Origin of the sequence: Ferrimicrobium sp. (assembly GCF_027364955.1) — a bacterium.
GTDB lineage: Bacteria > Actinomycetota > Acidimicrobiia > Acidimicrobiales > Acidimicrobiaceae > Ferrimicrobium.
The window spans coordinates 57,672-114,887 of sequence record NZ_DAHXOI010000003.1 but is presented as its reverse complement, the minus strand read 5'-3'; the positions used below and the strand labels follow the sequence as shown (position 1 = coordinate 114,887).

Here is a 57,216-nt window from a genome sequence, read left to right as displayed (position 1 = left end):
TTTGGACGTGAAAATCAAGATTCAGCGACCGGACGTGAAGGCGGCAAATCAGATCTTTTCACGTTACCTCACGGCGGATCTACCTCTCGACAAGAGTGAGGTGGATCGTCTTGGCAACGGAGATCGGCAAGTAGCCGTGCAGCGCATGATCGAGACCACGGTGGAGACGATGTATGCGGCCGTCGATGCCAACCGGTTCCTAGAGGTCACCTATCAAAACGGAGAGAAAGAGGTCCTCTACTTCAAGGACTTCGCCTCTGGAGCCATGATTGAAAACATTGTGCGGCGTGCCAAGAAGCTTGCGATCAAACGCGAGATCTCTGGGCAGCCTGCTGGTATCAACCAGGAGGATTTGTTGGTCTCGATCGCCAAGGAGTTCAAGGAGCACGAGGATCTTCCGAACACCACCAATCCTGATGATTGGGCCAAGATTTCGGGCAAGAAGGGGGAGCGAATCGTCTTCATGCGTATTCTCCTTTCCCAGGAGGAAGGTGCAGAGGGTGGTCGCGCGATCGAACGGGTCGCCACTGGGCAGTATCTGTAAAAGTTGACGGTTCAAGTGGCCCGGTGAGTGGTGGAGTCGAAGGAGGAGTGATGTCAATACCAAAGGTGCTCGGCATTGAGACTGAATACGGGATTGTCGTCGCCGGCGCCCCGGAGGCGAACCCTATCACGACATCCTCGATGTTGATCAACGCCTATGTCTCCGGTTTATCGGAACGGGTGGAGTGGGATTTTGTCGATGAGTCTCCTGGTGTGGATGCTCGTGGTTTTGCCCTTGAAGGGGGATCTGGCATCGAACTGGATACCCATTTGGTGAATGCGGTGTTGACGAACGGAGCGCGACTCTACGTCGACCATGCGCACCCGGAGTACTCCTCCCCGGAGTGTATCTCTCCTTCTCAGGCGTTGCTTTACGATAAGGCTGGGGAGGAGGTCATGATCCGTGCCATGGCGAACGCGAAACGGCTTCTTCCAAAGGGCCAAGAGATCGTGGCCTACAAGAACAACTCCGATCGAAAGGGTAATTCGTATGGCTGCCACGAGAACTACCTGGTCGATCGTAGTATCCCCTTTCAAAAAGTGGTCGCTGAACTCGTTCCCTTCTTCGTGACTCGACAGGTCATGATCGGAGCTGGCAAGGTCGGCTCTGAGTTTCCGGGTACGGGCGCTTCAAAGGTGCCGTTCCAACTCTCACAGCGGGCTGACTTCTTTGAGGAGGAGGTTGGTCTTGAGACGACATTGAAGCGACCTATTATCAATACCCGCGACGAACCACATTCTGACGGACAACGTTTCCGACGGTTGCATGTGATATTAGGTGATGCCAACCTGTCAGAGACCTCCACTTGGTTGAAGCTGGGCCTTACTGCCATCGTACTCGCGATGATCGAGGATGGATTTCTTGAGGATCTCAAGATCGAGATGGCTGATCCGGTTTCGTCGTTGCGGGAGATCTCGTGGGATCCGACGCTCAAGCAACGAGTACTTCTTCGAGACGGGAGGCATCTCCGTGCTCTTGAGATTCAAGAAGCGTACCTTGAGCACGCAATCGCACATGCCGAGCACTACGGTATGGCGTATCTAGGAAATGAGACCGACGGTCCCGCACTACTGGCCGAGTGGGAGCGTATCCTGTGTGTTCTTGACGATGATCCCATGGAGTTGGCTGACACGCTCGATTGGGTGGCAAAGTGGCAAGTGGTTCAGGGTTATCAACAGCGACATGGCGTTGAGAACCAGGATCCTAGGCTCGCGGCGATCGATCTGCAGTATCACGACATGCGCCAACAAAAGTCGTTGTTTCGTCGCCTGCCGATGCGACGCAGGCTCGAGGATGACGCGATCGATGCGGCGGTGAGCAACCCTCCACCGGATACTCGTGCCTTTTTTCGAGGTACCTGTCTCGCCCGTTTCCCTGGCTCCATCGCGGCGGCCAACTGGGACTCCATCATCTTCGACCTTGGGTCGGACCCGCTGCGACGGGTACCCATGATGGACCCGTTACGCGGAACCGAGAGCCATGTTGGTGAACTTCTCCGCAGGGTGAAGAGTGCTGCCGAGTTGGTCGAGGCATTAGGTTCGTAACTAGGATAAAGTGCAAAGATGAGGTGGATGCATGGCTGAACGTGAACAAGTGCGAAAATCGTCATCGAATCGAGAGGAGGTCGTTGAGGAGGAGGCTGCGCCTTCGACGGAGCGCTCCGATCAGCTCAAGGCAGAGCTTGACGACATTCTCGACGAGATCGATGAGGTGCTAGAGGATAATGCGGAGGAGTTTGTCCGCAACTATGTCCAAAAAGGCGGACAGTAGACACTGCTGGCTGATGTAGAGAGAGAGGCGGTAGGCGTTGGCGCTGCCATTGTTTGATGTAGTTCGTGACCCGGGGCCAGATTTCTGTGGTCTTTTAGGCCGACTCGATGAGCGCGGTACGCAGGTGACTCGGCAGTCGGGTTCAGCGGAGGTCCAGGGCGTTCCTCATGGGACCACGATCGCTGCGGTGCGATTTCGCGATGGCGTGGTGATCGCCGGTGATCGTCGCGCCACCGAAGGCAATATCATTGCCAATCGGACCATTGAGAAGGTATTTCCAGCAGATCGTTTCTCGGCGGTAGCGATTGCCGGAGCGGCTGGTCCTGCTATCGAGATGGTTCGGCTGTTCCAAGTACAGCTGGAGCATTATGAGAAGGTTGAGGGGACCGTCCTTTCTCTCGAGGGCAAGGCAAATCAGCTGGCGCAGATGATCCGGTCGAATCTTGGCATGGCAATGCAGGGGCTTGCAGTGGTCCCGCTCTTTGCGGGTTGGGATCTCCATCGGAGCCAAGGGAGGATCTTTACCTACGATATTGCCGGAGGTAAATACGAGGAGGAGGCGTTCTATGCGACGGGATCGGGTGGTCGTGATGCTCGCGCCACGCTTCGACTCGGTTTCCGTCCTGGGATGAGTCGTGACGACGTCGTCCGTTTGGCGACCAAGGCACTCTTCGAGGCGGCTCAGGAGGACTCTGCCACCGGAGGGCCCGACCTTTTGCGAGGTATCTTCCCCGTGATTGGTGTGATCGACGCCTCCGGATATCAGCGGGTTGGTGATGATGAGCTCAGCGTACTCGCCCATGAATTGGAGACGGAGTTGACGACAAGGAGACAGCCAGAATGAGTATGCCTTTTTACGTAGCTCCTGAGCAGATGATGAAAGATCGTGCCGACTATGCCCGAAAAGGCATTGCTCGGGGGCGTGCTCTCATCGGTGCCGTGTACCAAGTCGGGGTTTTGTTATGTGCGGAGAACCCCTCGCGTTCTCTCCACAAGGTCTCGGAGATCTATGACCGGATTGCCTTCGCTGGGGTCGGTAAGTACAACGAATTCGATCAGCTGCGAGTGGCGGGTATTCGCCATGCGGACACAAAGGGGTTTGCGTACGCTCGCGACGATGTCGATGCGAGAAGTCTGGCAAACCTCTATGCGCAGTATCTCGGCCAAGTCTTCACCCACGAAGTCAAACCGCTTGAGGTGGAGATTCTGGTGGCTGAACTCGGGGCCGCCGGTAAGGACTCGCAGCTATTCCATATTCTCTACGATGGGACGGTCGTTGACGAACAACACTTTGCGGTGATCGGGGGTGATTCTGACGCGATCGCGGAGCGTTTTGCGGGATCGTTTGCAGATGGTTGGGACCTTCGGGATGCGCTTCATGCCTGCATCGGAGCCTTGAGCGAGGACGAGCATCAATTGCAGTACGAGGATCTTGAGATTGCGGTCCTAGAGGATCGCGGCGAACGCAGAACCTTCCGTAGGATTGTTGGAGTTGAGTTGCAGAACTTGGTTGGTGATCCTGGTTGAGCAGGGTGGCGGAGCTCGATCGTAGGATCTTTGGTATCGAGAATGAATATGGGGTGACGTGCACCCTACGTGGACAGCGTCGCTTGAGTCCTGACGAGGTTGCCAGGTACCTGTTTCGGCGAGTGGTGAGCTGGGGGCGTTCCTCAAATGTCTTCTTAGAAAATGGTGCTCGTCTGTATCTCGATGTTGGTAGCCATCCTGAGTATGCCACCCCGGAATGTGATAGCCTCGAGGACCTGGTCAGTCATGACAAAGCTGGCGAGCTCATCCTTGAATCGTTGGCGTACTCTGCGGAGGTGCGGATGCGCGAGGAGGGGATCCGTGGTTCGGTGTATCTCCTGAAGAACAACACCGACTCGGCAGGCAACTCCTATGGTTGTCATGAAAACTTTCTGACCTTGCGCGTGGATGACCTTTCACGTTTGGTGGAGGTGCTGATCCCCTTCCTCGTGACACGGCAGATCTATGCAGGAGCTGGGAAGGTACTGCTCACCTCCAGAGGACCGGTCTATACCCTTTCGCAACGCGCTGAGCACATCTGGGAGGGCGTCTCCTCCGCGACGACCCGTTCTCGCCCGATCATCAATACCCGCGATGAACCCCATGCTGATGCAGAACGTTTTCGTCGGTTGCACGTGATCGTTGGCGACTCCAACATGTCGCAGTGGGCCACCTTCTTGAAGGTTGGCGCGATGTCGCTGGTGCTGCGACTGCTCGAGCACGATATCGTCCTAAGGGATCTCTCAATGGAAAACCCGATTCGAGCGATTCGCGAGATCTCCCATGATCCCTCATTGACCAAGCGTGTGCGACTGGTGAATGGTCGTGAGATGACGGCGCTCGAGATTCAGGAGAGTTACTACGAGCGCGCACAACGCTTCAGTACGAATCACGCGATTCCACCTGATGAGCAGCGTGCGTTGGTGATGTGGGGTGAGGCGCTGGAGGCGCTGCGAACTGACCCGATGAAGCTCGATGGACGGGTTGACTGGGTGACGAAGTATCGGCTGATTGAAGAGTACCGTTCACGACACGATTTGCCGTTGTCACACCCACAGGTCTCGCTGGTTGATCTGCAGTATCACGATATCAACCGTAACCGCAGTGTCTACTATAAGTTGGTTGAGCATGGGCGCACGGTTGAACTCGTGGATGAGGCCCGTATCAAACGGGCAGTTGATGTCCCACCGCAGACGACGCGTGCCCGCCTACGCGGGGAGTTTATTGCGGCGGCGAAAGCTCATCACCGCGATTATACGGTGGATTGGGTGCACCTGAAGCTCAATGACCAGGCACAGCGGACGGTGATGTTGAAGGACCCATTTGCGTCCTATGATGACCGGGTAGAGAGGTTGATAGCAGGTTTATGACAGAGCAGACGACTGACGACGCAGCTCCGGTGGTTGGAGACGGAGACGACTCAGCCCATCCAAAACGTCATACGCTTCGTAACTGGCTGATCGTGATCGTGGTTGCACTGGTGGTCGCCGTTGGGGTGAGAGCCTATGTTTTCGAATCCTTCTTCGTCCCGTCAGGTTCGATGATACCGACGATTGAAATCGGCGATCATATGATCGTTGACAAGCTGAGTTACCATCTCCACTCCGTGGGCTTTGGCAATATCATCGTCTTTCACAAACCGGCTGATGACCACACCAGCGCCAATATTCACTATCTTGTCAAACGGGTGATTGGTCTGCCAGGGCAGACCATCTGGTTCCATGATGGCCAGGTGTACATCAACGGTAAGCCCATCGCTGAGCCCTTCCTGCCTAAGGGTGTCAAGACCTACCCGCTGAGCGCGGCATCAGAATCGCCGATCCATATTCCAAAGAACGAGTACTACGTCTTGGGTGATAATCGCGGTGACTCTGCCGATTCACGCGTCTTTGGCCCGATTTCAAGGTCACTGATCGTGGGTCGGGTGATCCTGATCTACTGGCCGCTATCACAGTGGCACTACTTTTAGGCGGATACGCGCAGGCAAAAGGCCGAGATGGTCTTGGTGTGGAGTTGATCAGGCACTCGTCGCTCACCATTCGATAGGGACTCCCTTTCCGCCCCCGGCCCTCGCAATGCGTTCTGGGGGTTGTCCGTGCCTGTGGGACTCCCGCAACAGGGCGATCGTAGCCAATGCAAGAAACTCAGGAATTATCCCAGATTAGGTTTAGTGTCGCGGTAGAACGTACCGATACTTGGGACACTGGATGAATTTGAGGGGCGAAGGGAGTCGCAATGCCAATCATTAGAGCTTCATGTCCGACGTGTGGAGACGTCGACATCGCGCCCAACGCCATGACGGTGATGCTCTGTTCGTCCAACGGAGAGGCGAGTTACGTCTTTCGTTGCCCGAGTTGTACGATGGTCGTGTCCAAGGCTGTCGATAAGCGTATCGTTGAGATTCTGGTCTCTTCTGGGGTCAAGATTCACTTCTGGCGACTGCCCGAGGAGTCCGGGGAGGAGGTGGTGGGACCTCCGGTCGACTTCGATGACCTTCTCGCTTTTCATCAGCAGCTCGCAGATCCCACCTGGCTTGAGCGGCTGATCCGGTACAGTCAAGGCAAGTACGAGCAGTAGCGTATCCGCTCGGCTCCCATGGACTCGTTTGCGTAGATACAATCCTCGATACTCGCTCCCGTGGCCAGGATGATAGGCACCGACGAGCGAGTTGTGGGTAGCACGGGCCCTTGCAGGCCGATGCCGTAGCAGATGCCAAGCCGTAGCGCTAGTCTGAGGGTGTGGGTAAGTAGTTTTTTTGCTGGCGGCGACCGATGGACCGACACCGATGATGTCCGGAGAGTCTCTGGTGCCGATTATGGTCGGATCTGCACGCGAGCTGCTACCCATGATGGCGAGTGCTGCTCTTGCGATGTTGGCCATGTGTCAGGTGGCCATGGGTCAGGTGGCCATGGGTCAGGTGGCCATGGGTCAGGTGGCCATGGGTCAGGTGGCCATGGGTCAGGTGGGTAGAGCGGTGCGGATGTGATGTCGATCGGGATTGGAGCGGGGATTGGTTGTGGCCAAGCGTGAACGGGTGCTCTCAGGAGTCCAGCCAACGGGGCAGGCGACCCTTGGTAATTTTCTTGGTGCCTTTCGCCAGTGGCGTATCCAGCAGGAAGAGTATGACAGCACCTTCCTGATCGTCGATCAGCATGCGCTCACCGTCGAACACGACCCGGCAGCACTGCGCGAGGGTACTCTCCAGATGGCGGCCCTTCTCTTTGCCGTGGGCATCGATCCGACGCGGTCAACGGTGGTCGTCCAGAGTCATGTCGCTGGGCATGCGCAGTTGGCTTGGCTCATGGAGTGCACTGCGACCTATGGAGAGCTCTCACGGATGATCCAATTCAAGGATAAATCCAGGGGTTCGGCGATGGTGCGCGCTGGTTTGTTTACCTACCCGGCGCTGATGGCGGCAGACATCTTGCTCTACCAGACAGATCTCGTGCCGGTTGGAGAGGATCAGAGCCAGCACATCGAACTCACTCGTACGGTTGCGACGCGGTTTAACCATGCCTATGGAGATATTTTCACGATTCCCCGGGCAGTGATCCCGCCATTGGCGGCGCGGGTGATGGACCTTAGCCATCCTGAGGCGAAGATGAGTAAGTCCTCGGCGGACGGACAGGGAAATATTTACCTGCTCGATAGCGACGATCAGATTCGCAGGAAGATTGCGAAAGCCAAAACCGACCTCTTCAACGAAGTACTCTATGTGGAAGATGATCCGTCACGCGCAGGCGTACGCAACCTACTGGAGATCCTTGCGGTTTTGACCGATCGCGAGCCAAAAGACGTGGCGTCCAATTTTGAACGCTACGGCGACCTCAAGGAGGCTACTGCGACGGCGGTCATCGAGCAGTTGAGCCCGATTCGCGATCGCTATTGGGACTACATGAGTGACCGTTCTCAACTTGTGTCCTGGTTGTCGATTGGTCGCGAGCGAGCAAGTGAGGTAGCTTCACAGACGTTATCACGCGCCTACGAAGCGATTGGGTTTCTACCCGGCAAGGAGGTTACTCATGGAGATTGATCCTATCAAACTGGCCTTTGTGGCCATCGCTGCACTGGTGCTTCTTGGACCTGAACGACTTCCTCAGCTCGCCAAGAAGGGGGGAGAGTTGCTCGCTACGCTGCGCAGTCATCGAGAGTCGCTCACCAATCAAATCAATTCGGTGAGCAATCTTCCCAATTCGGCCGTGAGTGGCTTCCTCGGTGAGACGCTCAAAACTGCCGGCACGATGACGTCGATGTTCCAACCGGCTGGTATCGTCGGCTCGGTCCTGCAGCCGGCAAGAATGGTCAACTCGGTCTTACAGCCGACAACAAGGGCACCAGAGGTGCAAACGAGGGCCTCGCGAACACTAGATGATGCGTCTGCAGCTACGACGCCGACGGCACGCTCTCTGGCACCAAGTCCTGGGTACACCCTCGGATCCCCGGATCTGAATTAGTCATGGGACTGAGCCTTCACCGTCGGCCAGTGACATCGCCGAATGAGATGTCGATGATCGAGCATCTGCGTGAACTGCGAAAGCGGCTCATCATCTCGATTATCGCAGTTTCGATCGGAGCAGTGGTCGGTTACATCGTCTATCCCTCGATCTTGACCTTTTTGATGCATCCGCTCTGCGTGACCAATGGCGCGGACAACTGTGGTCTCTATGTCACTGGCCCCTTCGATGGATTTGCGATCCGTCTGAAGGTCGCTGCGATCTCGGGTCTGTTCTTCGCTTCACCGATCGTGCTTTGGCAGTTCTGGCGCTTCATCGCACCGGGGTTGCGCACCAAGGAGCGTCGGTATGGTCTCGCCTTTGTGCTGAGTTCGCTCATCCTCTTTGGCTTGGGCGCGATGGTAGCCTATCTCGTCTTCCCGCATGCACTCCACTTTTTCGAATCAGCTGCTGGTGCTCATGTGCATGCGATCTATACGCCGCAGAACTACCTCAATTTTCTGATGCTTTTGATGATTGCCTTCGGGGTCTCCTTTCTGTTCCCGCTGGTGCTTATTGTCTTGGAGCTATTGGGTGCGGTCTCGCCTACGGCGCTCCGCAAGCGTCGGCGCTATGCCTGGCTAGGCATTATCGTTGTTGTGGCGGTATTTATCCCGAGCAATGACCCGTACTCGTTGACGGCCATGACGGTGCCCCTGCTCGTCTTTTATGAATTGGCTATTCTGGTGGGACGCATACTCCTGCGCCCCGGGAGCAAGACGGTCCGTCAGGAGGCGTAGTCCAGCGCTGGTAGGCTCAAGAGGGTAGATGCTCGTCGCTGATGGTGGAAATGTTCCTACCAGCTCGTAGTGTCGCATAGGGAGCTTCGTGACATTTGTCTCTCATTTTGAGGATCGGGTTGACATCGAGCTTGATCCGTTCCAAGAGGAGGCTATCGCAGCGATCCTTCGGGATGAATCGGTGCTTGTCGCCGCGCCTACTGGGTCAGGCAAGACGCTGGTAGGCGTGTTTGGCGCATGTCGCGCTCTTGACCTCGGGCTTCGGACCTTCTATACGACCCCGCTGAAGGCGCTCTCAAATCAAAAATATGCGGAGTTTGTGCGTGCCTTCGGAGCCGAGAACGTGGGCCTCCTCACCGGTGACAACTCGATTAATCCTGGCGCACGCGTGGTGGTCATGACGACCGAGGTGCTACGTAACATGATCTATGCCAGCCTTGAATCGCTCGACGACCTTGGACTCGTGGTACTTGATGAGGTGCACTATCTTCAGAATCCTTACCGAGGTGCGGTTTGGGAGGAGGTGATCATTCACCTTCCGCGAAATGTGCACCTTGTATGTCTCTCAGCGACGGTCTCTAACGTTCATGATTTTGCCGCCTGGATGCGAGAGGTTCGTGGTCAGATGACGGTCGTCGAAGCACGAGGCCGACCAGTACCCCTTGAACATCGCTACCTCTATGCGGATCGCCGTTCTCGTCAAGTCACGGCACTCCCGGTGCTCCAGGGTGGACGGCCAAACCCGAAGGGTTCTGAGCTTGACCCTCCATGGCTTTCGAGCACTCGACGTTCGTTTGGTCCCAAGGCCCGAGGCGTAGCCCGTCCTGAACTCATTGAGTTCCTCGCAGCGAATCGAGAATTGCCAGCGATCATCTTCATTTTCTCCCGTGCTGGCTGTCAGGCCGCCGCCGATGAGACGGTTGCGAGTGGCCTTCGCTTGACCACCCAAATCGAGCGGGAGATGATTCGTGAAGTGGTTGATCGGCGTTTGGCGAAACTTGATCCGCGCGATCTCAAGGTGTTGGGATATGTGGAGTTCATGGCAGGATTAGAGGCCGGCTTTGCGCCTCACCATGCGGGATTGGTCCCTCCTTTTCGCGAAATCGTGGAGGAGTGTTTCGAGCGACTGCTGATCAAGGTGGTTTTTGCGACCGAGACCCTGTCGCTGGGGATCAATATGCCCGCTCGTTCCGTCGTCATCGAGAAGATGGTCAAGTTCAATGGTGAAACCCACAAGATACTCTCGCCAGGAGAATACACGCAGTTCTCGGGGCGGGCAGGACGGCGTGGGATTGATCACCGAGGCAGCAGCTATGTCGCCTGGGGTGGGGGAGTCACCTTTGCGGATGTCGCTCGGGTGGTCGAAGGGGAGTTCTATCCCATCACGTCGTCGTTTCGACCTACCTACAATATGGCTGCAAATCTCGTCAAGCGCTACACGCCCGAGGCAGCAAGGGAGCTCCTCAATCTCTCCTTCGCTCAATTCTCACAGGATGCCGAGGTGGTGAGGTTGGAGGCTGAGCTTCGAGGGTTGCGTCGTCGACATGGCCCCTTCCGACCGATTGGAGAGGTTGATGAGGTACGGGTAGTGCCTGGGTCGGTGATCTCGGTCCCCTCGGCTGAAGGAACTCGGCATCGCGCCTCACTGGTGGTCATTTCGGTGTCGAATCGAGCTCATGGTCGCATGAAGATTCAGACAGTGTCGCCTTCGGGTCGTGGCTACACCCTCGGCGCAACGCATCTGCGGGAAGCACGTCTGCAAAAGCGGATCGCGCTGCCACCCGTGGATCGTGGGCGCAAGGAGCTGATGCGGCGAGAGGCTGCCAAGGAACTCAAACGGAGTTTGAAGGCACGCCACCATCAGGAGCCATCGAGGGAGTTCCTCGAGACCGGTGTTGGTCGAGAGCATGAGCTACGAGACGAGGGTCGGGCAGCACGACTCGAAGAGCGCATCAGCCAACGACGGGCTGCCTTATCCGGCTATTTTGACCGCGTGCTCTCCGTCATGGAGGCGTTTGGGTTCTCGCGGGGCTGGTCGCTCACCCCTACTGGCACCATTCTGGCAAGCCTCTACTCTGAGTCTGACATCCTGTTGGCGCTGGCACTTGATACGTTGGACCTCGAAGCGCTCAGCGAACCAGGTTTTGCCTCGGTGCTTTCGTGGATGACCTTTGAACCCCGACCGAGTTTCACGGGAACTGGTCTGCGTTCTAGCCACCCCGAGCTCATCGAGCGCTTTCGAGAAGTTCGCCGCCTGTCCAGCGAGCTGCAGCGTCTCGAGGGGGTGCGCGAGCTACCACTGACTCGCGTTCCAGATGTTGGCTTTAGCGAATTGATCTACGATTGGGCCGATGAGAAGCCGCTGGAGCGAATTTTGCGGACATCGCCCATCCCTCCTGGGGACTTCGTGCGTAACACCAAACAGATTGCTGATCTTGCCCGTCAGATTGCGGCGGTGTATGCCGACCATCCTCTCGGCAAGCTGGCCAGGCGTACCGAAGTCGCCGTCGTGCGCGGGATCGTAGCCATCTCCTCGGAGGTGGCAGTGCTCGGCACTGAGGATGCTCAGTTTACCGATGAGAGTGGTTTTGACGTAGTCGGTTTGTAGTACAGCGAGGCACCGGTAACCTACTTCCTATCGGGCGGCGCAGTCCAAGTGGTGATCTCGATAGGCTAGCGGCGTGGCTAATTACCTTCCCGAAGTCTTCGCGCCAGCTGAGCGTGCTACCCTGGAGAGATATTTCACCAATGTCGATGAACCGGTGTTTTGTCTGCAAAATGTTCCACAGGAACTTGCCGCTGCCCTTTTTGCACGCTACTCTCGTTCGAGCAAGTCGCTTCGGCGTATCTTTCTCGATGAGTTTGCCCAAGATCTCGATCCCGTCTCCACGCACGCGAGTCTTGGCACAGGATCGCGTACCAGAACGCTGATGGGTCGGGTTATCGGTGACTACGGTGATGATTCGGTTGCTCAGCTCGCCACGACGCACGTCGCGGTTGAACAGGTGTCAACGGTGCTGACGCGGACGCTCGAGCGCCATCGGCTACTGTCATTCCTTGAGCAATCGACGCGTTATGTCAACCTGTCTTCTCTGCGAGAGGACGGGAGCCTACGAGCCGTTATTCCTGCGGAGTTTGAGGGCGAGCTTCGACGTCGTTACCATCAGATCATCGCTCAAGAGTTCGATCTCTACGCGATGGTTTTCGACGCCATGAAGACACGGTTCACCAAAGATGTACCCGCTGATGATATGGCGAGGTTACGGGCTGCACGAGCGGCTGCGCTCGACAGTGCACGCGGTTGCCTCCCGATGGCGACGATGACCAATGTTGGAATCGTCGGTAGTGCACAGGCGCTGGAGTATCTTGTCGTTCGTCTGCGCTCTATCGGCTCCTATGAGAGTTTGCACACGGCAGATGCGATCGCTCGTGAGGTCACCAAGGTGCTCGGGCTGCTTGTTGGTCGGATGGATCGACCCGACCGAGGTGGTCGATGGACCACCTACCTCGCCCAGAGACAGGCGAATATCGATGCGCTCGTCGATGCATCATGGCCCGAGGAGCCCGCGCGACAGTCGCCCACACCCTACTGGGCACCGAGTGTGCGACTGTTAGGCTACGAACCCCAGAGCGATGCGGAGCTGATTCCTTGGATGTTGTACGAACAGAGCGGGATTTCCTTTGCGGAGTGCGAACGCCGGGCACGCGAGCTCTCTGATGTCCAACGTGTCGAGATCTTTCAGAGCTACAGTGGAGATCGAGAGAACCGCCGTCATAAGCCTTCTCGGGCGTGGGAAATGAGTTCGTATACCTTCGAGATCGAGACTGATTATGGGTCTTACCGTGATCTCGCGCGTCATCGTCTCCTGACCTTGCTCGAACAGGATCCTGTTGCGATCGCGGGTTACCAAGTAGATCCAGCGTTTGCTGAGGAGGGGTTGCTTGAAGCTATTGACCCGGTCTTTGATGCCGCTTTCCGCTTTGCTGAGGATCTTCATGGCACGGTGGTCGCTCCGACCGCACGGATGGTGCTTCCGCTGGCAGCTCGAGTTCGCTTTGCCATCAAGCTGAATGCACGAGAATTGTTGCACTTGGTAGAGTTGCGATCGCAACCGCAGGGACATCCGGTCTATCGGACCATCGCCCAAGAGATGTATCGATCATTGGACCCTATCGGTCATCACCACCTCGCCGCTGCGATGCGTTTTGTTGATACCGAGAGCTATTTGCTTGGTCGGCGGGTGCAGGAGGAGCGCCTGATTGAAAAACTTGGAAATTAGCTGCGTTTTGCGGAACTAAATGGGTGTGAAAGTGGTTAGCATTGCCGAATTGAAACACGTGCTTGCAAACTGAAAGAGGTAGTGATGGCTGATCGTAAGAAGAAGGTAGATCCAAAGGCGGCGACAGCACCGGTAGAGGACGAGCTCGATGTCGATGAGCTCGATGTCGATGAAGAGGACGAGCTCGATCTTGATGACGAACTTATCGTAGATGAAGAGATCGACGAAGAGCTCGATCTCGATGACGATCTCGATGCAGACGAAGAAGTCGACGATGAGATTGTGCTCGACGAGATGGATGGCGTCGAAATCGAAGAGTTGACACCAGACGCTGATGACGAAGCCGAGGAGTCAGAGGACGCTGAGGAGTCTGATGATGAGGAGGAGGTTGATGACGATGAGGTTGAGTCAGCCCTCGATGATATTCTTCGTGAGCGCTTCGTAGTTACCGAGGTCGACGACGAAGAGGAGGTCGATGAGTCTGGAGACACGGTCGTCCGGGTCAAACCTCGGCAGCCGGATGAGTTTGTCTGTCAGTCATGTTTCCTTGTTAAGAGCATGATACAGCTAGCTGATAAGGAGAAGATGTTCTGCCGTGACTGTGTCTAGTAGGCTGTACCTAGTCGGGCCGTTCTCGGCTCCGTCAGAAAGGAGTAACCATGGCTACGCAAGAGACTCCATCGTTCGATTTCGATGACCTCAAACAGGAGGTAGTGAATCGGTTGTTCTATCAGCCGATTGGTTTGCTTGCTGCAGTCGTAAAGACCCTCCCAAATGCAGCTGAAGAGGGTCGGCGTGTGGTGCAAGGTCCGTTGCAGACCGCAAAATTCGTTGGCGACATGGCTGCTGGAGTCATGAAGGCCAGATATGGTACCCAGATCAACGATCTTGAGGAGAGAGTCTCTGACGTGCGCAGGACCGTTGAGGGTGCTGCTGATCTTGTGTTTAAGACTGCTCAGTCTCGGGTGAGTGGTTTCGGTGGGGACGGGAACGTGCAGGCAGAGCCCACGGATGCTAAGCCCACTGATGCTGAACCCACCGTCCACGAGGCACAAGGAAGCGAGATCGTTGGCGGAATCGTTGGATATGAATCGATGACCGCCGCTGAGGTGATCGGCCACCTCCAAGGGTTAACGCTTGATCAGCTCGGTGAAGTAGAGGCGTTTGAACTTGAGCACCGCCGCCGACGAACGGTCTTGGGTCGCGTGTCAAAGTTACGCGAGGAACAACAGTAGTGAACTGAGAACCTTGATGGAACCACTTCATCAAGGTTGATCTCCATTGGCAGTGGACTTCGTTCACTCGGTGGACTCCGTTTACTGGGTGAGGTGGCGTAAAACAGTGAAGACGCCGGGGGCGAGGGGTACGCGGATGGCTTCCTCAAATCGCCACCAATGGAGGTCGAGTGCGTCGGAGCTGGGAACCAGAGCGCTCGGCTCGTTGATGACATCGCAGAGAAAGCTAAAGAGTGCAAACGAGCGGTCGCTCATGTGGAGTTCGATCTGGGCGAGGAGCCTGAGGGGATGAAGCGTGACTCCGATCTCTTCGCGGGTCTCGCGTTCCACGGCTTGGATGAGGTGTTCGTTGCGCTCGACTTTGCCCCCAGGTGGGGCCCACATCTCTGGGTTGCGTGGTGAACGCCGAACCAATAGCACCTTATCGTGGTCGATGGTGATGGCGGAGACGGCCACTCGAGGAGGTCTGTCTGAATGCGCAGGCGTTAGAGTTCCCTCGTTACTCGGATCTGGTCTGATCGAAAGCCTTGTGCTTCATAGGTGAGTTTTGCAATGCGATCTCCTGGAGAGACCCAACCGTAACAGGTTACACAACCGGCGCGCTTGGCCAGGGTGAGCGCCTCTTCGAGGAGCTGCTCGCCGATCCCGAGGTTGCGTAGTTCAGGCTCGACATAGTGCAAATGAATCGTTGCAATGGCTCCGTCTACTGCGAACAGTAAGAGCCCTGCTGGGATCTGGTCCCAATAGGCAACCACGGCCTCACTGTGTTCGAGGACGAGCGCGGCCGGAATCCAGTTGAGAAACTCCTCCGGAGGAGTTCGCACCGCAGCGATGCGCATCGTCATGATCTAGAGGTCGTCAGTAGGTATCGGGGTCTCATCGCTCGGGGTTGACTTAGCTGGGCGGGAGGTCTTTGGCACCATTGCAAGAATCTCCGGACGAGGAGGAGGTGGCACGGAGACGCCCGTCAACTGAGCGAGGGCGGGGATACGCCCGGCGTTTTCTTTAGCAAATTCGATCAGTTCAGGAGTCGCGTCGTTGGGAAGACTCGTTGGCTGTACCTGGCGACGGATAGGACTTTGGGCGACGGCATCGATGAGTACCATCCAGCGGTCGGAGGGAGTTTCGGCACTCATCTCGGCATTGCAAAGACCTACGAGGCGCTCGGCGAGCTCTGCCGGCAGTTTTGCCGCCGGATCAGGTAGCTTCGCAGCGAGGCGCAAGGCACGTACGAGGCGATTCTCGTCGACAGCGCTCGCCACCTCCTGTTGCCACTTGTCAGTCTCAGCGCTCGAGCGGGCAGTGAGTACGGTCGATAAGTTGTTGAAGAGTTCCGTTACCTGCGGGTTCTTTGCCGAGCGATCGGCAGCCGCTAAGATTGCTCGCAGATCTTTGAGCGAGATTTCTTGTGCGATCTCGCTCGCAGCTTCAGCGCGGTCGAGCCACGTCGCAACGCGAATGCGGGGAAGAATGCCTTCGGCGATCTTGAGTGTTGCGTCGACCGGTGTCTCGGGATTGCCAGCCGCAAGAGCAAGGGCATTTTGTTCGGCGATCGCCGCTCGCACAGCGGGTAGTCCACCCTTCACTAAGGCCTCACCAATCGGTCGATGCTCGGGGAGGAGGGAGTCAAGGACCTCTCTGCGGTGTGTCTCTTTGGGATGGAGGCGCTTCGCCTCCGGCCGACTTGGTCGTCGGCGATCCGTGGTGTTGGGTCGGTTCGTCCGGGGCGGTCGGTCTTGCCCGCTGGGTCCGTCACCCGACCGTCGGGGTCGATCGGTATCGCCGCGTCGCCCCTTCGCCGGTTGCCCTTGGCGAGCACGCTCGCCACCTCGCCGCGATCGATCATCGCCTTCTCGCGGTCCACGGTTGGGACGATCAGGACGTCCTTTTTTCTTCAGTGAAATATTGACCAAGGGTTCATCGCTGGAGGAGCCGATGAGTTCAATGCGGTTATCCGGCGCCTTCTTGGTGATCGGTGCAGTGACTGAAAGTATCTCGATGCCATCGAGACCCATTGCTACATCAGCTCGCGCCACATCGCCGATCTTGGCTCCGTCATAGAGAAGCTGGCTGGCGACCGTTCCCTTTGGACTGCGGGCGCCTGCTGCGCGCCATGTCCAGTTGTCGCTGTCGAGCCGACTGGTCAGCTCAATCTCGAGTTTGGTCGCCATGAACCTCCACCTAGCATGTTGTTCGATTTGCGGTGGTCCTCGGTCGACCACCATCGGGCAATACTAGTCGGACGACGGAGAGGGGTCAGCAGCTAGCCTTGCTCCAATGCGAGTAGGTGCTCATGTCTCGGCGGCTGGAGGATTCGATGGTCTGGTGGATCGGGCAGGCGCTCTTGGTGTGCAAGCAGCACAGTTCTTTCTCTCGTCGCCCCGAACCTGGAAGTATCGGCCGCTAGCGGCTTCGGCGAGTGGCCCGGTGACGCAGGCGGCACGGCTCCGTGGAGTGGAGCGCCTCGTAGTTCACGCCTCCTACCTCATCAACTTGGGGTCGAATGATCCGCAACTCGTCACCAAATCGAGCGAGTTGCTTGCTGCCGTCATGGCCACGTCGGTAGAGGAGTCGCTTGCTGGGGTGGTGCTCCATCCGGGATCGCATAAGGGTTCTGGTTTTTCCGAGAGCCTTGAACGTTGGCGGCAAGCCGTTGCGCCAACGGTGTCCATTGCCTCGGAGACGACGCAACTGCTTCTTGAGAACACAGCCGGAGGAGGCGCATCGATGGGTCGCTCAGTCGCTGAGCTGCGCCAACTCGTTGAGCGATGCGAACGGCAAAATGTAGTGGGCATCTGTATCGACACCCAACATCTCTTCGCAGCGGGCTATGATCTGCGCGATAGGGTGCTCGCCGATGAGCTTGCTGATGAACTCAAGAGCGTATTTGGCAAAGTAGCCGTCGTCCATCTCAATGATTCAGCGTCGGAACTCGGTTCGGCGCATGACCGACATGCCAATCTTGGTGAGGGTGAGATTGGGCTCGACGCGCTGATTGATTTTGTCCATCACGAGGTCTTTCAATCTGCCGATCTCATTCTTGAAGTACCTGGTGCCGGTGATGGGCCTCGAATGGAAGATGTCGTGCAGTTGCGAGATGCGCTAGCAAACTCTGGCGTGTCGGACTCCTGAGTACCAAATGCTCGAGTGTCGGGTCCATGTGGACGGTGGCGGTGAAGGCAGCAATTCCCATAGCTCGCTGCGGTAGACGTTGGTGGAATCTGCAGTCACTCGTTGGTGCTTTAGATCGGTGCATCCACCCCAAGGCCATTGTCCTGGAGATACGATTCCAGTGCGTTCATGCCAACGTATCGGTGGCTACGGTAGCCGGCGTCGGCTGCAGCCTGCACATTCTCCGCACGATCATCGACGAAGACTGTCTGCGAAGGAGTGATTGGGAACGTTGTGGAAAGGATATCGAAGAAGTAGCGAGATGGTTTGGCAACACCGATGCCTCCTGATACGAGAATGCCGCGAAAGGTTGCTAGGAATGCAAACGTCGCCATCGCCGCATCCCAGTACTCGCCGGGCCAGTTCGTTGCCGCATAGGTTGGGTGGCCGGCATCGTTGAGCCGATGCAAGAGCGCGACCATCTGGTGCGAAACGGGCCCCCACATCTCTGGAAAGCGATCGTGATAGGCGTGGATCGGGCCCGCGAGCCCAGGGTTGGCGGTGAGTAGTGCTTGTGATGCGATGGAGAACGGAACGCCGCGATCGAGCTGGGCATGCCAAGTTGGTGTGCAAACCTGCTCGAGGAAGCGTTCCATGTCGCGCTCGTTGGCGAAGATTTTGCGGTAGAGGTGCCGTGGATCCCAATCGATGAAAACACCACCGAGATCGAAGACAACGGCGGTAGCGGGGGGCGTCCCGGTTGTGGTGCGTATGGATTCCGCTTCGCTCACACCGTCACACTCTACCGGGTGTCAGTCCCTGATCTTGGCTTTGCCGATTGGGACTCTTGTAGCGTGCATTCGATTCCCGAGGCCCCTTGGGCCCGCAGATCCATTACAGTCTGCCAACGGCAGTGCCGGCGAACACCGATACACAACGGGTTTTCGCTCCGGTGTCGCGTCATCGCGCGGTATGGACAGTCATGGTTCCTCATGAGATGTTGGAGCCGATTCGGACCTTCCTCCGCCGCGTCCGCTGATGGGGACGCGGCGCAAGAGATCAGAATGGTTCGCGTGTTTTTCGCTAATGGAGGGCAACTGGTAGCTATGTAGCAGCCTGCATCCACCCAGACTACTGTACGTTCCGGAGTTCGGTCGTGAGTGCAACGACCGGGAGGCTGATGGTGTTTGCACCAACATCTAGGTTTGGCAGCGAACCAGTGAGACCTCCAACACGATAATCGGCTGACCAATGCTCCACTAAGGAGACCTGAAGGAGGCCTGATTGCTCTGGGCGGTACCATGTCAGGGCTGCGTTTCCCGTTGCAGGAACTCCAGGCGGAGGCGCCTGGTTGAACTGCCAAGAACTCCATGACCAAGCGTGGATCACAAGCGGTCCATCGTTGGTGGACAACGTAGTGGTTGCAGTCGGAGTCGTCGAGGTGAGCAGCTGCAAAGGAACGTTGACGATTCCGAACGACGGATGCGCTGCGATGCTGGGTCGAGGTAGTCGGTCGTTCACCACTTGGGTCCAGAGGGCGAGGAGATCCAGATGGCTGATGGGGCTGGTGTCACATCGTGGGTATACGCTCAGGCGTGCCCACATCGCCTCTGCCCACGATACTTCAGCCTGGTAGAGAGGTTGAGAAGGAGGAACAACGGTGTGATAGGTCACACAACTCACCGCTAGCGATGCCCCGGTATGGGTGACGAGTGAGGGAAGAAAGACTGGCCCGAGTGATGGAGCACCAGGGTGTGCGGTCTCCGAGCGCGATCCGCGCAGGATGATGTGATAGGTTGAACCCGATCCTCCTCCCTTGATGATTACGTTGGTGAGTTGCGTGGACGCGCTTAGGCTTGTGGCGACTACCGCGGTGATGATGGTAACGGCCGCGATGCGCAGATTGCGCAACGGTTGTGGCATGAGCCCTCCTTGGCAGTGTCTTCAATCTGGGGCATCATTCCTGTTCCTCGACCCGTAGATCGGAACCCTTTCGATGGTGCGTTTCACTCGCCATGGAGTGATGACCCCGTGGCTCTTCCATGAGCCATGCCCTAGACTAGTCATCTGATTGAGTGCTGTCAAGGCATCAGTTAAGCATTATGTGCCCAGACGTTCGTGGACCAAACCATGGGCCAACGTCTAGGTTACGCCCCGAAGGCATGGTAACCACCGTCGACGTGAATCAGTTCGCCAGTGGTCATCGGGAAGAAGTCGGACAAGAGGGCTACCACGCTCCGGGCGACAGGTAGGGCGTTCTCGGGGTCCCAACCGAGCGGGGAGCGATCCCCCCAGTTGTCTTGGAACATTTTGAAGGCGTCAATCGATTTGGCGGCGATGGTTCGAATCGGCCCTGCAGAGATGAGATTGACGCGGATTTGGGAACCTCCGAGTTCTCGAGCCAGATAGCGACTGAGCGATTCGAGACCAGCCTTGGCGACACCCATCCAGTTGTAGCCAGGCCACGCGACGGTTGCGTCGAAGTCAAGACCCACGATCGATGCTCCTTCGGCGGCTGCCAACAGCGGGCGAAATGCTCTGGCCAGCTCCGAGAGGGAAAATGCCGATACCTGGAGGGCAATGGCGACATCCTCCCATGGGGCTTCCAGCATCGGCTTGTCCAGGCAGGAGGGTGGCGCGTAACCGATGGCGTGGACAATTCCGTCAAGATGCGACCAGCGCTTACCCACTTCGACGGCTGCCTGATCGACTGAGGTGGGGTCACCAGCGTCGAGTTCGATGACCTGCACATCGGCCCCCAACTTCGCTGCGACTCGTCGGGTGATTGAGAGACCCCGACCAAAACCCGTGAGAATTGTCTCGGCGCCTTCGTTGCGCGCGACGGAGGCGATATGATACGCGATCGATGAGGTGTTGAGAACACCAGTGATCAGAAGCTGCTTTTCGTCTAGGATGCCCATTCCATCTCCCTGGCCGTAAACTCTACTCAGAGTAATAGCAGCTTAGATTGGTATGAGCACACAACGAAACGACATCGAGTGAGGAGTTGGGTTTGCAGATCGGAATATTGGGAGGGACGGGCCCTCTGGGCAGTGCGCTGGGTGCACGACTTGCGGCGAGCCATCTGTCGGTGGGGTTGGGTTCGAGGGACAGGACCAAGGCCGTCGAGGTTGCCAAGGGCATGATGGGGCGGTGGCCGGAGGTGGATGGATACCTGGTTGGCGCCGACAACGAAGAGGTCGCCAGAGCGCAGATGGTTTTTGTAGCGGTTCCCTGGGAAGCCACGATCCGGTTAGTGGAACCACTCGAACACCTCCTTGAGGGCAAGATCGTCGTCTCGATGGCCAACGCACTGGTGAAGGTAGGTGACGAGTTCGCCGCTCTCACCGTTCCGCGAGGCTCGGCGGCCCAGCTCCTACAGGCGAGACTGCCTGCAGCCATGGTGGTTGCAGCCCTTCATCATGTACCTGCACGATCGTTGGCCAACCTCTCCCGACCTGTCGAGGTTGATACGCTTGTCTGCGCTGATTCCTCTAGCGCGAGGAGTCAGGTGGCGGCTATCCTGACAAGGATCCCGGGACTGCGGGTCCTGGAGGCTGGCTCACTGGCCCAGGCACCCGCTATCGAGGCGATGACGGCAGTGCTATTAAACATCAATTTACGGTACAAGGCGACGGCGTCAATTCGCCTGACTGGCGTGGAGGTTGCGTAAGTGAAGATCTTTGATACCGCCCGCGAGGCGCTTGTTGAGCTTGATGTCCACCAAGTCGCCCGTATCTATACCTGCGGCATCACTCCCTATGACGCTGCCCACATGGGTCATGCAGCGGTCTATGTGACCTTCGATCTCTTGCAGCGCAATCTTGCGCGGCACAACGTGGTCTCTACGTGTGTGCGGAATGTGACCGACGTCGATGATGATATCCTGCGCAAGGCTCGGACGATTGGCGCGAACTATCTGGATCTCGCTGCGCGAGAGATGGCTAAGTTCGATCGCGACATGGCTGGCCTCGGCCTTGCTCGACCACATGCAGAGCCGAGGGCAACCTCGGCGATTCCAGAGATTTTGACGATGGTCGGTGATCTCATGGATGGTGGTTTTGCCTACCAAGTCGATGGCTGGGTCTACTTTGAGGTGGCAAAGGCGCCACATTTTGGGAAGGTGTCCCACCTTCCGCGTGACATGATGATGGAGCTTGCCGCCGAGCGGGGTGGTAATCCAGGTGATCTACGAAAGCGTGACCCGCTCGACTTTGTGTTGTGGCAACCGTCGCTTCCGGACGAGCCTTCATGGGAGTCACGCTTTGGGCCAGGACGTCCTGGATGGCATATTGAATGCTCTGCACTAGCCATGCGGGAATTAGGTCCGGTCGTCGATATCCATGGAGGCGGTTCCGATCTGATCTTCCCTCACCATGAGTGTGAAGCGGCACAGACGGAGGCGATTACCGGCGGTGAATTCGTAAAACACTGGATGCATGTTGGGATGGTCTGCCTTGACGGTGTCAAGATGTCCAAGTCACTTGGGAACCTTGTGTTCGTCGGTGACCTACTCAAAGATTCCACCGGCGAGGAGATCCGCTTGGCCATTTTGAGCCATCACTATCGATCGACTTGGGACTGGTCCGATGCCGTGTTGGCGAGCGCAAAGGAGCGTATTGCCAGGTGGCGATCGAGCGGTCCAGGTAGAGGTGCTTTTGATGAAGTAGCGGCGGCACTCGACAATGACCTCGATACTCCTACAGCCATCGCGGCTATCGAACGTGCCGTCGCTGAGGGTCAGGGTGTCAGAGATACGGCTACATTATTGGGAATCGATTTGGAGGTTGCGTGAAGCTAGACGGTCAGGACTATGAAGAGTCCGTGAGCAGTGGTACCGATCTTCTCACTCGGCTGCCAAAGGCAACCGCCAAGGATGTGGTCGCCTTGCGGGTCAACGGTGCACTGGTGGATATCAGACATCCCCTCGATCCTGATGATGAGGTGGTGCTCATCCACGCCGATAGTCATGATGGGCTCGATATCGTGCGGCACTCGTCGGCCCATGTGCTTGCCCAGGCAGTGGTGAGACTGTTCCCTGGGGCGCAGTACGCGATTGGTCCCACGACCGATGACGGTTTCTTTTACGACTTCCTCTTGAACAATGATGGGCGTTTCGAGGAATCAGACCTTGCGAAGGTCGAGGGGGAGATGCGCCGTATCGTGGGAGAGGATCAACCCTTCATACGGGCTGAGGTCACGATTGCGGAGGCTGAAGAGCTCTTTGCTTCGCAGCTCTTTAAGAGAGAGATCTTGGCCGCCATCCGTGATGTTGACGAGACGCAGCTCGTCTCGGTCTACCGTAATCGTCCCGATTTTGTTGACCTGTGCCGGGGGCCCCATGTTCCCTCAACTCGTTACCTCAAGAGCTTCCGACTGCAACGGGTGTCGGGCGCCTACTGGCGTGGGGACGAAAAACGCCCGCAGCTGCAGCGCATCTACGGCATCGCCTTTGCCTCCGAGAAGGCTACCGAGGATTATCTCACTTTCCTGGAGGAGTCAGAGAAACGAGATCACCGCCGGTTGGGCCAGGAGTTGGATTGGTTTCACTTTCCGCCGGAGATCGGTTCTGGACTTGTGGTGTTTCACCCAAAGGGAGCCTATATCCGCTATCGAATGGAGGAGTTCTCACGAACCAAGCACCTTGAGGCGGGTTACGAGCTCGCGTGGACCCCGCATCTCGCGAAATCGACGCTCTACGAAACCTCGGGCCACTTGGAGTGGTATAAGGAGGGGATGTACCCACCTATGGAGCTTGATGAGGGGGATCTCTATTATCCGAAGCCCATGAACTGTCCTGGCCATATGCTCATCTATCGCTCACAACCACGTTCGTATCGCGACCTACCACTGCGACTCTTTGAATTCGGAACGGTCTACCGTTACGAACGTTCGGGAACCCTTCACGGTTTGCTCAGGGTGCGCGGTCTTACCCAAGATGACTCTCATATCTTTTGCACTCCTTCCCAACTGAAGGATGAGTTGGGACGGCTTCTGCGATTTGTCATCGCAATCTTACGCGCGTTTGGCCTTGAGGATTTTGATGCAGAGCTTTCGACGCGACCGGAGAAGTCCGTAGGCAACGATGCCGAATGGGACTTCGCTACCGAGGCCGCCCGGCTTGCCCTTGACACCTCTGGCATCGAGTACTCGATAGCCGAAGGAGAGGGGGCGTTCTATGCACCCAAGATTGATATCCACCTCACGGATGCGATCGGTCGACGATGGCAACTCTCGACGCTCCAGATCGATCTCCAGGAGCCGCAACGGTTCGCGCTGGAGTTCCAAGATACGAGCAATCAGAAGCTTCGCCCCTACATGATTCATCGCGCGCTGTTTGGATCAGTGGAGCGGTTCTTTGCCATATTAACAGAACACTATGCAGGAGCATTGCCAGGCTGGCTGTTAGAGGAGCAGATTCGCATTCTGCCCGTCACTGAGGAGGCCCACGATTGGGCGCACACTGTGGCGCAAACCTGTAAAACTAACGGGTTACGTGTTGTTGTCGGTTCTGCAGGCGAGCCCTTGGGTGGCCGAATTCGAAAGGCGAAGATGGATAAGGTTCCCTATATCCTCGTCGTCGGCAATAATGATGTGAGCGCTGGCACCGTTGGCGTGAACCGCCGAGGAGATGCCAAAGAACAGCGTGGCATTGCACTTGACGTGTTCGTCGCTGAAGCGGTGGGGGCCCTTCAGGAACCTACTCTCGACGCCTTCTGATGGAACATCTCTTTGCCGGTTGGCGCGCACAATTTGTCGCAGGAGAGGATCGCCCAGTCGGATGCGTGTTCTGCACGATCGGCGCCGAGCCAGACCATGATGATGCGCACTACGTGATTGCTCGCGGGGATACCTGTTTTGTGGTGCTCAACCTCTATCCCTATACTTCTGGACATCTCATGGTGGTACCCAATGCGCATGTTGGGGATCTTGCGGGCCTCGATGGTGCGTTAGCTGAGGAGATGTGGGCCTTCATTCGGGCAGCCCATGATGCACTACGCGCGGCCTATCACCCGGAGGGTATCAATGTTGGCATGAACCTTGGCAGAGCTGCTGGGGCAGGAATTGCTGAGCACGTCCACGTGCACCTTGTGCCTCGCTGGTCCGGTGATGCGAACTTTATGTCGACCCTGGCTGAGACCCGAGTTCTACCAGAGACGCTTTCGGACTCACTGATAAAACTGCGCACGCATTGGTCCGCTCACTAACGGTTGGTTAGGTCGCCGAGACGGTGAGCTTGGTCGCGATATGGTCTGGCACGGCATCGTAATGATGAGGTTGGCCCACGAATGAACCTAGGCCATTTGTCATCGCGCGCAGATCGGGAGCGAAGGAGATGAGCTCTGCTGCTGGTACATCGGCTTCTATGCTCACCCATGCGCTATCTGGTGTCGTGGTATGGAGAATTTTGCCGCGTTTCGAACTGAGATAACCAAGGACATCGCCTTGATGGGATACGGGAGCGGTGACCAAGAGGCGGGTGATCGGCTCAAGTAACTGTGATTGGGCTTGGTTAAGGGCCTCTCGCAGGGCCAGGGATCCGGCCATCTTAAAGCTCATCTCGGAGGAGTCGACGCTGTGATATTTGCCATCGATAAGGCGTACGCGTATGTCGGTGATCGGATATCCCACGAGCCCACCAGCCTCCATTGCCTCTAGAATGCCCTTCTCCACCGCGGGGATAAAGTTGCGAGGAATGGCACCGCCAACAATCTCATCTACGAACTCAAAACCGCTATCACGAGACAGTGGCTCGACGATGATGGTGGCGACGCCAAACTGACCATGGCCTCCCGTCTGTTTCTTGTAACGACCCTCTGCCTGTGCGGGTGCACGGAACGTTTCACGATACTGGGTGATCGGTTCGTGAGTCTGTACTTTGAACTGTCCGCGCCGTTGGATGCGTTCAACCGTGATGGCGAGATGGTTGGTGCCAAAACCCTGAACAAGCAGCCGATGGGTTCCTGGTTCACGATCGATCTTGATCCCTGGATCATCACCGGCAACTTTGAAAAGGTTAGCCGCCAGCCGCTCCTCGTCTTGTGGGGCCTCGGTCGTGATCGCGACCGTGAACCCTGGTACCGGGGCTGGGTGGAGGGTCGGTTGATCGGAGGGTTGTACTCCTCGGGTTAAGAGGGTTCCGACAGGAGCGGCGAGCTTTGGAACGACGACAAGGTCGCCGGGATCGATCGCGGGCACTTGACGCAGTTCCGATGGGGTAGGCACGAGGAGTTGATGCAGCCGCTCTTCATGTCCATCGGCCGACGTGAGCACATCATCCGGGTGCAACGCTGCTCCGAGATTCTTGAGGACACTCAATCGCCCGAGATATTGATCCTGTGTTGCCGAGACAACAAGCACCGACCATCCGGGGTGAGGATGCAACGTCGGTGGGGGCACAAGATTGATGAGTGCGTCCACGAGGTGGTGCATGCCCACATCCCCTGTGGCAGAGCCACAGAGCAGTGGAGTGAGGTGGAGGGCTCGCACGCTCGCCGAGAGGGCACGAGCGAGTTCGTCGGTCGGCAATTCTTCGCCGGAGAGATAGCGTTCCATAATTGCATCGTCCTCCTGGACGATTTCATCGAGCAAGGTATCGCGAGCTGTCCGTTCCTGCTCGACGAGGTCCGCAGGAATAACGATCTCGGATTCGGTAGTGCCGTGTTCGAGAAAGCCACGATTGGCGATGAGGTCGATGACTCCACCGAGGCCATTGCCTTCGGGCAACGGAAGCTCGATGGGGTCGATGTGTTGGCCGAGCGTCTCGTGCAAGAGGCTGACGGTCTTGGCAAAGGCCTCAGGATCGCGATCACACTTGTTGATAAAGACCAGACGTGGCAATTGACGGGTGTTCAGCAGGTTCCAGAGGAGGAGTAATTCAGGGTTTGTTACCGTCTGCGCATCGATCACCACGAGTGCGGCATCGGCAGCTTCCATGGCGAGCGCGGTAGTGGCGAAGAATTCGGAGCTACCAGGCGTGTCGATCAGGTTGATCTTGACGTTCTCGTACTCGGTAGCAATCGTGCTTGCGTCTATCGAGTAACCGTGGTTGATCTCCTCTGGCGTGTGATCGGAGACGGTAGTGCCATCCTCGATCCGTCCCTTGTGGGGTAGTGATCCGGCCCGGAATAGTATTGCTTCCACCAAGCTCGTCTTGCCGGCACCTGGGGGGCCAACGCAGACGACGGTGCGGATTTGTTCAGTTGGGTAGGCCTTCACTGGCAGCGCCTCCTTTTGCGTTGGGACGACGCAAACGTCGTTGTACCCACAGTAGCAGAGCATAAGATGGCGTGTGGGCAAGCCAAAAACATCCGTGTATTGCCCCACAGGCGCTTATGGGCAGCTAGGATAGATAAAAAGCTCACTGGGCGTGGCCCACGGAGGTGTAGCTCAAGTGTTTGATGGTAATTTTAGAGCTTCGGTTGATCGCCGTACTGCACCAGTGGGTCGTTCGCTGTCGCGGCTCGGTGTCAGTCCTGACCTCCTTACGGTGATAGGTATCGTCTTCTCGATCGGGGCCGGAGTAGCGGTTGGATTTGGAGAGCTCTATGTAGGGTTCGGGTTGCTCCTACTCGGCGCGATACCGGATCTGCTTGACGGGCCGGTTGCCAAAGCGGCCCAGACCTCCTCGAGCCGTGGTGCCTTTTTCGATTCCTTTGCTGATCGCATCAGTGATCTGGCCATTCTTGGTGGATTGAGTATTTATTTTCTCGGCGTGCACGACGAACTCTTCGCGGTGCTCTCCTTTTTCGGTTATGGGTTTGCCTCGTTGATCTCCTATCAACGGGCCAAGGCCGAGTCGCTGGGTTTGAGCGGTAAGGGCGGGATCATGGAACGCGCAGAGCGCGTTGTTCTTCTTCTCGTCGCCTTGTTGATCCATCCCTTGCTACGCATTGCGCTCCTCGTACTCCTCGTCGGATCGGTGGTCACCGTGGTGCAGCGTTTCGTCTCGATTTGGCGCCAGGCTTCGCGTCGTCCTGATCGTGTTGCGGCACTGGCACGGATAACAAATCTTCGGCGTGTCAATCGACGTCGGCGTATCCGTTCTCGAGCGAGTCTCCAACGCTTCTTGCCTGGCGCTACTGGGCGTGCCAGCTTCTCTCGGCGACACTCCGCAGGTCGCAAGCGAGCTTGATTTCGCGAGTACGCCTTCTGCGCACGGCGGTTGCGGTGCTGAACCGCGTTCCACGGGTCCTCGATCCAGTCGTGTGGACGATTGCTGGAGTGACAAGTTATGCGAGCAATGGCGAGCGGCGCGCGATCGTTCGTGGTAATCAGCGTCTTGCGTTGAGCGCCCGCAGTGGGTCCCAGGTGATCGCTCGATCGCGACTCGAGCTTTCTACTTATCGCGCGTTTTATTTTTATGCTCGTTACTGGGTCGAGGTCCTGCGCGTGCAGTCCCTCGCCCCAGAGGACATCGTGTTAGCGGTCGATCCGGTATGGGCAGAGGATTTCGTGGCACGGCGTATGGCATCAGCGCCTACGATAGCGGTGCTTGCCCATGTTGGTAACTGGGAGTGGGGTGGTGCATGGGTGTCGTTGGCTTGCAATGGGGTCACCGCTGTCGCCGAGGCACTCGACGATACTGAGATGACCGAATGGTTCCTCACCGCACGGAGACGACTTGGTATGGAGATCGTGCTGACCGGCGGCGACGTTGTTCGTACGCTTTTGAAGGCGTTACGGCAGGGAAAGTTGGTGGCACTTGTCGTCGATCGTGATGTCAGCGGAACCGGTGAGGCGGTTGACTTTCTCGGCACGCGTGTGCCCCTCTCGAGCGGTCCTGGAGTCCTAAGTGTCATGAGTGGTGCGCCGATCTACCCGGTGGGAACCTACCAGCGGCGTGGCCGGCAAGAGGTGCGGTTCTACCCACCAATTGTTCCACCACAGGAGGGGACCAGGGCTGAACGTGTCAGTGCAGTGATGCGCCAGGTAGCCCAGGCCTTGGAGGTCATCGTGACCGAAGAGCCCGGTCAATGGCACAATTTTCAAAAATACGAGCTTCCGGCCACTCGGGAGGTTGATTGAAGGTCGTTGAGATCTCTCCCTACGATCTTGGTTCGGTGGGTGGTGTACAGGCCCAGGTGAGCGGCCTCGCGCAAGCCCTTCGCTCGCTCCAGTGCGAGGTGGAGATCCTCGCACCGGGCAATGGTGAAGGCGTTGGGGCTTCGTTGGGGTCGGTGTCTCGTTGGCGTGCCAACGGTTCTGTTGCGCCGGTTACGCTGTTTCCGCGCATGAACCAGATCTCTGGGGTTCTGGAGTGGGCAGACGTGATCCATCTACATGAACCCTTTGCGCCAATGGCCGGGGTCGCCATCCTTCGCTGGGCGTACACCCATGATGCCCTTGGTCGTCTTTGGGTCACCTTTCATCGAGATGGAGTCTCCGCGGGTTATCGCCGCTGGGCACAGTGGTGGGCCTACCTATTGCCACGGTCGGATCATCAGATTGCGGTTTCACCATTTGCTGCGCGTACCGCGGAGATCGTTGCCGGGGTTTACCCACAGCAGATCCCCAATGGCGTCGCACTCGGTGACAATCTCACGCACACCCAGGAGGAGTGCGAACTGAGTGATGGGAGCGCAGTTGGTCGCTCTTTCGCGGAGTACCGTGTGCTGTTTGTAGGACGCCATGAGGAACGCAAGGGTCTCGAAGTTGCGCTCCAAGCACTCACCTCGCTGGAAATGGCGGTGCGCCTGATCGTTGTCGGTAGCGGTCCGCTCACGGGGGCCTTGCAGGCGCGGTATCCCGACAGAAGGGTCGACTGGTTGGGTCGGGTCGACCAGGCAACGCTCACGACGCTCTATCGGAGTGTCGATGTGGTGGTGGCGCCCTCCTTGGCGGGGGAATCCTTTGGAGTCGTGCTGTTAGAGGCGATGGCAAATGGTGCAGTGGTCATCGCGAGTGATATTCCGGCGTACCGATGGCTCAGTCGACAGGGATCTTCAGCGGTGCTGGTTCCCCCCCGAGACGCTGATGCACTTGCCATGGCACTACATAACGTGTTGACGCACCCCGAATTCAGGGACAGTCTGCGTCGGCGCGCGTTCGAACAGGTCCGCTCCTTCGCATTCGATGCCCTCGCCGAGCGATACCTGCAGCTGTTTCTCGCTCCATGATCGATGCGGTCAAGGTGATGGTGAGTCGAACGAAGGCGCAGCGCTATGGCTGGACGTTGCTGGGGCGTCACCATCGGTGAACTGGTAGATTGATAGAGGAACGTACAACTGCGACGTAACGATAACGAATTGAGATCGTGAGGTAGAAGTGGCAATGGGTTCGGATTCTGTGAGCATTTGGGGCTATGACACGCCAAATGTGCGTTCGGCGCGGGTGAGACAGGTGGTTATCCGCCTTGTCGCGGCATGGTTCGTGGCGGGTGGGATCGCTGTCATTGTGCTGACGCTCGCGTTTGGGCTGACTGGGATCCTCCCTATCGCGGTGACGATCGTGGCTGGTGTGATCATCGGGGTCCTGATCACCGCCGTCGCTACGGTCATTGGGCCGGCTCGTCTTGGTCGACGATTACCGTGGGTTGAGCCGGAGGCAGCGGATCGTAGACGGATCGACACCCTCCTCTCTGGCTTGGGATTCCAGCTTGGTATTCCGGTCTGCCGTGTTGCAGTCGTTGCCTATCCGATGGTTAATGCCGCGGTACTCGGACGTAAGGAGCCGGTCGTCGTCATCACGACTGGTGCACTCCGTGAATTGGAGACCATCGAGTTGGAGGCGTTGCTCGCCCGCCAACTTGGAGAGCTGCGACTTGGATTGGTTGGCCTCAATTCGTTAGTGGCCTACTGGGATCAGGTGTTCCATCGCGCGGGCCGCCAACTCAGCGATTGGCAACGGGCCGAGGCGGTACTACTGGATCGACTTGGCGTGTCCGTTACTCGCTATCCACCTGCCATGGCAGCGGTGCTGGAGAAGGCGCTCGCGAGTCGATCGGTGCCTGCGACGAGCCTACCGGCATGGCTGTGGCTCTGCCCAGTTGGTGTCGAGGACCTTGAGGCGGACCTTACACTTCGTGAGCAGCTGCTACTCGATGAGGTCTGGACGATAGGCGCATCTTAGCGGTTTTGTAGTGGAACGTACTAGGCTGTGTACTAGGACGTAACTGAGGAGGCGACGGTGGCTGAGTTGACAGAAGGTACTGCCAGGGTGAAGCGTGGACTCGCGGAGATGTTGCGAGGCGGCGTCATCATGGATGTCGTCAACGCCGAACAAGCGAAGATTGCTGAGGATGCCGGTGCTGTTGCCGTCATGGCACTCGAACGGGTTCCCGCTGACATTCGTCGTGATGGTGGTGTCGCGCGTATGAGCGACCCGGCGCTAATTCGCGAGATTCAAGATACCGTCACGATTCCCGTGATGGCGAAGGTGCGGATTGGCCACTTTGCTGAGGCACAGATGTTAGAGGCGATGGAGGTGGACTACATCGACGAGAGTGAGGTACTCACCCCCGCAGATGAAAGCTATCATGTCGATAAGTGGGCCTTTCAAGTACCGTTTGTCTGTGGTGCGACAAACCTCGGTGAGGCGCTGCGACGTATCTCAGAGGGGGCGGCTCTGATCCGCTCAAAGGGTGAGGCTGGCACCGGCAACGTGGTAGAGGCTGTCCGCCATCTGCGTTCGATCACCTCGGATCTTCGTGCCATAGCGACCGCATCGGAGCAGGAACTTTTTGGCTGGGCGAAGAAGCTCTCCGCACCCTATGAGCTTGTCGCCGAGATTCATGCCAACGGCGGTCACCTTCCCGTACCGTTGTTCTGTGCTGGTGGAATTGCAACACCAGCCGATGCGAGTTTGGTAATGCAACTAGGAGCTGAGGCGAATTTCGTTGGATCGGGTATTTTCAAGAGCGGTGATCCAGCGAAGCGGGCGCGAGCCATCGTTGAGGCGACAACGCATTTCCAAGATCCAAAGGTGTTGATTCGCGTCTCCGAGCATCTTGGAGAGGCGATGGTTGGTATCGAAATGGATGCTCTTGACCAGCATCTGGCTGACCGAGGTTGGTAGGAGGGTCGGTCTTCGATGCGGATCGGAGTGATTGCCCTCCAGGGTGATTTCCGCGAACATCTTGCTATGGTCGCTTTGCTGGGCTGGCAAGGTGTGGCCGTCAAGGAACCGAGTCAGTTGCTCGGGCTCGATGGTTTGGTGTTTCCCGGTGGCGAATCGACCACGCAGTGCATCCTGAGTGAAGCAAGTGGCCTGCGTCAGCCGCTCGCAGCAGAGGTGAAGTCCGGACTGCCGGTCTTTGGCACCTGTGCAGGTTTGATCATGTTGGCCCGAACCATTATTGGCGGGCGTCCGGATCAGTGGAGCTATGGAGCCCTTGACGTGACGGTGCTCCGCAATGGGTTCGGTCGACAGGTTCGCTCTTTCGAGGCTGACCTCGCCGTTTCGGGGCTTGACACCCCCATGCGTGCAATCTTTATTCGAGCACCAGTCATCACCGAGACGGGTGACAAGGTTGAGACCCTCGCCTCAGTGGAGTATCGATTTGTCGACGGTACGAGTCGGGTGCTCCCGGTCGTGATCGCTGGTGGATCGATCGTTGCAACCTCATTTCATCCAGAGGTATCGCAGGATCCACGTTTGCACGAGTTGGCCTTCACCCGTTAGGCCCAGCTACGGTGGGGTGGTATCGTGAGTACGTTGGAACGAAGAGAGGTAATACATGTCGGGTCACTCCAAGTGGGCGACGATCAAACACAAAAAGGGCGCACAGGATAAGGCGCGGGGAAAACTCTTTGCAAAGTTGATTCGTCAAATTGAGGTAGCTGCACGAGAGGGTGGCGGGGATCTGAGCGCGAATGCCAACCTCCGCGGTATGGTTCAGAAGGCTCGTGATAACTCTGTCCCCGCAGCGACCATCGATCGCGCCATCAAGCGAGGGACGGGCGAGCTCGAAGGGGTTCGCTATGAAGCGATTACTTACGAAGGCTACGGTCCGGGCGGTATCGCAGTGATGGTGGAGTGTCTGAGCGACAATCGGAATCGTACTGGTGCCGACGTCCGGTCGGCCTTCTCGAAGTCCGGTGGTTCCCTGGCGGAACCGGGAGCGGTCAATTGGCAGTTTTCACGTAAAGCAGTGATGCACGTGGATGGTGCTGCCCCTGAGGAGGAGGTGATGCTCGCCGTCCTTGCTGGTGGTGGTGAGGATCTGACCCGCATCGAAGATGAATGGCAGATTACCGGACCTCCGACGTCCCTGGTTGAGTTAAAGGCGGCGGTCGAAGAGGCGGGGTGCACGATCCATTCAGCCGAAGTAGAGTTGGTGCCGCAGTCGACGATTGCCATCGATGACGCTAGTGATGCAAGGAAGGTACTCCGGCTCATCGATGCCCTTGAGGATCTCGATGATGTGCAGAATGTGATTGCAAACTTCGATATACCGGATGAGTTTTTTGAGGAGCTTGAGGACTAAGTGCCCGAGTTGCAGCTGGGCGACCTTGCTCCAGAGTTCAATCTGATCGGTACTGGTGACCGATGGTATGCATTGCAAGAGTTCCTAGGCCGTCCGGTGGTGCTCGCCTTTTATCCGGATGATTTTTCGCCTGTCTGCACCACACAGTTGCGCGCCTATTCGGCGAATATCGACGACTTTACCCAGCTGGGTGCCGTAATGCTCGGCATCTCCCCGCAAACGTTGAGCTCGCACGAATCCTTCAAAGATAGGCTCGGCATTCGGTTCCCGCTCCTGTCCGACCGTGAGCGCTCGGTGGCCAAGGCGTACGGGGTGTTGGGCCCGCTTGGGTTCTATCGCCGTTCTGTCTTTGTACTCGATCGTGAGCTCCACATTGTCTATCGCCATGTTTCACGAGCAGGTCTAACATTTCGGAGCTCCGACGAGCTGCTGCAGGCGGTGCAAAAGGCGGTTGCCTAGAGGGGGTCGGTGCCGTTTCCGGCCGGTGCGGAACGGGTGATCGATCATATGTATTAGTTTGGAGGGATGCACGGTGAAATCGGCACACCCAAGGCCTTCGATATTTCCTTCGACTCCTTTCTGGTGGGGGCCAAGACGGTTGCCTTGGCGGGATGGTTCTTATGACGGTTGTACTCGGCATCGACCCAGGTCTCAAACGTGTTGGGTACTCCGTGCTCGAACAGACACAAACGGGGATTGGTCTCCGTTGCGCCGGCTTGATCACCACTGACCCAGAGGTCTCTCTTGGGGATCGACTATCGGATATCTTCGGTTCGGTGGATGAGTTGATCCAAGAGTACCAACCAAATCAACTCGTGCTTGAACGGATCCTCTTTGCAAAGAATGTTACTTCGGCACTGCTCGTTGCCCAGGCGGTTGGGGTGATCAAACTCGCCGGTGCTCAGCATGGCCTCGAAGCCAGCGAGATCGGTGCGAACCAGGTCAAGCTCTCGCTCTCCGGTGATGGACACGCCTCAAAGGCGCAGATGAAGAAGATGGTGGTGCTGTTGTTGGGCCTGCAGCGAGCGCCGGAACCAGCCGATGTCTCGGATGCGATCGCGATCGCCTATGCTCATCTCTCTGGCAATTGGAGTCGCGGTTGATTGGTTTTCTCGCCGGTACGGTACAGGGAATAGAACCGCCGATGGCGGTGGTACGAGTCGGTGGTATCGGCTATGAAGTGGCGCTCTCTTCGGCACAACTCGCCCAGCTCACGCTGGGCAGCGAGGTCGAGCTCTCCATCAGGACGATCGTACGAGCGGATGCCATCATGCTTTACGGGTTCGCGGATGTACTCGAGCGGTCGCTCTTTGATGAGCTGCTCAAGGTGCAAGGTGTTGGTCCGAGTGTGGCGCTTGGACTACTTTCAACGCTAGGCGTGCAGGGATGTTATGAGGCGGTCGCTGCCGAGGATCTCGCCCGCTTGAAGAGCGCGCCGGGGGTCGGGGAGAAGACGGCGCGGCGTATCATCGTTGATCTGGGGGCTGCAGCACGGCGATCGGGAGTACCCTTGTCGGCGCTTGCTGCTCGCTCTGAGGTGCGTGAGGCCTTGCTCAGTTTGGGTTTTCGGGCGAGTGAGTGTGAACCGGTCCTCGTGCGCATCCCCGCTGCCTTTGGTCTTGAAGATGCATTGAAATGGGCATTGAAGGAGTTGCAACGTTGAGCCCACGCAGAGAGGTACTTGGAGATGACTTACGTAGTGAGGTCAGTGTCGAGAAGAATCTCATCGACACCTATGACGCTCACGTCGACTCTGCGCTCCGACCCTCTCTGCTTGAGGAGTTCATCGGACAGAGCGAACTCAAGTCGCAATTGCGAGTCGTCCTCCAGGCTGCTGATTCACGTGGCGAGCCGCCGGACCATCTTCTCTTTGCAGGTCCTCCTGGCCTTGGGAAGACGTCGCTGGCCTTCATTGTGGCCGAGGAACTCGGTCGTGGCATCAGGGTGACCTCCGGGCCAGCGCTTGGACGAGTTGGCGATCTAGCCGCATTGCTGTCCGATCTCAAAGCCGGTGACGTGCTCTTCATCGACGAGATTCATCGCCTACCACGACCGGTTGAAGAGCTTCTCTATATCGCCATGGAGGATTTTCGACTGGATGTAGTCATTGGAAAAGGGCCAGGTGCGCGTACCCTACGGCTGGAGATCCCGAGGTTTACCCTTGTGGGGGCGACCACGCGGTCTGGGATGGTCTCAGGACCTCTGCGTGATCGTTTCGGTTACTCCTATCGGCTTGACTACTACTCCGATCCAGAGTTGCGTCAGGTTGTATTGCGTTCAGCCAAGCTGATGCATATGCAACTCACCACGAGTGCCGCCGATGAGATCGCGTCACGTTCTCGAGGTACGCCGCGGCTAGCGAACCGACATCTGCGACGGGTACGGGACTATGCCGAAGTAGAGGGCACCGAAGTGGTGACCCATGAGCTGGCCTCCGATGCTCTTGAACTCTTTGGCGTCGATAAGCTCGGGCTCGATAAGGTGGACCTTGAAATTCTCCGGGTACTCTGTGAACGCTTCGAGGGCCGGCCGGTTGGTGTGAGCTCTATCGCGGTGAGTGTCCATGAGGACGCCGGTACCCTCGAGGAGGTCTATGAGCCGTTTCTGATCCAGAGAGGACTGCTGTTACGTACACAGCGAGGTAGGTTGGCTACCGAACGCGCCTATCGGCACCTTGGATTGGCTGTCCCAACCGAACAACCGTGAACGCAGGAGTCGAGACCCTATGGTTTCCTTCAGCGAGACCCGTGAGTTGCGACGACGTTAGAGGGGCAATGCTGGCCGAACTGGGTTTGGCATCCCGATGGGTGAAACGGACCGCGGTCCAGGACGGAGCGAACCGTAGATCGATGTGCGCAGTCGTGGATACGCTGCATGCGATAGTAGGTCAACCTGTGGTGTTCACCACACCCCATTGACCCGTGTGCCGCGACACATCAGCGAGTTCGATGGCACCAGTCAGAGATTGAGCAGTGCTGGTTGCATCCTCCTATTCTTCCTCTCCGGTAGTATTCGTCTGCGTGGGTGGAATCAGCATCCTGTGCGCGATGTTGAGGATAAGCGGAACGGCAAACCCATCTCGGGTGCTGGAATTCGGGTTCGCGCCTTTGGCTGGTAGCCTGAAGGAGAAGTTTGCATGAGGAGAAGGCATGAGAAGGTATCGGTGCACGAATTGCGGTAATGTGACGCGGTTTGATGTGACCTCAATGGTTCGTAGTCGATGTTTTTATCATTACAGCGTTGCGGGAGACCTGGAGATTGAGGAACCTGAAGAGATTTCTCGGGTGGTCGAGGAGGTGTCATGTCGATGGTGTGCGACCCCAAAATTTGTCGAGATCATCACTCAGGGGGCTGAGCACAGCGTTAGCGAGGCATGATGAGTGAGTCGAGTCAGCCAGGCCGGCCACGCCGCCCAGCCCCGATTTGGCAGGCTGGTGAGGTCGTTGAGGTGGTCGTCGAGACGCCAGAGACCAGCAGCTTACGTATCCAGTTACCGCAGCCGGAGCCTTTTCTTCCAGGACAGTACTACAACATCCGTATTCCGGTCGATGGGCGACCGCGTCCCATCCAGCGCGCTTACTCCGTTGGATCCAGCCCACATCCGCGTTTTGACATTATCGAGGTTGGTGTCAAGGAGATGGAAGGGGGCTTGGTCTCGCCGGTCCTTGTCCGGGAGTGTCCAGTGGGTTCGATCCTTGAGGTGCGCGGGCCTTATGGTGCCTTCACCTGGACTGAGGAGGAGGGTGGTCCCGTTCTCTTGATCGGTGCTGGTTCCGGTGTGGTGCCCCTCATGGCCATGATCCGCTATCAAGTCTCCAAGGGGACGACCGTTCCGATGCACCTCGTCTTTAGCTCGAAATCTGCTGAGTATGTCATCTATCGGGATGAACTCTCAGCCTTAGCGCTACGGTACGACTGGCTCCAGGTCACGCACACGTTCACTCGTGAGACGGACAACCCATTGGCGCGCTACCATCGACGCATCGACAAGGAGATGGTGGAGGAGGTCTTCGTAGAGACGGCTCCCAAGCTCGCGTATCTGTGCGGCCCTCCGGAGATGGTCGATGATTGTGAGCGGTCGCTTCTGGAGTTGGGTCTGGAACCAGATGTGATCAAGACAGAGAAGTACGATTAATGCTGCTGATCGATCGACCGATCTTTCACCGAGATGGGCGTCGATTTGCTCACCTGATCAGTGACCTGTCCTTAGATGAGCTTCATCGTGGGGCTCGTCGATTAGGTCTCGATCGTAGTTTCCATCGCGACCATTATGACATTCCGGAGGAGTATGTGGCAGCGGTGCTGGCGGCAGGTGTCCGCCAGGTAGACCCACGCGAGATTGTTCGGGCGCTTCGCCGGGCCGGGCTGCGTGTGCCGCGAACTCGATAACGATGCCTATAGAGATCGAGCGTCAACTCGAGGAGTTGTTGACGGAGCGAGGGGTCGTGGCAGCCGGGTCTGGTGCGACGAGCACCCTGCATTTTGATGCACATCAGGCCCGACTCCGCATCGCTGCGGGCCAGGCCGACGAGGACCATTTCACCTTCCGTAACCCCCAACGGGCGGCGACCTTACAGAGCACTTTCCCATGGAGTCGGGGATATGTGTCTATCGCGATTCCTTATCGCACGACCCTTGAGGACGTTGCGGTCGTCGCTGGCTATGCCCAGCATCACAGTTATCGTTACCTACGCGCGACGTTGGCGGCTGCGGTGACCAGTCTGCGAGCGTCAGGACTGCGCGCAACATCGTTATACGATGCAAACCAGGCCTTCGACAAGGCGTTGGCCCGTCGTGCCGGGATCGGACTGGTGGGACGCCATTCCCTGGTGATGGTGCCCAAGGTGGGTGCGCGCGTGGTGCTCGGATCGATCTTCACCGAGGAGGTGCTCAAGGTCCAGATCGGACACCGCTTTGGAGTCGACCCCTGTCGAGGGTGTCGCCGCTGCGTGGATGCCTGTCCCACGGGTGCGATTCGCTTGCCCGGGGTCATCGTGGCTTCTCGTTGTATTGCTAATATTCTCCAACAAGAGAGCTGGTCGTTCGATGATCGTCGGGAGGTGGGGACGCGCGTCTATGGGTGTGATAGCTGTATCGATGCGTGTCCAATCGGCTGGCGCCGTCGCGAGCCAGCCGATCTTGCGCCCCTTGTTCGTTGGCTGCGTGAGGGCGACCGAGAACTCCTCGACGAACTAGGGCATTGGTATATCCCTCGACGCGATCCATTTTATGTCCGTCGCAATGTTGCCAACGCGTTGAGGAACCGAGGTTCTTTGACCTACGATGAACGACGCGCGCTTGCCCGCCTCTGCACCGCCAGCGACCAACGGCATCGAACAGAGGGCTTGCGTTCCTTACTCGGAGTACGGTGGGCACGATGATGCGTCACGTGTTGATTACCAATGATTTCCTGCCTAAGGTAGGCGGGATCCAGGCCTACCTTGGCGAGATCTATCGAAGGCTTGACCCGGAGTCCTTCTTGGTGATCACCACGACGGTTCCGGGAGCTTCGGAGTTCGATCGGACCTTTGGTGCACCCGTTGTGCGTCTAGGGGAGCGTCTCTTGCCGACACCATCCACGATCACCACGCTGCGACAGTCGCTAGCGAGCTTCGATCCTGAGTTGGTGGTTTACGATCCAATCTTTCCAATTGGCGCGGTCGGCGACGCGCTCGGGCGTCCGTACGCAGTCATTGCCCATGGTGCCGAGGTTCGCGTTCCCGCCTACCTGCCTCTGGTACGTGCACAGCTCCAGCGCACCATTCGTGGTGCCCGTGGAGTGATCGCAGCGGGAGGTTATCCTGCGGATGAGGTATGCCAACTCGCTCCTAGCGCGAGCGTCTTTGTGGTCCCCCCTGGCATCGATGCGAGTCGTTATTGCCCTCTGGAGGAGGATGACCGTTCCCGACTGCGTCGTCAGTGGATGACCAACCCTGAGCGGCAACTCATTCTCTTTGTCTCACGCCTGGTACCTCGTAAAGGTGCCGATACCCTTCTGCGTGCTGCGGCCGAGCTTGACGCGAGGACCGGTGCAGAGATCCATATTGTCGGCGATGGGCGCGATCGGGCGCGTCTCATGCGACTCGCCGCAGCGGTCCCCAGCTCGGTGGTCTTCCATGGTCCCCTCGCAGAGGAGGCCAAAATTGAGCTATATCAGGCGGCCGATCTCTTCGTCTTCCCTGCCCGAGATCGGTGGTTTGGGATCGAGCGAGAGGGGTTTGGCATCGTCATCCTTGAGGCCCAGGCGTGCGGAACGCCCGCTATCGTCGGAGCCTCTGGGGGAACCGGTGAGGCGCTCGCTCCTAAGAGCGGGCACCTCTTGGAGGTAGCGGGGCCGAAGGAGCTGGCTCGGTTGCTGCGTGAGCTACTGGCGGATCCGGCACGTCTCAAGTTGTACCGCCGCGAGACAAGCGCATACATTCGAACGAATTTTGACTATGATCAGCTAAGTAAGGCATATGAGGCATCACTGCACGCCTTGGCTCGTGGGTAGAGTCAATGGGTAGAGGAGGAAGCGATGGATATCACATCGGACTCAAAGGAGATCCCTGCGAGTGTTGACGCCTGTTTTCAGGCCGTTGTTGAGGTTGAAAGCTATCCAACGTGGGCCTCTGATGTACGGAGCGTTCAGGTCGTTGAGCATGATACCGCTGGTCGACCACTGAGGGTCGCGTTTCGTACCGGTGCCTTCGGACGGAGTGCGTCGTATACCTTGCTCTATGATTACAGCGATGCACCACACTCCATCAGCTGGAGTCAGGTGGCAGGGGATATCACCTCAAAGATGGACGGCCGCTACACTTTTGATCGCAGTGCGAACGAAATGACGCAGGTCACCTACGAGCTCTCCGCGGAGCTCATCGTTCCGCTACCGTCTTTTGTGAAGCGTAGGGCTGAGGTCAAGATCATTCGAACCGCCCTTGACGATCTTGCGGAGCGAGTGCAGTCGCATGCGAACGGGGAACTCGCTGACGGGACGCATAGCTAGGACCGTCCCGCGAACCTATCTCCGGTTGATCTTTGGGAACCGGTCCGTCGGTGCAGTACTCGCTAGCTCGGCGTAGGGAAGCTGCCGTCCGATGTGTGGTTGTGTTGTCGGCGTTGAACTCCCCAGTCGGGCTGGTCTGGGGTTCTCGGTCCGCCCGTCTGACCGGTCAAGGCCATGATCGGAAGCTGTGGGCGAACTCTCGCATTCGGCGACGGTGTTCCTGCGCAGCGAGGGATTGTTATCGGTAGGAACTCGTTCGGGGCATCTTAGCGATGGCGGAGGCGACTGCTTCGAGTGCGAGGTTGAACTCCGTGGTCGGTTCGCTCAAGGTGAAGCGGAACTGGTGCGCGGTGGTTGAGGTGGTGGCGTAAAAGTTCGTTCCCGGTGCAACCCGGATGTGCTCATGGGTGAGTTGCAGCAGTGCATGCAAGGAATCAGCGGTGTCGACCCAGACATTGATGCCGGAGCCGGTCGCCTTCATTTGGAAAAGGTCTGCTACCGCTGTTCGCCGCTCACTATAGGCGAACTGGGCCGCCAATGTAAGGTCCTGGATTTTCGCATCAGTGAGCATTTGGTGCAAGGTAGCCTGGAGAAGCTTGGATGACCAGGAGGGTCCCAGGGTGCGTCTACGGTTGAGATCGGCGACCAGATCATGGTTGGCGAATACAGCGGCAAGGCGGAGGTCCGGACCATGGGACTTCGAGAAACTCAAGATATAGACGATTCGGCTGCCGAGCGTTTCGGCCATCGTCCAGAGCGGCTCGCCACTCACTAGGCCAGAGTGGTCGTCCTCTAGCACCATTACCTCAGGGTATTGACCGAGAATCTCTGCGATCTCAAGGGCCCGTTGTTTGGAGAGTGAGGAGCCCGTTGGATTCTGCGATCGAGGCTGTAGCAAAACTGCACCGACACCACCTTTCGCTAGTTCGGCGCGCAGGCCAGTGGTACTGATACCCTGATCGTCGACGGCAACCGGTCGGATTTCAAGGCCATGACTCTCCACGAGATCGTAGAGGGCGGGGAAGTTGGGCTCTTCGAGAATAACGGCCCGATGGTAGGAGGGGCCGATAGCCAATACGCGATCAATGGCATCGAGAGCACCATCGACGATGGTGAGGTCGAAGTCGGACTCAGTGAGACGGCTGGGGACCAACTGGGCGAGGGTATCGACCAACGGTGGATAGACCGGTGGGTCGAGGTAGGAGGATATCGCAGAACTACCCAGGTGGACGAGGGATGCAACTGGACTTGGGAGCAGGCGAGGATCGGGGACGCCTGAGGCAAAGTCCAGTGCATAGCTCTGGGAGTCCTCATAGAAGTGCCAACGTGGGGCTGCGGGTGTGAATCTCGTTGTCTCGGTCACGAAGCTCCCTCGACGTCCATGGGAACTCAAGAGTCCGAGCTGTGCCAGGTGTGACCAGGAGGCGGCGACGGTCGTTGGCGAGACGCCAAGATGGTCAGCCAGTTGTCGTATCGACGGCAAACGATCGCCCGATCGGAGTCTGCCGTCGCGTGTGAGCTGGATAAACGCTTCAGTGAGACCGCGCATACCATTGCGGCTAATTGCAGATCCGAGCATCTGGCAGATCTCTTCGGTGGTGTGGAAGTTGGACCTCTCAATCATCGATGGGTAGCTTAGCAGATCATAAAGAATGTTTGGTACATTAAACCCTCTATGGGTCATACAATGTTGGCTATTATAGGAGAAGTTAGCCGTAATCGTAGGAGGGACAACGTGGCCGATAGTCTTTTGCAACGCCATCGAGCGGTGCTACCAACATGGATTTCACTCTATTATGACGAACCGATCCAAATTGAACGTGGTGAGGGTCGCTATGTCTTTGATGCGGATGGGCGCCGCTATCTCGATTTCTTTGGAGGGATCTTGACCACTATGGTCGGTCATGCGGTCCCCGAAGTCGTTGATGCGATTGCCGAGCAAGCAGGTCGGATCATTCATAGTTCAACCCTCTACCTGATTGAACCAATGGTGGAGCTCGCTGAACGCCTAGCGGCTCAGTCAGGGATCCCTGATGCCAAAGTATTCTTCACTACGTCGGGGACCGAGGCCAATGATGCAGCGTTGTTGCTCGCCTCTTCCTACCGTCGGTCGAACCAAGTGATTGCGATTAAGAATAGCTATCACGGGAGATCTTTCACGCAGATCTCGGTGACCGGCAACCGCAACTGGTCGCCATCTTCCTTCTCACCATTGGCTGTGAGCTGGCTGCAAGGTGGGTCACGCTTGCGTGGTCCGCTGGCAGGCCTCACCGATGCCGAGTACCTTGCCCGTGGTAAGGCAGACCTCGAAGATGTTTTGATGACAACCACCAGTGGGGATGTCGCGGCCATTATCGCTGAGCCGATCCAGGGGGTTGGGGGATTCTGTTTACCTCCTGATGGATATTTTGGTGAGCTCCAAAAGATCCTGGCTCCGCATGGCATTCTCTACATCTCCGATGAGGTTCAGACCGGCTTCGGTCGCACGGGCGAGCATTTTTGGGGTTATGAGGCACAGGGCGTCCAGCCGGACATGATCACCTTCGCAAAGGGTGTTGGCAATGGTATGGCGCTGGCGGGCGTTATTGCTCGCGGAGAGATTATGGACTCGCTCGGGGCGAGTTCGATCTCGACCTTTGGCGGTTCGCCGGTGGCGGCGACTGCGGGAGTGGCGACCTTTGACTATCTGCTGCGCCATCAGCTACAACAGAATGCTCTCGAGCGTGGCGCCGAACTCCGACAAGGGCTCGAGGAAGCGGCCGCCACCAACCCCTCTATTGGGGAGATTCGCGGCAAGGGTTTGATGCTTGGTGTGGAATTCGTTGAGGGACCCAACATGGATCCAGCACCGAAGTTGGCCAATGAGGCGTTAGAGCATGCCAAACGGCGCGGACTCTTGATCGGCAAGGGTGGTCTCTTCGGTAACGTCTTGCGCATTGCTCCTCCGCTATCGGTCACCCAGGAGGAGATGGGCGAAGCCATCGCGATCTTCAAAGAGGTACTAGGGGGTGCTCAGGTATGACGCGCGAGTTGATTGGCCACTTTATCGATGGCAAGGAGATCTTTGAGGGAGACGAGCGGGGCCCGGTCTATAATCCGGCACTCGGTCGACCGGTTCGCGAAGTACTCTTCGCCGACGAGGCTGTCGTCGATCATGCGGTTGCTGCGGCAAAGGCCGCTCAGGTCGGATGGGGCGAGGAATCACTAGCACGCCGCCAACGTGTGATGTTCGACTACCGGAGTCTTTTGCTGGCGCATCGCAACGAGATTGTTGCGCTGATCAGCGAGGAACACGGCAAGGTCCTTGGTGACGCTGGTGGCGAGTTTGCCCGAGGGGTCGAGGTAGTCGAGTTTGTCACCGGTCTACCTCAGCTGCTCAAGGGGCAGTACAACGATTCGGTTTCCCGTGGGGTTGATGCCATGTCGGTGCGATATCCTCTCGGTGTGGCGGCAGGGATTACGCCTTTCAATTTTCCGGCGATGGTCCCGATGTGGATGTTCCCGGTTGCACTCGCCACCGGTAATGGTTTCGTTCTCAAACCCTCAGAAAAGGACCCCTCTACAGCGTTACGCCTTGCGGAACTCTTCGTCGAGGCTGGCGGACCACCGGGGCTCTTCAATGTCGTCAATGGGGATCAGCGGACCGTTGGCCGCATCCTTGAACACCCCGATATCAAGGCCATCTCGTTTGTCGGGTCTACTCCCATTGCCCGATCCATCTATGAACGCGCCGCTCACGCTGGCAAGCGCGTTCAGGCTCTCGGCGGAGCAAAGAATCACATGGTGGTGTTGCCGGACGCAGATGTTGAGACGGTCGCCGAGGCGGCTGTCTCCGCGGCGTATGGTAGCGCGGGTGAGCGTTGCATGGCCATTTCGGTGATGGTGCTCGTCGGTGACGATGGCGAACAGTACCTATCTGCCATCAAGGAGCGGATGCAACAGCTCACTGTCGGTTCCTATCTTGACCCCAAATCAGAGATGGGCCCTCTCATCACCGGCGTTCATCGCGATCGCGTTGCACGTCTTGTCAGTGAGGCAGAGGCAAAAGGGGCGACGATCATGGTTGATGGCCGACAACATCCACTTGTCAAGGAGGCTGGCTTCTTCTTTGGACCCACCCTCATCGATGGTGTCCGTTTGGATATGGATGCCTATCGAGAGGAGATCTTCGGTCCCGTTCTACTCGTTTTACGGGCGTCGACCCTTGATGAGGCCATCGCTCTGGTTAACGAGAACCCCTATGCCAACGGAGCCGCTATTTTTACAGGCAGTGGTGGTGCGGCACGAACCTTCATCCGGAATATCGACTCCGGGATGGTTGGTGTTAATGTGCCGATACCGGTCCCAGTGGCCTATCACTCCTTTGGTGGATCGAAGTTTTCGCTCTTCGGAGATACTCATGTGCACGGGGAAGAGGGGATCCGATTTTATACCCGCGCCAAGGCAGTGACAATGCGCTGGCCAGGGGAGGCGAGGGCTGCTACGGGCATGCATTTTGTGACGAACACCTGATGAAGGCCGCGAATTTGCGGAGCGTCTGACCTAGGTTCACGTCTCCATTGGTGCCCTCTGGTTAGATGAGAGGAGGGCCATCGGTCGTTGCGTAAATGATCACCGGTGGCCTCAAAAGAGTTTGGTCACCGCGATGGGGTAGCGAAGGATCTAGTCGGGGTTGTGCGATTGGCGCGTAGGATGGTTCATCGCTCGTCGAGGATGACCCAGAAGTCGGGTGGCGGCGCGCCATTTGGGGATAGGTCGATGTGACATTAGGCGCGTTCCTAGTGCTGGTTGTGCCTAGTAGGCGGTATCAGACAGTCGGTACAGAGCTTTAGTGAATGCGAATGGATCCCCTAAGGGGACTCGCGTGGGCACGACTAGCTTTCACGGACTCCATTTTCTAGCCTGGGGTAAGGGCTAGATTGGCAACGCTAGGGAGCACCCGGTGTGCACCAGCTTGGCGCAGTGCCTCCTCGGAGAACCCCCCTGTCAGGACGCCGATCACCGCGCCGACGGCGGAGTTTCTGCCAGAGGTTGCATCCATTGTGGTATCGCCTACAGACACCACCTGCGCCATGCTCGTCACTTGTGCGGCCAACGACGCCGCTAAGAGCATGTCCGGATATGGACGCCCGCGAAGCTGTTCGGTGGGGCAGAGTGCCCCATCAATGAACGGGGCCCAGCCGAGCTTGTCGATCAGCAGCTCCTGAGTCACGGCAGCGAAACCGGTCGTCAAGAAGACACGGATACCCTGGTGGTGAAGCCGTCGAAGAAGGTCTGTCGCACCAGGTATCTCCTCGACTCCAGATGCTTCCACGGCTTCGCGATAGTAACGTTCAAACGCTTGAGTTGCCTGGATGGCCTTTACGTCACTATGGAGCAACGCGCTGAAGACTTCTATCTTTGACTGCCCCATCGTTCTTGCTACGTAGGCGCGTTCCTCGTCGGTTGGCTGACGACCTTCGATCTCGAGGATCGCACGATCGAATACCTCAAGGACTCGACCAGCATCCTGCACGGTAGTGCCAGCCATATCAAAGCAGACAAGCTCCACGTTCCTCAGTTCATAGTGCGGCTCCATCATCGGAGCGCCTCCTCTACGGCCTCATAGGCGGCCTGGGGCGATATCGTCATGCCTCTGCCTCCGAGGCCAGTCACCCATCTTGCGTTTGACCTTACCTGTTCGGAGAAGTAGACGGCCTCATCGCCAGGCACGAGTCGCGAATAGACTCCCTGCCATCGCTGGGCGGTGGGGGCAATCTCTTGGCCCAAAACTGTTCTAGCTCGTTCTACAAGATGGGTCTCAATGACTGAGTCCAGGAAGGGTGAACCATACTCCTCGTGGGTGTCGCCAATAGTGAGGGAACCATCGCTTCGTTGTGCGAGGAGGAGTTGAGCTCCGTAACGGCCAGCAACCGGCTCCTGTGGCGCCAGCATTGAGCGCAGCGATGTGAAGGCGGGGTAATAGCGAAAAGAGTCGGTATCTGCGATCGCCGGTGGGAGTGTTCTCGCATGGCCAGCAGTCTGGAGCATCTGCAGTTGAGTGCGAGTGAGCCTCTCGGAGGCATTGAACCCGAAGCTTCGAAGGTCACTCACTCCTGTGGCAAAGAAGACGTAGTCAAAGGGAATGCGAGTATGGTTGATCAACTCCAGCTCCTCTTCGTGGCAGTAGATCACCTCCGCATTGGCACGATAGCGATAGTTCGGATCAAGTGCGAGTCTCTCTCGCAGGATTGTCAGGAGCGAACGTGGTTCGGTGATTGCATCCATGGAACAGAAGAGTCCAAGCGTAGTTGGTGCTTTGATGCCGTAGCGGTAAAGAAGCTCTTTGTTGCCAAGGAGTGTGAATCCACGGGTAGGAGCGTCAGGGAGTGCGACGGCAGCCTCTAAGGCGGCCACGTCAGCCTCGATTGGCGCCATAGTGAGCGACCCCGCAGTTCTCAATGGGAGTTCTGGCCAGAGTGCCTGTTGTCGACACCATCGATCTCTGGCGGAGAGCGCGGTGTCGAGTTCGACGCCAGCCTCGCGACCGGAGATCCAAATGAGGCCGAGATTGCGGATGCTCGCACTCTGTGGTTGATTATCGCGTTCGAGATGGAGCACTGAGTGTCCCTGCTCGACCAGGTGGATGGCCATCCAAGTTCCCAGTATGCCTGCACCAACGACAACTACCTTCATGGTGTCAGTGTACGTGAGGCCCTGGTCCTCTGACCGACGCAACATCAAAGTTCTCTTTGTGTTCACCTGTCTGTCCACCGATGATGGGCTGGAGTTCTTCTTGTCGTCGTAGTGTCTCTCACGGAACATAACCAATTAGTGACGTATAAAGGAGTCAGCTTTGAAGGCAATGAAGATTGGAGTAGCGATGGTAGGCGCGGCAGCGGTGCTGCTTAGCGCTTGCGGAAGCTCATCGAGTGCGAGTACCAGTGCCAACACATCAAGCAAGGCAGTCGACTACGCAACCTGTTCCTCGCTTGCTGCTTGTGGTGGGATGGCGAATCTCGTCAAGGCGGCCAAGGCAGAGGGTGCGTTGACCGTGACGGCACTGCCTGACGACTGGGCCAACTATGGCCAGATCATGACCGATTTCCAGAAGAAGTATGGGATCAAAATTACTGACGTGAGCCCAGAAGCTTCTTCTGCTACCGAGATCGATGGTTTGTCTACGTTGAAGGGCTCCTCGCGGTCAGCAGACGTGGTTGATGTGGGCATTCCCTTTGCCGTTACAGGTGCGAAGAAGGGCCTCTTCGCCAACTACAAGGTCCAAGACTGGAATCAGATCCCGGCTGATTGCAAGTCTGCTTCTGGCCAGTGGTTCTGCGACTATGGCGGCTATATCTCCATTGGGTACAATGCTGCCCTTACAAAGACCCCGGTGACGAGCTTTGCAAGCCTGACCAATCCTGCCTTCCATGGTGGGGTCGCACTCGATGGAGATCCAGAGGATGCCGGAGCCGCCTTCTCGGGCGTGATCGCAGCGGCACTTGGCAATGGTGGATCCTACAGCAACATCATGCCGGGTATCAAGTACTTTGAGCACCTCAAAGCGATCGGTAACTTCATTCCTGTACAATCTTCGGCGGCCACGATTGGCTCCGGGGAGGTCAAGGTCAACATCGACTGGGACTACTTGAACGTCGCCTATGAGAACGCGCTCAAGGGTAAGATCGATTGGAAAGTCGTCATTCCCAAGGGTGTGCACTACGCCTCCTATTATGCCCAAGCGATCGCCAAGTATGCTCCGCATCCAGCAGCTGCCCGCCTCTGGGAAGAGTATCTCTACTCGAACACGGGCCAAAACCTCTGGTTGAAGGGATACACCGATCCAATCCGACTGAGCTCGATGATCAAGGAAGGGACCGTCAACAAGACCTACCTTGCCGCGGTGCCACCGGTGAGCGGTACACCTGTCTTCCCAAGCCAGGCACAGCTCAACGCCGCACAGACCGTGATCCTCGCTAACTGGCCAAAGGTCTGATGGTCTCAACGCTTACCCGCAATCGGGAGGAGAGTTCCCCCAGCTCTCCTCCCGCGATCCGACCACGACGTCAATTGCGGCGCTACGGTGGGGTCGCTACTGGGGTACTGCAACCAGGAGATGGCCTCAGTGGCGTGCAAACATGGGATCGCGACGTACTAGTACCATCATACTGTCGAACCCGATCGGAATTCGATGTTGTGATGAAGCCAGCAGATATCTCCGCAGTGCCGAAGGTGGTTCTAAAAGTTTGGTTGTCGTTCACCAAGCGTTGGTACAACCGAGACTCGGCGTTCTCTTCGCTCTCGTAGGTTGTGATGCAATGAGTGATCACATGCAAAAAAGGAGTCAGCTTTGAAGGCAATGAAGATTGGAGTAGCGATGGTAGGCGCGGCAGCGGTGCTGCTTAGCGCTTGCGGAAGCTCATCGAGTGCGAGTACCAGTGCCAACACATCAAGCAAGGCAGTCGACTACGCAACCTGTTCCTCGCTTGCTGCTTGTGGTGGGATGGCGAATCTCGTCAAGGCGGCCAAGGCAGAGGGTGCGTTGACCGTGACGGCACTGCCTGACGACTGGGCCAACTATGGCCAGATCATGACCGATTTCCAGAAGAAGTATGGGATCAAAATTACTGACGTGAGCCCAGAAGCTTCTTCTGCTACCGAGATCGATGGTTTGTCTACGTTGAAGGGCTCCTCGCGGTCAGCAGACGTGGTTGATGTGGGCATTCCCTTTGCCGTTACAGGTGCGAAGAAGGGCCTCTTCGCCAACTACAAGGTCCAAGACTGGAATCAGATCCCGGCTGATTGCAAGTCTGCTTCTGGCCAGTGGTTCTGCGACTATGGCGGCTATATCTCCATTGGGTACAATGCTGCCCTTACAAAGACCCCGGTGACGAGCTTTGCAAGCCTGACCAATCCTGCCTTCCATGGTGGGGTCGCACTCGATGGAGATCCAGAGGATGCCGGAGCCGCCTTCTCGGGCGTGATCGCAGCGGCACTTGGCAATGGTGGATCCTACAGCAACATCATGCCGGGTATCAAGTACTTTGAGCACCTCAAAGCGATCGGTAACTTCATTCCTGTACAATCTTCGGCGGCCACGATTGGCTCCGGGGAGGTCAAGGTCAACATCGACTGGGACTACTTGAACGTCGCCTATGAGAACGCGCTCAAGGGTAAGATCGATTGGAAAGTCGTCATTCCCAAGGGTGTGCACTACGCCTCCTATTATGCCCAAGCGATCGCCAAGTATGCTCCGCATCCAGCAGCTGCCCGCCTCTGGGAAGAGTATCTCTACTCGAACACGGGCCAAAACCTCTGGTTGAAGGGATACACCGATCCAATCCGACTGAGCTCGATGATCAAGGAAGGGACCGTCAACAAGACCTACCTTGCCGCGGTGCCACCGGTGAGCGGTACACCTGTCTTCCCAAGCCAGGCACAGCTCAACGCCGCACAGACCGTGATCCTCGCTAACTGGCCAAAGGTCTGATGGTCTCAACGCTTACCCGCAATCGGGAGGAGAGTTCCCCCAGCTCTCCTCCCGCGATCCGACCACGACGTCAATTGCGGCGCTACGGTGGGGTCGTCCCGTACCTCTTGTTTCTGGCCGTCTTTCTCATTATCCCAGCGGTGTCGGTGCTGGTGGGAGCCTTTGAGTCGGATAGTGGTAAGCCGACGCTGGCGAATCTGCGCCTGGCATTTTCGGGTCCCTACTTGCACTCCTATGTCGCTTCCTTCGAACTCTCCATTGGCAGCACGCTGATCGCGGTTGTCGTTGGGTTTGTCGCGGCGTTAGCGGTTGCTGCGACGCGGGGTCGTCCGCGTGCGCTAGTCCAGTCGAGCTCAAGTGTGCTTGCCAATACCGGAGGCGTCCCGCTCGCCTTCGCCTTCATCGCCACACTTGGCAATTTTGGGATCGTCACCAAGATCCTCTCCGGTATGGGTATCAATCTCTACGCCCATGGCTTCTCGCTGTATTCGGTCGTTGGACTCATCATTGTCTACCAGTACTTCCTGATTCCGGTCATGATCCTGGTGATGTTAGGACCGATCCAAAACATCAAATCCGCCTGGGTCGAAGCGGCACGTTCGTTGGGGGCCTCCAAGACACGCTTCTGGTGGTCGATTGGTTTACCGATACTATTACCCGCGATTCTGTCGGGTACTGTGGTGATCTTCGCCGACGCGTTTGCGGCCTATGCGACCGCTGAGGCGCTGACGTCTGGGACATTGCCGCTCGTACCCATTCAGATCGGCAGTCTCATCTCGGGAAATGTCGCCGCTGGCCAAGGGAATCTCGGCAATGCGTTGGGGCTCGGGATGATCATCGTGGTCGCGCTCGCGGCTACCGTCTACGTACTGAGCCAGAGGAGGGCTTCGCGTTGGTTGCGGTAACTCCCGGAGGCGACGGTCTCCATCTTCGACAAGCCGGTATCGGACGAGTTTTCCGTGCCGTTGTGCTGATCTTGGTGGGTGCATTTTTTTTGATTCCCATTCTTGCGTCGGCGCGGTACTCAGTCCTTGGGGTCCACAACCATATCACCTTCTCAGCGTATCGCTCGCTTTTTGATGATCCGAACTTCCGCTCATCGCTTTGGTTGTCGTTCCAAGTGGCCATTGCGACCGTGATCCTCACGGGACTGTTGGTCATACCCACCTCCATCTGGGTGACCGTGCGGATACCTAAGCTCAGAGGCCTCCTTGATGCGCTCAGTATCGTACCACTTGGCGTACCTTCTGTCGTCGTCGTTCTCGGGCTGTTGGGGGCCTATCACAGTATCTTGAACCTGATTCTGACCTCTCCATTTATTCTGGCACCGATCTATGTGATGCTTGCCCTTCCCTATAGCTATCGAACCTTCGATACCGCTGTTCGGTCGCTAGATGTCAACACCCTTGTTGAGGCGTCGCAGTCGTTGGGTGCAAGCTGGACTCGCACGCTGGTGGGGGTATTGTTGCCGAACCTTCGCGCTGGAATGGTGGGAGCCCTTATTCTGGCTGGCGCTTATGCGCTAGGCGAGTTCGTGGTGGCTTCTCTCCTCAGTTTCAACACCTTTCCCGTCTATATCGTGCAGATCGGTCTCACGGCAGCAGCTGAGGCGGTTGCGGTCTCCCTAGTCGCACTGTTAGTGGCTTTTGTACCGCTCTCGTTGGTCACCATCTTCGGTGGTGGTCGTACCAAAAAAACAAGGAGGATGCGTGTCACGGGGTGAACTTCGGCTTGAGGGATTAGAGAAGTACTACGGTACGATGCATGCGCTCGATGGCTTCTCCTTGCGGATACAAGCTGGTGAACTGGTCGTACTACTGGGTCCCTCCGGATGTGGTAAGACGACAGCGCTTCGATCGGTGGCCGGACTGGAACGCTTGGATGGAGGCCGAGTATTCGTGGATGAGCAGGATATCACGCTCCAGCCGACCGCGAAGCGTAACATGGGGATCGTCTTCCAGCAGTACAGCCTTTTCCCACACCTAACGGCTGCACAGAACATCGAATTCGGCCTCAAGATTCGCCATGTCCCAGCAAGCAAACGGCGGGAGCGCTCCCGTGACCTACTCGACCTTGTAGGGCTTGGAGATCTCGGCGAGCGCTTTGCGCACCAGCTTTCCGGTGGACAACAGCAGCGGGTCGCCCTTGCCCGCGCCCTCGCGATCGAACCGGCCGTCCTCTTGCTCGATGAGCCACTATCGGCACTCGATGCCAAGGTGCGGGTGAGTCTGCGGGAAGAGATCCGCAGAGTGCAAAAGGAAGTGGGAATCGCTACCATCTTCGTGACCCACGATCAAGAAGAGGCACTCGCCATCGCGGATCGGATTGGGGTCATGAACCGTGGCGTACTTGAGCAATTAGGGACGCCAGCGGAGATCTACGCCGCACCGGCCACTGAGTTCGTCGCCGAGTTCGTCGGGAAGGTGAATCGGATCCATGGCACCGTTACGCGTGATTCGACGGTGCTCACCCCAGGGTTTGGTGCCTTCTCGATTGGGGGACCTCTGACGGTTGGTGGACAGGTGGCCGTCTTGGTCCGTCCCGAGCAGTTGGGGGTTCGAGTGACAGCCGATGGTGGGTGCCACTTAGTGGAGATGTCCTTTCTGGGTTCGAGTTTCGCCGCCCATGTCCAGGGAATCGACGGATCCAGGGTGGTAGTAGCCGTCTCGCCGGAGGAGTCAATCGCTCTGAGTGTTGGCGATCGGGTCGAGGTCTTCCAGCGTGGGCCAACCCTGTTGGTGTTAGCGGAAGACAGGGTGGGCGGGCCGGTTCCTGAGTTCGCCGAGTCGGACTAGGACCCGATGATGAGCGCGCGTTCGGTGCTCGAGCTCCTCAACGAACCGAGGTTATTGGGTACTTTTGGTGAAGAGCTCCCCCTGATCGATCATCTCTGTCAGACAGCACAGCTGCTCCGGGATGACAGCGACGACGCCGAGCTGGCGGTTGCGGGTCTGCTGCACGATCTCGGTTGGCCATCTGGGTCGACGGAGGCGCAACACGCAAGCGATGGTTCCCGGCTCGCACGTGCAATGGGGTTTTCGGAGCGTGTTGGTCAACTGATCGGATTGCACGTGACGGCAAAGCGCTATCTCGTGAGGACAGATTCGCGCTATTGGGGACGCCTCTCTCGGGAGTCCCGCGCCACCCTTGTCGAGCAGGGGGGCGAGCTCGGGCTTGATGAAGTAGTATCGTTTGAGGCGAGTCCCTACTTTGACGATGCGATCCGACTTCGGCTGGCCGATGATATGGCGAAGGATCCGTCGCGACCGAGGGTGCAGCTGGAGAGCTTCTATCCGATCATCGCGGAGGCACTCGCAATCGCCCAGTGAGGCGTGACACTGCTCCTGGGCTTTGGTTTGCTAAGCTAGCTAGAGTCGGCGCGCGGGATTCTTCGGAGCGTACGAGTTGAGATCGGTGGGTGGAGAGAGGTCGTTGCGCTCATGACAGGCGAGGATTGGTCGATTATCGACGCGTACGATTACGACCTCCCTCCAGAACGCATTGCGAGGGTGCCAGCAGAGCCGCGAAGTTCTGCGAAGTTGCTTGTGGGGCTTGGATGGCCGCTCCAGGTGGCAAAGGTCGCAGACCTTGGTGCATACCTCACAGAGGGTGATGTGGTCGTCGTTAATGACTCCAAGGTGATTCCCGCGCGCTTCCACGTACAGCGCGCGACTGGCGGTGCTGTGGAAGTATTGTTGCTATCACCACAGGGGGCAATGTTTGAAGCACTTGTGCGACCCAATGCGCGAGTCCGCGATGGAGAAGTTCTCTACTACGAAGAGAATCCTGTCTTCAGGGTCCTTGAGGGTTCGACGGAGGAGTCTGGCCTGCAAACACGACGGCTTGAGGTCCTTGGCGATGCGATCTTCTCTCATGGAGAGATTCCCCTTCCCCCTTACCTTGCAGGTGTAGAGATCGACCCTGAACGATATCAGACCGTCTATGCAAATCGGCCAGGATCGGTGGCGGCCCCGACCGCTGGGCTGCACTTCGATCTGCAACTGCTTGAGGATCTCAAGAGACGTGGCATTGAGGTGGTGAGAGTGGAGCTCGAGGTAGGGCTTGGGACTTTTGCGCCGGTGAAGGACCGTGAGCTCGCCAACCACAAGATGCACGCCGAACGCTATCGAGTTACCGCGGATGCCTATGAGCGGATATGTGCTGCTCGAAGAGTAGTTGCGGTTGGAACGACAGTTGTACGAACCTTGGAGACCATCGCGCACGGCGGAACGTTGTGCGGATCCTCTGAGCTGTTTATCGTCCCAGGCTTTGAGTTCCAAAGCGTTGATCTCATCCTCACGAACTTTCACGTTCCACGGTCAACCTTGGTGGCACTGGTGGCAGCTGCCGTCGGTTCGTCCTGGCGAACGCTCTATGAGTACGCGCTTGCCAACGATTTCCGGTTTCTCTCTCTTGGGGACGCTATGTTGATTCCTACTGGTCGTCAAGTCCGGACGCGCCCTCTGGCAACCGGTGCCTCCCCGCAGCAGATTGATGAGTAACCTCTTGGTGACCCACACTGATGGGTCTGCACGGAGCGGGCACTTGCGCCTCCGATCAGCTATCGTCGAGACACCTTTCTTCATGCCTGTTGCGACACGTGGAATTGTCCGTTACGTCCCGAGTGAACTCGTCGCCGATCTCGGCTTCCAAGTACTGCTCTCCAATACCTATCACCTGATGCTGCGACCAGGAGCGGAGCTTATCGCAAAGATGGGGGGTTTAAATGCCTTCACCGGGTTTCGCGGCGCGTCGCTGACGGACTCTGGTGGTTTTCAGATCATGTCACTCGGGGCAAAGATCAGTGACGAGGGGGCACGTTTCCGCAACGTCTATGACGGTTCCTGGGTGACTCTGACGCCCGAGGAGGCCATGGTGACCCAGGAGCGTATTGGAGCCGACATCGCGATGGCTCTCGACGTGTGCACGCAACTCCCTAGTCCCGAAGCGGTGCTCAGGCAGAATCTTATGCTCACCGGTCAGTGGGCGGAGCGCTCCCGAGCAGCCCATACCGATGACACCCAGCAGCTCTTTGGCATCGTCCAAGGTGGCGTCGATAGTGCGCTGCGCAAGCAAAGTACGGAGATGATCACGGGCATCGGCTTCGATGGTTACGCGATCGGTGGACTTGCCGTTGGAGAGTCGAGAGAGAAGACACTAGAGGCGGTCCGTACGGTGGTGGAAGGGCTGCCAGCGGAACGACCGCGCTATCTGATGGGCGTCGGCGATCCGTACTTACTGGCCCACGCGACGGCGCTCGGAGTCGATATGTTCGATTGTGTGGCCCCTACGCGGATCGCGCGACACGGAACAGCACTCACCAATCAAGGACCCATACGCGTCAAGGGGCTCGCAAACCGAGGGGTTGATGGACCGCTTGAACTAGACTGCGACTGTCGTGTATGTCAGAGAGTATCGCGTGGCCTTTTGCACCACTTGGCCCATGTGGACACGGAGAGCGCGGGCACGCTGTTATCCCTACACAACCTGGCCTTCCAGTTTCGATTGATCACGAGGTTGCGGCAATCCATTAGGGAGGGCACGCTGCAAGCACTACTTGTCGATATCGATAAGGTTTGGGGCACTCCAGTCATAAGAAGTAGTGGCCATGCCGACTAACTTTATAGAGCCAGAGGTGGCTATGATCATGTGTTTGGTTGCAAAGATAAAGGTGGCGAATGCGTAAAGGGCGATGGATCCGTTCGGTCCTGATTAGCACGGTGGTGGCGCTCGCCGCTTTTGCGGCGGTAATCTCTGCCCACTATCATCCTGTCCTTGGCCTTGACCTCCAAGGTGGTGCGTCAGTCGTCTATAAGCCTGCGAGGAAAGTCAACACAGCAACGCTGAATGAGACGATCTCCATTATCCAGGACCGGGTGAATGCACTCGGAGTGGGGGAGCCATCCATTGGTCAGCAGGGTAGTGACATCGTCGTGGACCTGCCTGGAATCAAGGATCCAAAAACAGCGCTCAGTTACATCGGTCAGACAGCGATTCTGCAGTTTCGTCCGGTTTTGTGCACGGCTCCGCTTTACACTAAGCCCCCAGCGAGCCTTCATCTCAAAAAGTCACAGCTGACTCCCACGTGTCCAACATCTACCACCAATACGGCTTCGACCCTTCAGTATGTTCCCTCCACGAGTCCACTGAAGGCAACCAGTGCCTCGACAGCTCTACTGCCGGAGTATCAGGGCAACTCAAAGACGGTGATTGGGCGCTATGTCGTTGGACCAACACTGATGACCGGCAACGCGATCAAGAGTGTCTTTGCGGCGCCGGTATCCCAGAGTGCCTCCAACCAGTGGGCGATTAACTTTACCTTGACATCAAAGGGAGCACCCCTCTTCAACCAGATTGCCAAGACCTACTACCATCAGCTCCTCGCCGTGGTGTTGGACGGAACTGTGCAGTCGGCCCCGCAGATCAACTCCACCAACTTCAACGGACAAGGCCAGATCACTGGTAACTATACTCAGGCCTCTGCGACCGATCTCGCCACCATCTTGCACTACGGAGCCCTTCCGGTGCAGCTCGTCCAGCAGACAGTCCAGACGATCTCACCGACGTTGGGTGCCGCTTCACTACGGGCAGGGTTAATTGCTGGCATCGCTGGTCTGGTCCTAGTCATGCTCTACACGATTTTTTACTACCGACTCCTCGGCTTGGTAGTCGTTGGTGGGCTCGCTACCACTTTCGCCGCACTCTGGGCGATTATCGGCTACCTGGGGCACAGCGTGCAGCTGACGCTCAATCTGGCTGGAGTGACAGGTATTATCGTCTCGATTGGCGTCATCGTGGACTCCTACATCGTCTTCTTCGAGCGACTCAAGGATGAGGCTCGCAACGGTCGGAGTTTGCGGGCGTCGGTGGATACCGGATTTACGAAAGCGTTCCGCACGATCATCGCCGCCGACCTCGTCTCTTTTATCGGAGCAGCGCTACTGTATTACTTTAGCATCGGCGATGTGCGTGGATTTGCCTTCTTCCTGGGGCTATCGACGATCCTCGATGTGGCTTCAGCGTGGTTTTTCACCCGGCCGTTGGTGCTATGGATTGGGAACTCGATCTCGCCGAAGCACTATCGATGGCTTGGCGTCCCGGTGGTCCAGGTAACTCGAGAATCGACCGTCGGCAGCGGAGTGATCAAGCCGAGCCGTGTCGCGGCGAAGGGAGTATGAGCGAGATGGTAAGGGAAGGATCGGATACCTCGGACTCGATTGAGAGTGAGGGTTTTAAAGCCAAGACGATTGACGCGAGTGAGGCGTCGTGGTGGCGGCGTCTGGGCGCCGGTGCCACCCATTACCCATTTGTGCAACGGTCCCGCTATTACTTTGTGATCTCCTTTCTTGTGATCGTCGCTGGGGCGGCAGCTCTGTCGGCCAGGGGTCTCAACTTTGGGATCAGTTTCAAAGGGGGCGTGAGTTGGCAGGTGCCTTCAGCGACCCTTACGGTAGCCCAAGCCAGCAAGATCGTGGCACGAGCTGGTGTCACCCAGGCAACGGTGGTAACCCTTGGTGCGCACTCTGCCCGTACCGTCGAGGTGCAGGCCGGTCTCACCAAACTCTCGGGTGCTGCGAGGACGGCAAAGGAGAACCAGGTCGCCGCCCTCCTGGCAGCCAAGGCCCATCTCCC

At 57.5% G+C, this 57,216-nt stretch carries 58 protein-coding genes and 1 pseudogene (2 of these 59 running past the window's edge); 49 read left to right on the top strand and 10 right to left on the bottom strand.

All coding sequences use genetic code 11. The features are described from left to right. From arc to M7Q83_RS03250, 16 genes and pseudogenes are all read left to right on the top strand, one after another. Positions 1–544 carry the 3' end of a proteasome ATPase gene (gene arc, locus M7Q83_RS03325; RefSeq protein ID WP_366526367.1) on the top strand. The gene continues 1,205 nt to the left of window position 1, outside the view, so 544 of the gene's 1,749 nt are visible here — the last part of the coding sequence; its start codon lies off the left edge, out of view; its stop codon occupies positions 542–544. Positions 545–594: 50 nt separating this feature from the next. Then, the gene (gene dop / locus M7Q83_RS03320; RefSeq protein ID WP_298335350.1) at positions 595–2,088 is read left to right on the top strand and encodes a depupylase/deamidase Dop; all 1,494 of its coding nucleotides are present in this window, start codon (positions 595–597) and stop codon (positions 2,086–2,088) included. Between the two features lie 31 nt (positions 2,089–2,119). Continuing rightward, a complete protein-coding gene (locus M7Q83_RS03315; protein ID WP_298335348.1) occupies positions 2,120–2,314 on the top strand; it encodes a ubiquitin-like protein Pup in 195 nt (64 codons plus the stop codon). 37 nt (positions 2,315–2,351) lie between these two features. After that, on the top strand, positions 2,352–3,158 hold the full coding sequence (gene prcB / locus M7Q83_RS03310) for a proteasome subunit beta (RefSeq protein WP_298335346.1): 807 nt from the start codon (positions 2,352–2,354) through the stop codon (positions 3,156–3,158). Further along, on the top strand, positions 3,155–3,841 hold the full coding sequence (gene prcA / locus M7Q83_RS03305; RefSeq protein ID WP_298335344.1) for a proteasome subunit alpha: 687 nt from the start codon (positions 3,155–3,157) through the stop codon (positions 3,839–3,841). Before prcB ends, prcA begins: the two co-directional genes overlap by 4 nt. Positions 3,842–3,846: 5 nt before the next feature. Further along, a complete protein-coding gene (gene pafA, locus M7Q83_RS03300) occupies positions 3,847–5,211 on the top strand; it encodes a Pup--protein ligase (protein WP_298335521.1) in 1,365 nt (454 codons plus the stop codon). After that, positions 5,208–5,810: a signal peptidase I gene (gene lepB, locus M7Q83_RS03295; RefSeq protein WP_298335341.1), complete on the top strand. Its 603-nt coding sequence runs from the start codon at positions 5,208–5,210 to the stop codon at positions 5,808–5,810. Before pafA ends, lepB begins: the two co-directional genes overlap by 4 nt. A 266-nt stretch (positions 5,811–6,076) precedes the next feature. Then, positions 6,077–6,418 carry a hypothetical protein gene (locus M7Q83_RS03290; protein ID WP_298335339.1) on the top strand — a complete coding sequence of 114 codons (342 nt, stop codon included), beginning with the start codon at positions 6,077–6,079 and terminating at the stop codon, positions 6,416–6,418. Positions 6,419–6,596: 178 nt separating this feature from the next. Then, on the top strand, positions 6,597–6,827 hold the full coding sequence (locus tag M7Q83_RS03285; protein WP_298335337.1) for a hypothetical protein: 231 nt from the start codon (positions 6,597–6,599) through the stop codon (positions 6,825–6,827). Positions 6,828–6,857: 30 nt separating this feature from the next. After that, entirely contained in the window at positions 6,858–7,874 is a 1,017-nt protein-coding gene (gene trpS / locus M7Q83_RS03280) for a tryptophan--tRNA ligase (RefSeq protein ID WP_298335335.1), read from the top strand. Beyond that, positions 7,864–8,295, top strand: coding sequence for a hypothetical protein (locus M7Q83_RS03275; protein WP_298335333.1), 432 nt, complete (start codon positions 7,864–7,866; stop codon positions 8,293–8,295). The genes trpS and M7Q83_RS03275 overlap by 11 nt, the downstream gene beginning before the upstream one ends. 53 nt (positions 8,296–8,348) lie before the next feature. Further along, the gene (tatC, locus tag M7Q83_RS03270) at positions 8,349–9,074 is read left to right on the top strand and encodes a twin-arginine translocase subunit TatC (RefSeq protein ID WP_298335330.1); all 726 of its coding nucleotides are present in this window, start codon (positions 8,349–8,351) and stop codon (positions 9,072–9,074) included. Positions 9,075–9,162: 88 nt separating this feature from the next. Then, positions 9,163–11,682 (top strand): DEAD/DEAH box helicase, encoded by a 2,520-nt coding sequence (locus tag M7Q83_RS03265; protein ID WP_298335328.1) that lies wholly within the window; start codon positions 9,163–9,165, stop codon positions 11,680–11,682. Positions 11,683–11,755: 73 nt separating this feature from the next. After that, positions 11,756–13,354, top strand: coding sequence for an FAD-dependent thymidylate synthase (locus M7Q83_RS03260; RefSeq protein ID WP_298335326.1), 1,599 nt, complete (start codon positions 11,756–11,758; stop codon positions 13,352–13,354). Between the two features lie 495 nt (positions 13,355–13,849). Continuing rightward, positions 13,850–13,963, top strand: a pseudogene (locus M7Q83_RS14190) (DUF4193 family protein); the annotation flags it as partial. Between the two features lie 50 nt (positions 13,964–14,013). Continuing rightward, entirely contained in the window at positions 14,014–14,589 is a 576-nt protein-coding gene (locus tag M7Q83_RS03250; protein WP_298335322.1) for a hypothetical protein, read from the top strand. 81 nt (positions 14,590–14,670) lie between these two features. Here M7Q83_RS03250 and M7Q83_RS03245 read toward each other — a convergent pair whose 3' ends face one another. The 3 genes from M7Q83_RS03245 to M7Q83_RS03235 are packed head-to-tail and all read right to left on the bottom strand — an operon-like array spanning position 14,671 to position 16,760. Then, positions 14,671–15,045, bottom strand: coding sequence for an NUDIX domain-containing protein (locus M7Q83_RS03245; protein ID WP_298335320.1), 375 nt, complete (start codon positions 15,043–15,045; stop codon positions 14,671–14,673). Between the two features lie 29 nt (positions 15,046–15,074). Further along, on the bottom strand, positions 15,075–15,434 hold the full coding sequence (locus M7Q83_RS03240; protein WP_298335318.1) for a GNAT family N-acetyltransferase: 360 nt from the start codon (positions 15,432–15,434) through the stop codon (positions 15,075–15,077). 3 nt (positions 15,435–15,437) lie between these two features. Next, entirely contained in the window at positions 15,438–16,760 is a 1,323-nt protein-coding gene (locus tag M7Q83_RS03235) for a hypothetical protein (RefSeq protein ID WP_298335316.1), read from the bottom strand. A 106-nt stretch (positions 16,761–16,866) separates the two neighbouring features. Between M7Q83_RS03235 and M7Q83_RS03230 the strand changes: the two genes are divergently transcribed. Next, entirely contained in the window at positions 16,867–17,721 is an 855-nt protein-coding gene (locus M7Q83_RS03230; protein WP_298335314.1) for a deoxyribonuclease IV, read from the top strand. A gap of 110 nt (positions 17,722–17,831) precedes the next feature. Here M7Q83_RS03230 and M7Q83_RS03225 read toward each other — a convergent pair whose 3' ends face one another. The 3 genes from M7Q83_RS03225 to fabI form a co-directional block, all read right to left on the bottom strand. Then, positions 17,832–18,491 carry an HAD family phosphatase gene (locus M7Q83_RS03225; protein ID WP_298335312.1) on the bottom strand — a complete coding sequence of 220 codons (660 nt, stop codon included), beginning with the start codon at positions 18,489–18,491 and terminating at the stop codon, positions 17,832–17,834. 340 nt (positions 18,492–18,831) lie between these two features. After that, complete coding sequence (locus M7Q83_RS03220; RefSeq protein ID WP_298335310.1) at positions 18,832–19,623, bottom strand: hypothetical protein; 792 nt, start codon at positions 19,621–19,623, stop codon at positions 18,832–18,834. Positions 19,624–19,847: 224 nt separating this feature from the next. Then, positions 19,848–20,621 carry an enoyl-ACP reductase FabI gene (fabI, locus tag M7Q83_RS03215; RefSeq protein WP_298335308.1) on the bottom strand — a complete coding sequence of 258 codons (774 nt, stop codon included), beginning with the start codon at positions 20,619–20,621 and terminating at the stop codon, positions 19,848–19,850. A 92-nt stretch (positions 20,622–20,713) separates the two neighbouring features. Between fabI and npdG the strand changes: the two genes are divergently transcribed. Genes npdG through M7Q83_RS03195 form a run of 4 tightly spaced genes read left to right on the top strand, consistent with a single transcriptional unit; the run spans position 20,714 to position 24,908 of the window. Beyond that, complete coding sequence (gene npdG, locus M7Q83_RS03210) at positions 20,714–21,373, top strand: NADPH-dependent F420 reductase (protein WP_298335306.1); 660 nt, start codon at positions 20,714–20,716, stop codon at positions 21,371–21,373. After that, complete coding sequence (locus M7Q83_RS03205; protein ID WP_298335305.1) at positions 21,374–22,495, top strand: cysteine--tRNA ligase; 1,122 nt, start codon at positions 21,374–21,376, stop codon at positions 22,493–22,495. It abuts the gene before it with no gap. After that, positions 22,492–24,420, top strand: coding sequence for a threonine--tRNA ligase (thrS, locus tag M7Q83_RS03200; RefSeq protein WP_298335303.1), 1,929 nt, complete (start codon positions 22,492–22,494; stop codon positions 24,418–24,420). The genes M7Q83_RS03205 and thrS overlap by 4 nt, the downstream gene beginning before the upstream one ends. Next, a complete protein-coding gene (locus M7Q83_RS03195; protein WP_298335301.1) occupies positions 24,420–24,908 on the top strand; it encodes an HIT domain-containing protein in 489 nt (162 codons plus the stop codon). Before thrS ends, M7Q83_RS03195 begins: the two co-directional genes overlap by 1 nt. A gap of 7 nt (positions 24,909–24,915) precedes the next feature. Here M7Q83_RS03195 and M7Q83_RS03190 read toward each other — a convergent pair whose 3' ends face one another. After that, positions 24,916–26,919: an elongation factor G gene (locus M7Q83_RS03190; RefSeq protein ID WP_298335299.1), complete on the bottom strand. Its 2,004-nt coding sequence runs from the start codon at positions 26,917–26,919 to the stop codon at positions 24,916–24,918. 175 nt (positions 26,920–27,094) lie between these two features. Here M7Q83_RS03190 and M7Q83_RS03185 point away from each other — a divergent pair, with 175 nt between their 5' ends. From M7Q83_RS03185 to M7Q83_RS03110, 16 genes are all read left to right on the top strand, one after another. Then, complete coding sequence (locus tag M7Q83_RS03185; RefSeq protein WP_298335297.1) at positions 27,095–27,835, top strand: CDP-alcohol phosphatidyltransferase family protein; 741 nt, start codon at positions 27,095–27,097, stop codon at positions 27,833–27,835. After that, positions 27,832–28,728, top strand: a complete 897-nt coding sequence (locus tag M7Q83_RS03180) for a hypothetical protein (protein ID WP_298335295.1) — start codon at positions 27,832–27,834, stop codon at positions 28,726–28,728. Before M7Q83_RS03185 ends, M7Q83_RS03180 begins: the two co-directional genes overlap by 4 nt. After that, the gene (locus M7Q83_RS03175; protein WP_298335293.1) at positions 28,725–29,819 is read left to right on the top strand and encodes a glycosyltransferase family 4 protein; all 1,095 of its coding nucleotides are present in this window, start codon (positions 28,725–28,727) and stop codon (positions 29,817–29,819) included. The genes M7Q83_RS03180 and M7Q83_RS03175 overlap by 4 nt, the downstream gene beginning before the upstream one ends. Before the next feature lie 154 nt (positions 29,820–29,973). Further along, a complete protein-coding gene (locus M7Q83_RS03170; RefSeq protein WP_298335291.1) occupies positions 29,974–30,771 on the top strand; it encodes a hypothetical protein in 798 nt (265 codons plus the stop codon). A 57-nt stretch (positions 30,772–30,828) separates the two neighbouring features. Continuing rightward, positions 30,829–31,716 (top strand): pyridoxal 5'-phosphate synthase lyase subunit PdxS, encoded by an 888-nt coding sequence (gene pdxS / locus M7Q83_RS03165; protein WP_366526366.1) that lies wholly within the window; start codon positions 30,829–30,831, stop codon positions 31,714–31,716. A 15-nt stretch (positions 31,717–31,731) separates the two neighbouring features. Continuing rightward, positions 31,732–32,322, top strand: coding sequence for a pyridoxal 5'-phosphate synthase glutaminase subunit PdxT (pdxT, locus tag M7Q83_RS03160; protein ID WP_298335289.1), 591 nt, complete (start codon positions 31,732–31,734; stop codon positions 32,320–32,322). 55 nt (positions 32,323–32,377) lie between these two features. Next, entirely contained in the window at positions 32,378–33,127 is a 750-nt protein-coding gene (locus M7Q83_RS03155; RefSeq protein WP_298335287.1) for a YebC/PmpR family DNA-binding transcriptional regulator, read from the top strand. Continuing rightward, positions 33,128–33,586 carry a peroxiredoxin gene (locus M7Q83_RS03150; protein WP_298335285.1) on the top strand — a complete coding sequence of 153 codons (459 nt, stop codon included), beginning with the start codon at positions 33,128–33,130 and terminating at the stop codon, positions 33,584–33,586. It abuts the gene before it with no gap. 161 nt (positions 33,587–33,747) lie between these two features. Next, complete coding sequence (gene ruvC, locus M7Q83_RS03145) at positions 33,748–34,230, top strand: crossover junction endodeoxyribonuclease RuvC (protein ID WP_298335283.1); 483 nt, start codon at positions 33,748–33,750, stop codon at positions 34,228–34,230. Next, positions 34,227–34,790 carry a Holliday junction branch migration protein RuvA gene (gene ruvA, locus M7Q83_RS03140; protein ID WP_298335281.1) on the top strand — a complete coding sequence of 188 codons (564 nt, stop codon included), beginning with the start codon at positions 34,227–34,229 and terminating at the stop codon, positions 34,788–34,790. The genes ruvC and ruvA overlap by 4 nt, the downstream gene beginning before the upstream one ends. Next, a complete protein-coding gene (gene ruvB / locus M7Q83_RS03135) occupies positions 34,787–35,833 on the top strand; it encodes a Holliday junction branch migration DNA helicase RuvB (protein ID WP_298335279.1) in 1,047 nt (348 codons plus the stop codon). The genes ruvA and ruvB overlap by 4 nt, the downstream gene beginning before the upstream one ends. Before the next feature lie 670 nt (positions 35,834–36,503). Then, entirely contained in the window at positions 36,504–37,262 is a 759-nt protein-coding gene (locus M7Q83_RS03130; RefSeq protein ID WP_298335277.1) for an FAD-binding oxidoreductase, read from the top strand. Next, entirely contained in the window at positions 37,262–37,516 is a 255-nt protein-coding gene (locus tag M7Q83_RS03125) for a DUF4031 domain-containing protein (RefSeq protein WP_298335275.1), read from the top strand. The genes M7Q83_RS03130 and M7Q83_RS03125 overlap by 1 nt, the downstream gene beginning before the upstream one ends. 2 nt (positions 37,517–37,518) lie before the next feature. Next, positions 37,519–38,508 carry a 4Fe-4S double cluster binding domain-containing protein gene (locus M7Q83_RS03120; protein ID WP_298335273.1) on the top strand — a complete coding sequence of 330 codons (990 nt, stop codon included), beginning with the start codon at positions 37,519–37,521 and terminating at the stop codon, positions 38,506–38,508. Next, positions 38,505–39,620, top strand: coding sequence for a glycosyltransferase family 4 protein (locus M7Q83_RS03115; protein ID WP_298335271.1), 1,116 nt, complete (start codon positions 38,505–38,507; stop codon positions 39,618–39,620). Before M7Q83_RS03120 ends, M7Q83_RS03115 begins: the two co-directional genes overlap by 4 nt. 24 nt (positions 39,621–39,644) lie before the next feature. Beyond that, complete coding sequence (locus M7Q83_RS03110; protein ID WP_298335269.1) at positions 39,645–40,115, top strand: SRPBCC family protein; 471 nt, start codon at positions 39,645–39,647, stop codon at positions 40,113–40,115. Positions 40,116–40,353: 238 nt separating this feature from the next. Here M7Q83_RS03110 and M7Q83_RS03105 read toward each other — a convergent pair whose 3' ends face one another. Then, positions 40,354–41,739, bottom strand: a complete 1,386-nt coding sequence (locus M7Q83_RS03105; protein ID WP_298335267.1) for an aminotransferase class I/II-fold pyridoxal phosphate-dependent enzyme — start codon at positions 41,737–41,739, stop codon at positions 40,354–40,356. A gap of 63 nt (positions 41,740–41,802) precedes the next feature. On the opposite strand from M7Q83_RS03105, the gene M7Q83_RS03100 reads away from it, so the two are divergent. After that, positions 41,803–43,137 carry an aspartate aminotransferase family protein gene (locus M7Q83_RS03100; RefSeq protein WP_366526365.1) on the top strand — a complete coding sequence of 445 codons (1,335 nt, stop codon included), beginning with the start codon at positions 41,803–41,805 and terminating at the stop codon, positions 43,135–43,137. Further along, complete coding sequence (locus tag M7Q83_RS03095) at positions 43,134–44,627, top strand: CoA-acylating methylmalonate-semialdehyde dehydrogenase (RefSeq protein WP_298335263.1); 1,494 nt, start codon at positions 43,134–43,136, stop codon at positions 44,625–44,627. The genes M7Q83_RS03100 and M7Q83_RS03095 overlap by 4 nt, the downstream gene beginning before the upstream one ends. A 385-nt stretch (positions 44,628–45,012) precedes the next feature. On the opposite strand, the gene M7Q83_RS03090 is transcribed toward M7Q83_RS03095, so the two are convergent. Together M7Q83_RS03090 and M7Q83_RS03085 are read right to left on the bottom strand one after the other, a co-directional pair. Beyond that, positions 45,013–45,696, bottom strand: a complete 684-nt coding sequence (locus M7Q83_RS03090) for an HAD family hydrolase (protein ID WP_298335261.1) — start codon at positions 45,694–45,696, stop codon at positions 45,013–45,015. Next, positions 45,693–46,835, bottom strand: coding sequence for an FAD-dependent oxidoreductase (locus M7Q83_RS03085; RefSeq protein WP_298335259.1), 1,143 nt, complete (start codon positions 46,833–46,835; stop codon positions 45,693–45,695). The genes M7Q83_RS03090 and M7Q83_RS03085 overlap by 4 nt, the downstream gene beginning before the upstream one ends. A 124-nt stretch (positions 46,836–46,959) precedes the next feature. Between M7Q83_RS03085 and M7Q83_RS03080 the strand changes: the two genes are divergently transcribed. The 10 genes from M7Q83_RS03080 to secF form a co-directional block, all read left to right on the top strand. Next, positions 46,960–48,090: an extracellular solute-binding protein gene (locus tag M7Q83_RS03080; RefSeq protein ID WP_298335517.1), complete on the top strand. Its 1,131-nt coding sequence runs from the start codon at positions 46,960–46,962 to the stop codon at positions 48,088–48,090. A gap of 363 nt (positions 48,091–48,453) precedes the next feature. After that, positions 48,454–49,584, top strand: coding sequence for an extracellular solute-binding protein (locus M7Q83_RS03075; RefSeq protein ID WP_298335517.1), 1,131 nt, complete (start codon positions 48,454–48,456; stop codon positions 49,582–49,584). Then, on the top strand, positions 49,584–50,489 hold the full coding sequence (locus M7Q83_RS03070) for an ABC transporter permease subunit (protein ID WP_298335257.1): 906 nt from the start codon (positions 49,584–49,586) through the stop codon (positions 50,487–50,489). Before M7Q83_RS03075 ends, M7Q83_RS03070 begins: the two co-directional genes overlap by 1 nt. Next, positions 50,477–51,307, top strand: a complete 831-nt coding sequence (locus M7Q83_RS03065; protein ID WP_298335255.1) for an ABC transporter permease subunit — start codon at positions 50,477–50,479, stop codon at positions 51,305–51,307. Before M7Q83_RS03070 ends, M7Q83_RS03065 begins: the two co-directional genes overlap by 13 nt. Beyond that, positions 51,294–52,379 carry an ATP-binding cassette domain-containing protein gene (locus tag M7Q83_RS03060; protein WP_298335253.1) on the top strand — a complete coding sequence of 362 codons (1,086 nt, stop codon included), beginning with the start codon at positions 51,294–51,296 and terminating at the stop codon, positions 52,377–52,379. Before M7Q83_RS03065 ends, M7Q83_RS03060 begins: the two co-directional genes overlap by 14 nt. A 9-nt stretch (positions 52,380–52,388) precedes the next feature. Further along, a complete protein-coding gene (locus tag M7Q83_RS03055) occupies positions 52,389–52,913 on the top strand; it encodes an HD domain-containing protein (protein ID WP_298335250.1) in 525 nt (174 codons plus the stop codon). A 111-nt stretch (positions 52,914–53,024) separates the two neighbouring features. Next, positions 53,025–54,086, top strand: a complete 1,062-nt coding sequence (gene queA, locus M7Q83_RS03050; RefSeq protein WP_298335248.1) for a tRNA preQ1(34) S-adenosylmethionine ribosyltransferase-isomerase QueA — start codon at positions 53,025–53,027, stop codon at positions 54,084–54,086. Further along, positions 54,079–55,203 carry a tRNA guanosine(34) transglycosylase Tgt gene (gene tgt / locus M7Q83_RS03045; protein ID WP_298335246.1) on the top strand — a complete coding sequence of 375 codons (1,125 nt, stop codon included), beginning with the start codon at positions 54,079–54,081 and terminating at the stop codon, positions 55,201–55,203. The genes queA and tgt overlap by 8 nt, the downstream gene beginning before the upstream one ends. A gap of 59 nt (positions 55,204–55,262) precedes the next feature. Beyond that, positions 55,263–56,762, top strand: coding sequence for a protein translocase subunit SecD (gene secD, locus M7Q83_RS03040; protein WP_298335244.1), 1,500 nt, complete (start codon positions 55,263–55,265; stop codon positions 56,760–56,762). 5 nt (positions 56,763–56,767) lie between these two features. Beyond that, positions 56,768–57,216, top strand: the beginning of a protein-coding gene (gene secF / locus M7Q83_RS03035; protein ID WP_298335242.1) for a protein translocase subunit SecF. Its footprint extends 637 nt past the window's final position; only the first 449 of its 1,086 coding nucleotides appear in the window; it begins with the start codon at positions 56,768–56,770; the stop codon falls past the right edge of the window.

Excerpts from the sequence above, each read along its gene's own strand:
- M7Q83_RS03235 (WP_298335316.1), bottom strand. The coding sequence starts at position 16,760 with ATGGCGACCAAACTCGAGATTGAGCTGACCAGTCGGCTCGACAGCGAC.
- lepB (WP_298335341.1), top strand. The coding sequence starts at position 5,208 with ATGACAGAGCAGACGACTGACGACGCAGCTCCGGTGGTTGGAGACGGA.
- tatC (WP_298335330.1), top strand. The coding sequence starts at position 8,349 with ATGATCGAGCATCTGCGTGAACTGCGAAAGCGGCTCATCATCTCGATT.
- prcA (WP_298335344.1), top strand. The coding sequence starts at position 3,155 with ATGAGTATGCCTTTTTACGTAGCTCCTGAGCAGATGATGAAAGATCGT.
- M7Q83_RS03055 (WP_298335250.1), top strand. The coding sequence starts at position 52,389 with ATGAGCGCGCGTTCGGTGCTCGAGCTCCTCAACGAACCGAGGTTATTG.
- fabI (WP_298335308.1), bottom strand. The coding sequence starts at position 20,621 with ATGGGCATCCTAGACGAAAAGCAGCTTCTGATCACTGGTGTTCTCAAC.
- M7Q83_RS03090 (WP_298335261.1), bottom strand. The coding sequence starts at position 45,696 with ATGATGGAGCCGCACTATGAACTGAGGAACGTGGAGCTTGTCTGCTTT.
- M7Q83_RS03250 (WP_298335322.1), top strand. The coding sequence starts at position 14,014 with ATGGCTACGCAAGAGACTCCATCGTTCGATTTCGATGACCTCAAACAG.
- pdxT (WP_298335289.1), top strand. The coding sequence starts at position 31,732 with ATGCGGATCGGAGTGATTGCCCTCCAGGGTGATTTCCGCGAACATCTT.
- M7Q83_RS03220 (WP_298335310.1), bottom strand. The coding sequence starts at position 19,623 with ATGCCACAACCGTTGCGCAATCTGCGCATCGCGGCCGTTACCATCATC.
- M7Q83_RS03100 (WP_366526365.1), top strand. The coding sequence starts at position 41,803 with ATGTTGGCTATTATAGGAGAAGTTAGCCGTAATCGTAGGAGGGACAAC.
- M7Q83_RS03275 (WP_298335333.1), top strand. The coding sequence starts at position 7,864 with ATGGAGATTGATCCTATCAAACTGGCCTTTGTGGCCATCGCTGCACTG.
- M7Q83_RS03125 (WP_298335275.1), top strand. The coding sequence starts at position 37,262 with ATGCTGCTGATCGATCGACCGATCTTTCACCGAGATGGGCGTCGATTT.
- ruvC (WP_298335283.1), top strand. The coding sequence starts at position 33,748 with ATGACGGTTGTACTCGGCATCGACCCAGGTCTCAAACGTGTTGGGTAC.
- M7Q83_RS03230 (WP_298335314.1), top strand. The coding sequence starts at position 16,867 with ATGCGAGTAGGTGCTCATGTCTCGGCGGCTGGAGGATTCGATGGTCTG.
- dop (WP_298335350.1), top strand. The coding sequence starts at position 595 with ATGTCAATACCAAAGGTGCTCGGCATTGAGACTGAATACGGGATTGTC.
- M7Q83_RS03240 (WP_298335318.1), bottom strand. The coding sequence starts at position 15,434 with ATGACGATGCGCATCGCTGCGGTGCGAACTCCTCCGGAGGAGTTTCTC.
- M7Q83_RS03085 (WP_298335259.1), bottom strand. The coding sequence starts at position 46,835 with ATGTTGCGTCGGTCAGAGGACCAGGGCCTCACGTACACTGACACCATG.
- M7Q83_RS03075 (WP_298335517.1), top strand. The coding sequence starts at position 48,454 with ATGAAGATTGGAGTAGCGATGGTAGGCGCGGCAGCGGTGCTGCTTAGC.
- M7Q83_RS03170 (WP_298335291.1), top strand. The coding sequence starts at position 29,974 with ATGGGTTCGGATTCTGTGAGCATTTGGGGCTATGACACGCCAAATGTG.
- M7Q83_RS03120 (WP_298335273.1), top strand. The coding sequence starts at position 37,519 with ATGCCTATAGAGATCGAGCGTCAACTCGAGGAGTTGTTGACGGAGCGA.
- M7Q83_RS03105 (WP_298335267.1), bottom strand. The coding sequence starts at position 41,739 with ATGATTGAGAGGTCCAACTTCCACACCACCGAAGAGATCTGCCAGATG.
- M7Q83_RS03195 (WP_298335301.1), top strand. The coding sequence starts at position 24,420 with ATGGAACATCTCTTTGCCGGTTGGCGCGCACAATTTGTCGCAGGAGAG.
- M7Q83_RS03095 (WP_298335263.1), top strand. The coding sequence starts at position 43,134 with ATGACGCGCGAGTTGATTGGCCACTTTATCGATGGCAAGGAGATCTTT.
- M7Q83_RS03110 (WP_298335269.1), top strand. The coding sequence starts at position 39,645 with ATGGATATCACATCGGACTCAAAGGAGATCCCTGCGAGTGTTGACGCC.
- M7Q83_RS03130 (WP_298335277.1), top strand. The coding sequence starts at position 36,504 with ATGAGTGAGTCGAGTCAGCCAGGCCGGCCACGCCGCCCAGCCCCGATT.
- M7Q83_RS03080 (WP_298335517.1), top strand. The coding sequence starts at position 46,960 with ATGAAGATTGGAGTAGCGATGGTAGGCGCGGCAGCGGTGCTGCTTAGC.
- secD (WP_298335244.1), top strand. The coding sequence starts at position 55,263 with ATGCGTAAAGGGCGATGGATCCGTTCGGTCCTGATTAGCACGGTGGTG.
- M7Q83_RS03115 (WP_298335271.1), top strand. The coding sequence starts at position 38,505 with ATGATGCGTCACGTGTTGATTACCAATGATTTCCTGCCTAAGGTAGGC.
- M7Q83_RS03070 (WP_298335257.1), top strand. The coding sequence starts at position 49,584 with ATGGTCTCAACGCTTACCCGCAATCGGGAGGAGAGTTCCCCCAGCTCT.
- tgt (WP_298335246.1), top strand. The coding sequence starts at position 54,079 with ATGAGTAACCTCTTGGTGACCCACACTGATGGGTCTGCACGGAGCGGG.
- M7Q83_RS03315 (WP_298335348.1), top strand. The coding sequence starts at position 2,120 with ATGGCTGAACGTGAACAAGTGCGAAAATCGTCATCGAATCGAGAGGAG.
- queA (WP_298335248.1), top strand. The coding sequence starts at position 53,025 with ATGACAGGCGAGGATTGGTCGATTATCGACGCGTACGATTACGACCTC.
- M7Q83_RS03155 (WP_298335287.1), top strand. The coding sequence starts at position 32,378 with ATGTCGGGTCACTCCAAGTGGGCGACGATCAAACACAAAAAGGGCGCA.
- M7Q83_RS03290 (WP_298335339.1), top strand. The coding sequence starts at position 6,077 with ATGCCAATCATTAGAGCTTCATGTCCGACGTGTGGAGACGTCGACATC.